Here is a 57,316-nt window from a genome sequence, read left to right on the forward strand (position 1 = left end):
GCTATATAAGATCTTCAAATCAATATCTCAATTGCAGTCATTGCACCAATTTTGCAGTCAAGAGACAGTAAAATCTATGATTACAATTCGTATAACCACTTTGTGAAAGAAGTGCAAAAATTGAATCAAGACCTAAACTCATCTTTCCCCAGAAGTTTTTAGCTTTAGGGGAAAAGAAAATCAATTTTCTATTCAATTACGCTCAAATTTGATCAAAAATACCCTGTTATGGGTACATTTTAAGAGATAAGAAAGGGGTAGTTTTGGTTATATAATCAAAATATCCGCAACTTATTGCGTATTCCATACTATATAAAACAAATAGCGCAATGGTTTCGTGAAGAAAACCGTTATCACTCAGTGTAGAAAAACCTGAATAACAAATTGACATTAGGGAAAAAGAGTAAATTTGAAGCTAAGACACAAATAATTATAGGAAGTGACAGCAGAATCGCAAAATATTGAATTCAAAGTAAATTGGAGAGACGAATATCTTAAATGGATCTGTGGTTTTGCTAATGCCTATGGCGGTATTCTTTTCATTGGAAAAGATGATGCAGGAAATGTGGTTGACTTGAAAGATGCTAAAAAACTATTGGAAGAAATTCCAAACAAGGTTAGAGATACTTTGGGGATTTTGGTCGATGTCAATCTGCACCAAAATGACCAAGGAAGTTTTATTGAAATTCATGTTGAGAAATACCCTTACCCTGTCAATTATAAGGGACAATATCATTATAGAAGTGGAAGCACCAAACAAGAATTAAAATGGCCTTCACTTGACAAGTTTCTCCTTCATAAAAAAGGAAAAAGATGGGATGGTGTACCTGTTCCGAATGTTTCAACAAATGACTTTAAGCAAGAAACAATTGATTTTTTTCGTAAACGAGCTTACAGAAGCCAAAGAATTGATGAAGAAAGTTTAGCCGATAGTAATGAACACCTTATTGAAAACCTTCAACTCAAAGAGGGGAAATTTCTTAAGCGGGCATCTATTCTACTTTTTCACCCTAATCCTGAAAAACATATAACAGGAGCTTACATAAAAATAGGTTTTTTCGAAAGTGATAGTGAATTGAGATATCAGGACGAAATCCACGGAAATCTTTTTGAACAAATTGAAAAAACAACAGAATTATTATTTACAAAATACATCAAAGCTTTGATTAGCTATGAAGGTTTGAATCGAGTGGAGACCTTTGAATATCCGAGAGAAGCAATTAGAGAAGCATTATTGAATGCTATTGCCCATAAAGACTATTCGGGTGGCGTTCCCATTCAAATAAGTGTATATAAGGATAAGTTAATGATTTGGAATGATGGGCATCTTCCTGATGATTGGACCATTCAAGCACTTTTAGATAAGCACTCATCAAAGCCATTCAACCCAGATATTGCAAATGCACTTTTTCGCAGTGGATACATTGAATCTTGGGGTCGGGGTATTTCGAAAATGACAGAGCAGTGCTTTAATTTTGGACTTCCTGCGCCATTGTTCCTTTTTAAAAGTTCGGGTTTTTGGGTAGAGTTTAGAAAGGATATATATACATACAACCAACTTAAAGAGCTTGGGCTAAATGAACGACAGATTAAAGCCATTCTTTTTGTAAAAGACAATGGGAAAATAAATAATAGTGAGTATCAAAAACTTAATGATTGTTCGAGAAATACAGCAAGTAATGATTTGTCTGAGTTGGTTGATAGAGAATTATTTTTATTCAGTGGACAAAAAGGAGCAGGTGCTTTTTATACATTGAAAGGCATTGCACATTAATTGCACATATTGCACAAAAGCAACTGCTACGAGAGACCTTACCGAACTTGTTGAAAAATTTAAAGCATTGGACAGAACTGGAGAAGTTGGAGCAGGAACAACCTATATTTTGATTGGCTCATAATTGGCTCATAGGCAAAACAAAAAAGAGAAGAAAATGAACGGAGAAATACACCGAAGCGATAACAGCGGGTATATAGCAATAGCGGGTGAAGTGGTAAATCGAAGGTCTGAACTTCTAAAAAACTTTGTGCTAAACGGACATTAAAAGTGCTCTAAAATCTGCTACTGCGCAAAGCGGCAATACGTAAATTCGACACTGTTTTCGATACATCCTTAAAATAAAAAATCCTAACTCGCTACTCAACAGTAAGTTAGGGTTTTATTTTGCAGAGAGGAAGGGATTACTCGTACACGCATGGCATGCCGCACAGCCCCTCGTGAATCTCCCTTCGGTCGATTTCGAACCAAGTTTTTCTTAAGAGGGTTCTCATCCCTTCCTCCTACTATATTCGTCGAATCTTATGGAAATAAAAAAAGCCAACTCTATTTCTAAAGTTGGCTTTTGGCAGAGAGGAAGGGAAATGAACTACCTTCATAAATCACTGACTTTCAATATTTTATATTTAATAATTTTGCAAATACTCCCCGAATTACTCACCTCAATAAATAATCACAAGTATCTGTTTTTCAAATATTTATGTAAATATAGGAAAATATTTTGATAAACTTTAAGCAGTTTTTCTTTTAATTTTAGGTACCATAATCGATAATTCAAAATCGTATAATGTCTAATGGCTTTACTTCTTTCTCCCACCAAGAATCTGCCCTTTAATGACAGTCCTTTCTTTAAATTTTACCATTCCTGATTTAATACAAACAATATAATAGCTTTCTTCTGTTTGGATGATATGATTTAGCAGGCTTCAATCACCTAGTTTAATAAACGTATTTTAACAGATAAAAACCAATCAAAGTACACTATTGCCTCTGTATAAATCCATTGTATCGGCTTATTAGAGTTGACCACTTCAGGAGGAATAAAAAATGGATTGTCTTTTATATTGACCATAAATTCCACATAATCCTTAATCAAAGTTCTGATTAGTAATTGGTTTAATTTTCAATTTCAAACATTTACAACGAGTTATATAGATCATGAAGATATTCCATATCATGATTATTTAATAGCGTACTGATCTTATCTTTAGAGTAATACAGCTTGAGACTTCCTTTATTTGGTGAATTTTCAATAGCTCTAACTTCGTCAAGAACATATAAAAACCCAAACACACTAGTATCTACACTCATCTCAATCACTCTTTCAATAAAAAATTTATCTTTTTGATTCAAGTTATTATACCATTTAGAAATTTCTAATAACTCTTTTTCGGGATTCCTTCCTGCAGGAGATTCAAGAATATCCAAAACATCACTTATCGCCCCCTTAGAAACTGTCGTTTTAATTTTCTTGATAAATTCTTCAGATTTCATACATTTTATGGTTTATGGTTTCTTAATAATTGGTATTGGGTAAGTTTTTTTATTTAATTGAATAAGCTGTTATAAATTTGAATTAGGAGCATTTGTATGCTTTCTTAAATTAAAAATATCATTTACTAATTGACTTCTTGCATTCCCAGAATAGTCACCCTATATAATTGGAACAGTATTATGTTCTCTAGAAAGGAGTGCAATACCTGATGCTTTCTTTGGATCGTAAACGTCTATAATGAGGCTATTCCAGCATAGTATATATTGATATTCCACACATAAAACTCTTTTTTTGTATATGCAAAATATCGAAAATATAATTGAGATAACATTATAATAGAATGATACCAACTATTGTCGAAAGTATATGTTACCACCAATACTCTAAAAACCGATAAAAATGCTCATATTCAAAGTAATAGTGCTTTAAAACGCACCTTTTTTAGTAATTACATATGAAAAACCAAGACATGTAAAATATAGTGCTATTTAATGCTCTTTTTATTGACATTTTAAAAATTAGTATTACATTTGCATAAAATAATGCACTATAATGCACTTTTCAGAATTAATAAAAACCATAAAAGAACGTAGGGAAGCACTACAAGTAACACAGGAGGGCTTGGCAGAACTGTCTGGTGTTGGATTGAGAACTTTAAAACAGTTTGAAAGCGGAAAAGGAAATCCTACGCTGTCTACATTGCATAAGATATCTGATGTGTTGGGCATGGAGATTTGCCTAAAAATTAAAAATGTGACGCATACTAAATGAGAAAAGCCAAAGTTTTATTCAAAAATGAAGAATCGGGTATCTTGACACAACACGATGATGGTTCGTTTTCATTTCGATATCACGATGACTGGGTAGCCAATAACGATAGGCAAAGCATCAGTCTAACTTTACCTAAAACTGAAAAAGAATTTCATTCTAAATACCTGTTTCCATTTTTTTTCAACATGCTTCCTGAAGGTTCTAATAAGGAAGTGGTATGCAAACTAAATAGAATCGACAGAGAGGACTATTTCGGATTGCTTATGACTATTGCAAAAAATGACAGCATAGGTGCTGTTAGAATTATTAAACTCAAAAATTAATGAGCTTACCCGAAACGAGCTTTTGTAATAAAATTACTTCCTAACTATGAAATGCGAGTTCCATTTGACCTTCAAAAAAAAATATGATGACAAATGAAATTAAACAATGTCCTGGCACATTATCTGGAGGTTTTAATACCTATAGCAGAACAGCTTTGAATAGAGTTTTTCAGGGCAAAAAAGTGCATCATGTTTTGCCTTACGATTCTCCAGCATCTAACCCAGAAACTAATCAGCTGTTTGAAGAGAATCGAAATCGCACGTCAATATCTGGTGTACAAGAAAAATTTTCTGTATTGCTTGACAAAAACAAGTTAAGGCTTATTAATGAAAATGAACAAGGGACTTATATTCTGAAACCAATTCCAGGTGCCGGTAAAAAGCCAGATCAAATGCCTGCCAATGAGCATCTAACCATGCAAATTGCAAGACAGGTTTATGGAATAGAGACTGCAGAAAATGCATTGATATTTTTTAAAGATGGCACACCTGCATACATAACAAAAAGATTTGATGTAAAAGAGGATGGTTCAAAATTAGCTCAAGATGACTTTGCTTCCTTAGCAAAAAGAACCCCGCAAACACATGGAGAACATTACAAATATCTCGGGAATTATTTATATATATTTGAATTAATGCGCAACTATTTAACAACTTACAAGATAGAAGCGCCAAAACTTTTAAGAATACTTGTCTTCAATTATCTTTTTTCAAATGGAGATGCACACTTTAAAAATTTCTCTATATTAGAAACACCCTTTGGAGATTATCGACTGAGCCCAGCTTATGACTTACTAAATAGCCATATCCATATAGAAGATAAAGACTTTGCATTAGATGATGGTCTATTGCCTAGAAATCTAGCCCAAGGCAAAATCGGTTTGCAATTTGCTAAACTAGCAGAGAAAGCAGAAATCAGTGAAAAAACTTTTCAGAAAATTATGGCATTAATGATTTCCAAATCAGATTTAGTTGAAAAAATGGTTGCTGCTTCATTCCTAAATGATACCACAAAAAGAAATTATTTCCAATCTTTTCAAGGCCGTTTAAAACAACTGACTAAACCATAAAATATGATGCACCTAAAGAATTTAAAATTTTTCCTTATTGGGAATAATAAAGTTATTGTAGTATTCAGAACTGGAGCTAAATTAATAGAGTTAATAAGCATCCCGAGGACCTGGACGGTCTGACTAATAAGGATTCAAGCCTCGAATTGGACTCAAATTGAGGGATTTTCTTTGGGTTAGGCAGAATGCTAAAAGACGACACCGAACAAGAAAACGTGAAAAAAAAAAGATAGAATGAATTTGAATAAAAATAGAGTAACAACTTGGACAATATCGATATTAACTTTAGTTATAACTTCTTGTGCTGGAATTAAAAATGCTCAACTTACTTCTCAACTTGATAAAAGTAACTGCAATCAACAAGTAGCAAGAACATACACAAAAGACGAATTGCCAAATCCAATTCACACGCTTGACCTCGACACGCTGCTTACCAACCGATTTTCCTCTCAATCACTCAATGCAGCAAACGCAGTAGAGCTTCTTGATCTCTTAACAGAGTATGTTAATTTAAAAAAGGATTTCAATGTTAGTCCAACACTTGAGAAGAGAATTGAAATTGTTGAACTATCACAAAGAATTAATCAAAGAATAAACATCTCATCGCTTGAAGTTTCAGCAGTTGCAAGCGAAATGGACTGCGAAGAAGAACGAGCCGACCAAATTGCAACTTACTTAAAAGGGAAAGAAGATGATGCTGAAACAAAACTGACTGTAGGCGCGATTGTGGTGGGTGCAGCAGGAGCAATTACATCAGGAATCCTTTTAGCGAATGGAGTTAATGGCAACGCACATGAATTAATTGGACTTGGTGCCGGTTTGACAGAAGCAACTTTGGGTATTCTGATTTTAATGAACAAACGAAAGGTGACATTTTACCATCCGAGAAATGCATTAAAAGATATTTGGACAGCACCAGATACTTCAACAATTTTTCCAAGTTCAGTTTGGTATTATTTAACCTATGAAAACCCGAACACCAAAGAAAAATCTTTACGACAACAACTCCTAGACAAGTGGTTAGGCTTTGGACAAATCGCAGACACCAAAGAAAAGAACAAAGAAAAAATTTACGATTTGTTTTTTGGTGAAGGCGGAAAATATAGCGCCGACCAACTGACGAACAGAGCCAATATGCACGACCAAATAGAAGCACATATTAATCTAATGAAGCAAGACTTAAAATTATTAGCCTTGGAACTTGAAAAACTGAATAACGAATGACCACGAAAAGATGTACTACTGCCAATGGTAGGCAAAGAGGAACCCTAGCCTAGAGCCTCTCACTACCTGTCCCTACACACGGGAGAAATCCCCAAAATCGGGAAAAGCTGTATCCAGATAAGTCAGATCACCTCACCACATTCCTGTGTTTTTACGAAAAAACTCAAAGAAATAGCTGAAACCTCAACCAAAATCATTGCGATAAGGATCAAAAAGCGCCGTCATATCAACCCCTCATCTGCAAATGAATAGTAGCTTTCAGCTGTTAGGATGATATGATCTAGCAGGCTTCTGACAAAGGGTTTACAGGCATCTATCAATCTAACGGGTAGTCTCCTACCCTGCTTAAAGCATTTCAATACAATTTTTTTGATACGTAGAAGTTTCAAAGACTGCTTCCAAATCCTATTTTTAAACAAAACGAACTACACTGCCTAGCTTTGGGTGATAGGAAGGGCTGTAGATGATGATGTTTTTCCTCACCAAATCTTTCATGCACCTGTGGTAAGTACTCAGAGATTTGACCTGTGAGTTTTTCATGATCATTTTTCGGGTGATCCGAAAACGGTTCCTTCCCTGATTTTTGATGAATTCTCCAATAAGCGCCATGCAGATTGCCATATGGGATAGTTGAATTGACTCATCCTTTTGAAGCTTGCTGTAGATTCCTAGGATCTTGCCTTGGATTGATTGGATATTATCATTGTTCATAATCAATTATTTGAATAGGTTCTCGATCTCCTTTTTTTGATAGTAATAAGAGCCGCCAATTTTCTTGGGATTCAGAAGTCCTCTAATCCTTAGGTTCTGTAATGATCCTGGTGAAATTTTGAGTATCCTCCGAACTTCATCGCTCTTTACCCAATCCTTTTGCTCTTTTTCCTTGGGCTTGAGTAGTCTTTCTAGATCTTCCAATAGTTGTAATCTCAATTCCTCGAGATCCTTTTTGGTGATCAGTTCTATCTTGGTCATATTTGGAGGTTTTGATGAATGGGTAAATTGGAGAGATTGAGGTTATGGAATTCACACTTTGACCACATACGGTGATTACTTTTTGCAAAAACTGCTTTTTATTTTTCTGGATTAAAGAAACTTAGAGGACTTATTCGTCTTTGGCTTTTTAAAAATAGTATGTGGATAAGAGGTCTAAACATGGAACTTGGTAGCTTAAATTATTTCTTAAATATTGATTTAGCCGTCAATATTTCCTTTAAATAGTTTTATATTCAAATACATATAATAAAAGACTTTCAACCTTTGTTAAGGAACGAAGAAAAGAAACAGGAATGACCCAAGAGAATTCGCAGATCGCTGCCGTGTTACCTTGACTGTGATCAGAAAGATAGAACAGGGTAAGACCAACCTGAATCTCGACAAAGTAAATTTGGTACTCCAAATGTTCTGACATGAACTGGCTCCAGTAAACAGTAAAATAATGAATGATGCGACAGGCGGAGATTTACTATAAAGATATCCTGGCTGTAAAAGGAATTGAACAGATAAGTCATTATTAAACTCCCCTATTTCCCTGTATAACCCAATTTTTTCAAGAATCGATTTTTCACAATTTAAAACCCCAAATTTAACCGTTAAAAATAGCTATCTTTGAAATAGTGAAAACAGAGGCCGAAAGGCTAGAGACTGCTGCTTTTTGCAGTCAGCAAGATGTAGGATTGTCTACGACATTCCGCTCTTGAACTGGATTCCGAAGTCACCGTTTTGTCTTTTACTCGGAACTCGTAAGCCTTTTTTTATTTGCTTATTAAGTGAAAAACAGCACCGTTTTTAACGGTTAAAAATGGGTATTGAAAGATGTTGTTTTTATTTGCTAGAAATAGATGATTGCTTGAAGCTGTCAGTTTTATTTTCTATTCAATTCCTCAGCAATTTAGGATGCCATTTTTCTCTTAATGAAAGCTATTAAAAACTAGACAGATATAGAAAATTTCTATTTCCCTATTTAAACCAAATTTTATATTCCAATAAATAAAATTAATTTTAGCCATGGATATTTCAGTTGTAAATAAAATTAAGCGAATAACCATAATTGCATTGGCATCAGATGACACATTAGTTGAACAGCTGGTTTTGAAAGGTGGGAATGCGATTTATTTAGCTTATTTAGATGAATCAGGGAATGTTTCCAGAACTTCATATGATCTTGATTACTCAATATCAGAAGGTGATTTTAAGGAGGATATTGAAAGCATCAGCACTAGAATAGAAAGTACCTTAAAGCAAACATTTTTAGAACATGATTATATTGTATTGGATTACAAATTTTTAATAAAACCCAAGAAGGCAAATGTTGAATTAAGTGACTTCTGGGTGGCTATAAAGTTGAGTTTAAACTGATAGGGAAAGGTGAATTTGATAAGTTTAATAGGAACATAGAATCCGCAAGGAGAAATGCAATTCAGATCCATACCAACAATTCTCCGATCTTTGAATTAGAATTTAGCAAACATGAATATGTTAAAGGAAATAAAGACTTTGAATATGAAGGGTTTAAAATCCGCATTTACACACCAGAAATGATAGTGTTTGAAAAGTTAAGGGCATTGTGCCAACAGCTGCCAGAATATAATAAGATAGTGCCAGGCTTTTCACCTAGGGCGAGGGCAAGAGATTTTTACGATATTCATTTTTTAATGGAAGAATTTGAAATTGCTCCAGAAAAGCCTGAAAATTTAAAGATGCTTTCAGAAATTTTTTCAGCTAAAAAAGTGCCTTTAGAGTTTATCACAATCCTACAGACAAGTCTAGAGTTACATAAAGAAAACTGGACGGATGTGAAAACTACCGTCTCTTCTTTAGAAACAATAAAGGACTTTGACTATTATTTTGAATACGTTTTATCAAAATTTGAAAAGCTCACATTCCTTTAGGATAAAAGATATTCCATTTTTCGTTGTAGTCAATTTCCTTCATATCATATGTCAGGTAAAATTTATTGGGTCTATCATATTCTAAAAATACAGACAGTCGCTTTTGATCCAGCCCTGCCTTTTCTAAATAAAAACCAATTGCTTGGTGATATGGGTAAACGAAACCTAACTTATCAAGTATTGCCTTTAATTTATTTACAGATAGTTTACCAATCGAATTCTCGAAAATTTCCAAAACTCTAAATACCCCCCCTCCATAAACAGGTCTTACAGCTAAATCAATCAAGGTTCTTTCTACATTGGTGAATGTTAACCCATCTTTTGAAAAAACCCCTGCTTTATTTGTGTACATTCCATTATGATAGATGATGGTGTATTCCCCAAAAACCCCATGGACATTTGAAGTTCTCTGGGACTTATTGAAAGCTTTGTCAATGTCTTGTTGATGAAGAATTACACTTCGATCTTTATTTTTGGGAGATTGCTCAGAAGTTAAGTAAACACTCTTTGGCACTTGATTAGTCAGACCTAAAAGAAAAGCTGCTGTATAATGGGAAAGGTACGCTTTAGATGTTAAAGATATTGCCAAATCAAATACAGAAGCTGTATTTGTCAAGTACCTTGTTTTATTTGGTAAATAGCCAGAAAAGACAACTTCATGCATTCTAAGAATATCACTTTCTATCAGCTTGTTGATAAACTTCTTCCCATTCATTGAAATAGGGAGATTCCATTTCACTCGGTTTTCTTCCAAAACACTATTTAGCTCGGTTTCTGAAAACACTTTCTTTCCGCTAAGAAAAAATTTCTTAATGCTAGACTCAGAAATGATAAATCTGGATTTTCGTGCCATAGAAAAATGTTCAAGTAGATATCACTTAATTGATCGTAATTAATTATTTTATCATTAAATCATAAAGTATAAATACTTTATGTACAAATATAAAATTTATTTTAATAAAAGTCAAGTTTTTTTTGTGAAAAAGAGTTTAATACTGTTTTTGGTGTGAGTAAAATTGCAGGCTTAGTGTTTCAAAAAACAACATGATAGGTTGAATCAGCGCAATTTTCTTGATACTTCTAATTATTATTAAAACATAAAGTATAAATACTTTATGTAAAGTTAAAATATAATTTTCATAAAGTCAAGAAATTGGATTGAATTATCCTTTTAATCCTTAAAAAGAGTGATTGTTAAGCAATTATTTACTATGTAATAAAGTATAAATACTTTATTACAAATTTAATTAAATAATTTAACAAAGTCAAGAAAAATAGGTTTATATTATATGCTAGTTTAAACAAGTATTGGAATCTACTGCTGTTTAAGGCTGTCAGTTCTATTTTTTTTATTCAATTCCTCAGCTATTTAGAATAATACCCCCATAAATGACAAGAGACTACCGCATAAAGTCGCTGCGCCCAGCACACTTTTTATTCCGTTTCCTATTGCATTCAGTGGCTGCTGAACCCTAATATTGCTTCATAATTAAAAGGACAGGCTAACGTCAGAAAAGGCCCCTACTGGAAACAGCTTCAAAAACCCAAAAGGTGTTGAAGTATATTTTGACTAGCTGTCCTTTTTCTGGAATAAGCCATATGATCTTATCCTAGACTAGCAGTCTATCAATAGGAATGAAATTAACTTTTAAATAGTAATCTTTTTACTGCTTTAGTCCGTTTTGCCAAACGCTAAAAACATTTTAGAAAGGATTTTTCATCCCACCTTCGGTGTCGCTACTGATTTAATTCCTTTTCTTTTTCCAAAATTTATATCCAACCAAACCAATACAACACCATGGAAACGCTAAGAATAAGTCCCTATACTGAAAGTTTCATCCATGTTCATCCTGCGATTGGACAAATCCGCTCCTTCTTTGATGAAAGAAATGTCCCCCTAGAGGAAGCCGATCTGTTTTATTATTTCCATGAATCAACAGGCTGGAAGACAGACAGCGGAACACCAATTTTTGATTGGAAAACTTTAGCCAAACAATGGATAGGAAACCTGGGGTACTGAAGGTTTAAAGTTGCTTTTGGTTCATGCAGAACCTATTATCCTTTGAATTCAAAGCCTCAAGCCAGTTTAGAGAATTAGCAAAAGCCCTTCAACGCTAAACACTACATCATCATGCAAGAAAACAAGAGTACCAATCTCCCCAGAAGGGTGGAAAGTAGAATCTCAGAAACCAAGTTCCAAGAATTGTTGACGCTACTTTCCAAGTCCCAAAACCAGACAATGAGCAGTCTTGTCAGGGATATATTATGCAAACAAAAACTGGTGGTCACCACATACGACAAAAGCCTCGATGTAATCCTTGAAAAGCTTTCCCTGATCCACCAGGAGATCAATGCCATTGGAGTCAATGCCAACCAAGTGGTAAGGGTGTTTCACAAAACTGGAGACCTTTCCAAAAAATTGGCTTTGGCTAAGAAGCTTGCAAACAACCTCAACGAGATCCTAAAGAAACAGGAATCGCTCAAGAACATGGTTAGCCCACTGCTGGATAAATGGTTGCAAAAATAACCACAGGTAAAGAAATCAGGGGCTTGATTCTCTACAATGAATCAAAGGTGAAAAACAGGAGTGCTGTCCTGATCCATGGACAGGGATTTCTGGGGAGTATCCAGGAATTGTCTGTCAATGAAAAACTGGCTAGGTTCCAAAAGCGCTTTGCACTCAACAAAAGGGTGAAAACAAATACGCTGCACATCTCCCTTAATTTTTCTAACAAAGATCAGCTTGATGATGGATTGTTGCAATTCATTGCAAAAGACTATATGGATAGAATTGGCTTTGGAAAACAACCTTATCTTGTTTACAGGCATGATGATACAGGCCATCCCCATATCCATATTGTTTCCACCAACATAGATCAAAATGGAAAAAGACTGGAAACCCATAACCTAGGGAAAAGGGCCTCAGAAAAAGCTCGAAAGGAAATTGAGAAAAGCCTTGGACTGGTAAAGGCAGAAAGCCAGCAGAAGGACTATTTGATTTATAAGCCGCTGGAGAAAGCCCAATATGGAAAGGCTGAGACAAAAGCTTTGATTGGAAATATTGTGACGGAAGTTATGCGCAGTTACCATTTTGAATCCTTTTCAGCATTCAAGGCAGCATTGGCTCAATTCAATGTATCTGCTTCCAAAGTAAATGCTTTGGGGAAGGAATTTCATGGAAACGGACTGGTGTATTCCATAACTGACCAACAAGGCAAATCCTTAAGTGTACCCATCAAATCCAGTAGCCTATTTAACAAACCAACCTATGCCAAGATATTGAAGAAAGCATCCTTCAATAAGGTTAAAGTTGACCCAAAGAGAGTAAAAGCAAAGGAAGATTTGGTCCATAGGATCATGGAAGTCCAAAAATCTATGGGCTCAAAAGGTAGTGAAAAAGAAAAGCTTGATTTGTTTTTGAAAAACCTGAAAAGGAAGGGGATTTACCTTCATTTGGTTTTCAACAAGAACGGAAGGCTTTATGGTTGCACTTATGTGGATAATATGCAGAGAAGGGTCTTCAAAGGTTCTGACTTGGGGAAAGCTTTTGGTGCAAATGGAATAACAAAAACTTTTACGCTGACTGATAAGGTCGATTCCAAAAATGAATGGCTAATCCCAAAATCAGCACAAGAAGAAGTCGTAAGCAAAGTCGAAAAGACTAATGCTGCAGAAGATCTGGAAGTTAGGGAAGACGCTAATTTAAACCCCTCTGGCCTATCGGAAATACTTTCATTTTTTAAGGAGCTTTTGACGCCCGATTACGGCACCACAAGTGCCTATGATCTTGGGAATTTGAAAAAGAAAAGGAAGAAGAAAAGAAAAGACAGACCCTAACAGCTATGGCCACAGGTGAAAATCAAGAAGCATTAAGAAAAATACTTGACCTTACCAGAAAGATAGGTTTTGGGATTTTGTTGTTCCATTTTTATTGGGAGTGTAAAACAGCAGTTAAAAACTGGAAACTGGACATTAATCTGGTGGATCAGTTTGTCAATGAATTGGCTAAGACGGGTTTGTTTTCTGAGTTTTGGCTTCCAAAGGCCTTGGCAATGCTTTTATTGCTGATTTCAATATTGGGCGTAAAAGGAAAGAAATCTTTAGCAATAGGTTTGTTGCCCGTTTTGGTAATGGGCAGTTTTGGTTTAGCATGCTATTGGTTATCGGGCTTGCTATTTTATAGTATCGGAGAGCTATTGCGCTTGGAGTACCTTTATATAAGCCTAACTTTCTTCGGGTATTTATTACTTTTAAGCTCTGGGATACGCTTTTCGAGGATTGTATGGAATAAAGACCAAACGGATATTTTCAACAAACTAAATGAAACATTTCCCCAAGAGGAAAGAAAGCTTGAAAATGAATATGCAGTCAACCTACCAGCAATTTATCGGATTGGCAATAAGGTCAGGAAGAGTTGGATCAACTTTATAAATCCCTTTAGGGCTATCCTCGTGGTGGGCACCCCAGGATCTGGGAAAAGTTATTTTGTGATCAGACACATCATCACCCAGCATATCGCTAAAGGGTTTTCGATGTTTATCTATGATTTCAAGTATGATGACCTTTCTAAAATAGCTTATAATGCTTTGCTCAATAATGCGTCGGCCTACCAGACTGTCCCGAAGTTTTATACCATCAACTTTGACAACCTTGAACATAGCCACAGGTGCAATCCCCTGGAGCCAAGTACCATGCTCGATATTACGGATGCTTCGGAATCTTCTAGAACGATCATGATGGGACTCAACAGGGAATGGATCAAAAAACAGGGTGATTTTTTTGTTGAATCCCCTATCAACTTTTTGACGGCTGTGATCTGGTTTTTGAAAAAATATAGAAAAGGAAAATACTGCACCCTCCCCCATGTCATTGAGCTGATGCAAGTAGAATATGACAAGCTCTTTTCGGTGCTCAGGACTGAGCCTGAAATAGAAGTTTTAATCAACCCTTTTGTATCAGCATACCTGCAAGGGGCAGCCGAGCAATTGGAAGGGCAAATAGCAAGTGCCAAGATAACCATGGCAAGGTTGGCCTCCCCACAACTCTACTATGTGCTTTCAAGTTCTGAATTCACCCTTGACATCAACAATCCCGATGAACCTAAGATCGTCTGTATGGGAAACAATCCGCAAAAGCAACAGGTCTATGGGGCGGTATTGTCTCTTTACATTTCTAGGATTACAAAAATTGTAAACAGAAAGAACCAATTGAAATCAAGCTTGGTATTTGATGAATTCCCTACCATCTATTTCAATGGCATTGACAGCCTGATCGCTACTGCAAGGGGGAATAAGGTGGCGACCACCTTAGGAGTCCAGGATTACAGCCAACTGAAAAAGGATTATGGCAGGGAACAAGCCGAGGTGATCATGAATACAGTTGGAAATATCATCTCAGGGCAGGTGTTGGGAGAAACTGCCAAACAGCTTTCCGACAGGTTTGGAAAGATCATGCAAGCTAGGCAAAGCCATTCTATCAATAGCAATGATACTTCAGTCAGCCATTCTCGACAAATGGACTTGGCTGTGCCACCTTCTACTATCTCTACCCTATCATCTGGGGAGTTTGTTGGCATCGTGGCTGACAACCCCGATCAGGAAATTACCCTAAAACGATTTCACGCAAAGATCATCAATGACCATGAAGGCATTGCTAACGAAGAAAAACAGTATCAGGACATCAAAAAAGTACGGGATTTGGCAGTGTCGGAAGTCATGGAAAACTACCAAAGCGTAAAGTCTGAAATATCTCAGCTAATAGACATGGAACTAGAAAGAATGATGGATAGTCCTGGGTTGGCTGGTTTGATCATTCGGGCGAGGTCATAATTATAATAGGGTGATTTTTTAATCGAGTTAAATGTATTTGTTTTCACTTTTTAGTAATCAGATAGTCCAAAGACCACTTGAAATGGATTAGTTTTTACTTTCTATTCAATTCCTCAGCAATGTAGGATATCATCCCCCACACATGGCAAGAGACTACGGCATAAAGCCGTGGCACTCTGCTTACTTTTTATTCCGTTTCCTCTTGCATTTAGTGGCTGCTGAATCCTGGTGATGCTTCATCATTAAATCTTTAACCTAAAAGAAGAAATCATGAAGACTATGGCGAAAAAACAAAGGAAGGATGTTTATCAGCTGGTAACTGATCTAATCATTGAAAAGCTTGAAAATGGGATTGTGCCATGGAGACAAGTATGGCAGGAAGGTGAGATTCCTGCAAACTATGTGACTAAGAAATGTTATAAGGGGATCAATATGTGGATCCTGTTAGCGGGACAATTTAGTAAACCGTATTTTTTGACTTTTAAGCAGGCGCAAAGCTTGGGAGGTTCGATACGGAAAGGATCTAAGGGATTGCCTGTGTGTTATTGGGGTTTCAGCTACTTTGACAAAAAGAGTAGCAGGAAGCTTATGGAGGACGAAGCCAAGAAGATGCATCCTTCAAAAGTTAGGAAAGTGGGGTTTTTGAAGTATTATACGGTTTTTAATATCAGTGATGTGGAAGGGGTTGATTTTGAGATTCCAGAGACTATGGTTTTGGAAAACACGGAACCGCTTGAAAGGTGTGAGCAAGTTATCAAGGAAATGGTTAATCCTCCAAGGATTGTACACGGGATTCCTGAAGCTTACTATTCGCCAGTATCGGATTTGATCAATATGCCTGAGAAAGGATTGTTTGAATCCCAAGAGTGTTATTTTTCAGTTTTATTCCATGAGCTGACCCATGCGACTGGACATCAAGACAGGCTCAATAGAAAAGAGGTTGTTGAATACCATGATTTCAATTCTGAGTATTATTCAAGGGAAGAGCTGACAGCCGAGATGGGTGCAAGTTTTCTCTGCAACCACACAAGAATCATGAATGAAGATTTACTGGATAATTCAGCGGCTTATATCAAGGTATGGCTAGACAGGTTAAGGTCGGATAAAAGGCTCTTGCTGGAAGCCGCTTCAAAAGCCCAAAAGGCAGTGGAGTATATTTTGACTACTAGTCCGTTTTAAGAGGTTGAAGGGGATACCCCTCCCCTTTTTTGGTCATTTTGTTAGGTGGTGGTGTTGAGAGATGTTTTTATAGCATATAATGAGGTTTTAAATACAGGCATGGTATTTTGATAGCTTTACACTATTATCCAAAACAACACAAATTCACTCAATCAATAAAAACATTTGACACTATTTATCAAGTATCAAGGGATCTACAAAAACTTAAAGAGTCGTTTCATTTTTTGATTCTGATCCAATTGCTTCAGAAAAGTAAAATACTTTCTCCTACCTCGCATCCTTATCAACCCACCGATGTCAATCAATATGCCATAGGCATAAACAGCAGCCACTATATAAAAAAACCTAAAATATCTGTGCATCAATTAAGGCTTTGGAGTGGTATTTAGCTATTAGGCTAAATATATCTTAGCAACAGGGAATTATCTCACTCTTACAATTGTATCCTTTTCACTAAGTTTAATTGTTTTAAAGACTTTGTAAGGAGTCTTAAGATATTCATTAAGCTTTACTGGATTAGAAAGTAATTGTTCGTCTAAAATGTATGGGCCATGACATTTTTTATATTTACCATCTGAATCAACAATGATATGAAATGGTATTCCTGAAAAATTAAAATTAGAATATGTTCTTGCAACATTTTGACTGACAATTTGATAACCGTTTGAATTATGTCCTGATAAATATGATTTCCATTTTTCAATATTAGAATCAACTGAAATGTCCACAAAAACTATATCTTGATGGTCTTGAAACTTCATTTTTAATTTTTCCAACTCAGGTTTTTCTGCAATGCATGGTCCACACCATGTTGCCCAGAATGTTATATACAAGGTTTTCCCTTCTAATTCTTTTAAGCTAAAGGTTTTTCCTTCTGTGTCCTGAAAAATCTCATTTGGCAAGCTAGCAGGTTTTTTAGCTTTAAAATCCCAAAGCACGGTGGCATTGTATAAATCATTTCTGGGATCAATTCCAAAGCCTTTATTTTCTATAATTAGTGGTTGGGAAAATAAAAAAAATCCAAATATGCCAATTAAAATCACCAACAATGGAATCTTAATTCTGTAAACTATTTCCCTCCGAGAAAGTAAAATCCCTAGAGATGAAAAAAGGATAACAGTCAGGAAATAAGGAAAATAGAAGAGTTCTAAAGGAATATAAATTACAAGAGAAATTAAAAGTAATGGGGTTAGGAATATTTCAGTTTTTCTATTTATAATTCCCGCCATGTAAAATCCTATAAAGCACATGAATAATGGAAACCACTTTAAAACTTTAAGATTCATTACTTTAAGAACTTTATCAAATAGTAAAATATTCAAAATGGTTAAAGCAATAATCACTAGTATTCCAATAAGAAGTCTGAAAAAAGGTTTCTTCATATGGGTTGTTTTCTATGTTTGCATATAATATGATTCGGGAATGGCACTATCTCCTAGTTACTGAACAACAAATGAAAAAATCCCCTTAAGCAGCTCTCCCTATATTTAAATCGTTTAGGTGTTAGTATAACTAAGGTTGAACTAATTTTCTATGTTAATTTCAAAAACTAATAATTTATCGTATTCAATAAAGAATCTTTTTGATCCATTTAAAGGATCTAAGAAATCAACCTTTGATTATAAGATATTATAGAACATCAAATCCCCAATTATTGATAAAGGGAAGCCATACCTAAAACAGAAACTGCTGAATGCAAGCAAAAACTAAAACAACCTCTTCCTGAAATCCACCAATCAGCTTATTATCCAACCTTCTATGCTCTTCAATACCCCATAAATGCACGATAAAGTACTATTCATATAGCTATCTTTCTAATTTCTAAATACTTTAATTAATTGGCTCGTTTATTTTTAAGATAATCCTGCCAAAAAATTATCTATTTTCTCTCGACTTACAGGTTTGATTAAATATTTACTAATTATACCGTATTGATTTGCTTTTTCAAAATCAACTTCATGAATCGAACTCGTAAGAAGACAGATTGGTATTTTTTCATTTATGGGTACTTTTAAAATTTCTTCTAAAAACTGCCAACCATCCCATATCGGCATATTTATATCCAAAAATATAATGTTTGGCAATTCTTTGTTTTCAAGGATCCGTATTAATAAAGCATCATACGCTTCTTTTCCGTTTTTATAAGTGCGAATTTCCCTAACTATGCATGACTGCTCAATACAATGCTTTGCTAAGTAAATGTGCATCGGATCATCATCAATTACCCAAATTTCATCTATTTTTTTCATGAGTCATTTCTTGAATGTTATTTTGAATGTTGTCCCGATATTTACCTCACTTTCTACTGATATTTTTCCACCTATACTCTCTACTTGATTTTTAGTCATAAATAAACCTAATCCCCTTGAGTCATGATGATTATGAAAAGTTTTATATAGGCCAAAAAGTTTGTCCCCGTGTTTTTTCAAGTCTATACCTAACCCATTGTCTTGAAAATAGAGATGAACAAAAGAGTATTCTTCTTCACAAAATATCCGTAAAGTTGCATCTCTGCTTTCACTCTTATACTTTATGGCATTTGTTATCATATTCAAAACAATGCTATCAATGTATGCTGCGACCCCTTTCACTTTAACTTTTTCTGAAACCTCATTTATTATTTTAATTTTTTCAATACTAATCTGACTTGACATGCTATTTATATTCTTACAAATGATATCCACCAGCTGAATTTCCTGCAATTCTTCCATGTTAAGATTTACTTTTACTATTTCCGTTAAATCTTCAACAGTTTTTTTTAGACTTTCTGTACCACTTTTTAATAATTTTATAATTTCAAAATCTGCAAATTCTGGTTTTTCAAAATGCAACAGTTCTAGCAAACCATAAATACCAGAACTATGTGATCTTAAATTATGAGATACAATGTGAGCAAAATTCTTGAGACGATTGTTTTGTTCGCGTGTAATAATTAGGAGAGATTTAATTTCTTCTTCATCTTTCTTTCTATCTGTAATATCCAGAACAAATCCGTCTAAATAAATGATTTCACCCTGCTTATTTTTAACACCTGTTCCTTTTTCATAAGCCCATCTATAAAAGCCGTCCTTATGCTGAATTCTATATTCCATTTCCCACGAATTATTATTAGCCAATCCAGTACTAACAACCTCGGCCACCTTTTCCTGATCATCAGGATGAATTAGCATTCCATAGGAAATTTTGGCATTTCCTATCAATTCTTCAGCATGATAACCAGTTATACTATCTACCTGATTACTTATATAGAGATTTGTCCAGTCTTTATCATTTTTACATCGGTAGGTAATACCTGGGATATTTTGAACCAAAGATTGGTACTGCTCCTTACTCTGTATAATGGCCATCTCTGCCTCCTTAAAATATGAAATATCCTTTATATTAGCAAAATAGCTTATTGGCTTTCCATTTTCATCTTTTAAAATTCCTAATGAAACCAAAGCTGGAAAGCGTTGTCCGTTTTTCTTCTGCAAAATGAGTTCAAAGGAGTTCTTTACTCCTGCTAAAGCCTGCCGAAAAGCTACACCAATTTTGTCCATTTCCTCAGCAGGCCAGTAAGGATAGGGTGCTGTTTGACCAATGAGCTCTTCTTCCGAAAAACCTGTCATTTCTAGGAGGGCTTTATTCACGCCAATTTGTTTTCCATAAGTATCTACCACAGAAAACCCGTCAGCCATATTCTCTAGCAATTGCTTAGAGAATGCTTGCTCACGGATAATGGCCTCTTTAGCATCCTCTTCTTCGGTGATGTCTCTAAACATCCCAATCAGCTTCACAACTTTTCCTTCTTTAAGGATTGGATAACCTGATGAGCGAACCCATCTTAAATCATTTTTGGCAGTAATAAACTTGCATTTTACATCAAAAGGAATTTGATTTAAAATGCTATTAGAAATAGCTTCGGTAAGAATTGGTCTGTAATCTGGATGAAAAAAATCTATCGCATTTGTCATGTTGTGGTCAAAATCGCTATCCACTTCATGAATTTTATAAACTTCCTCAGTCCAAAAGGTAGCGTTTGTGACAGTATCGATTTCCCATGCACCCATTTTAGCAATTTGCTGTGCTGCTTCTAAAAGTAGATTGGTGCGTTTGATTTCTTCTTCTGCTCTTTTTCGCCCAGAGATATCTTGATGTGTGCCGTACATCCACAAGGGTTTTCCATCTTCTGTCCACTCCAGCACTTTTCCTCTGTCATAGACCCATACCCAATAGCCATCTTTGTGTTTCATCCTGGCCTCCAACTCATAGAATTCGGATTTTCCTTCAATACAAGCATTTAATCTTTTCTCCGATTCTTCTAAGTCATCGGGATGAACCAGTTCTATCCATCTTTCAATACTTATTGGTGCGAGTTCTTCAAGGGTGTATCCCACGATTTCAGCCCATCTATCATTATATATTGTTTCCCCTGTTTGTACATTCCACTCCCAAGTTCCCACATTGGTACCTTCAAGGATTAATTTTTGCTTGTAATTACTGGATTTAATCTCTGTGATATCCTGAAAACTCCCTACTAACTTTTGGTTGACTTTTCTGCCTGTAGCCCTTACCCATTTTTGATTTCTTTTAGCTGTAATAAGCAAACATTCCATATCAAAAGGCTGTCCATTTAAAATACAATTTTCGATAGCGCGTGAAATTTTATCCCGGTAATCTGGATGGTAGAAATTAATCCCAGTCAATTTGTTAATATCGAGAGCAATATCCACTTCATGGATTTCGTATACTTGATCACTCCATTTCACTTGGTTGCTGTGGATATCTAATTCCCAATTGCCAATTTGATGGATATCCTGAGTTTCCTTCAAAAGCTCGTTTTTATCATTCAATTCTGCAAGAAGGGCATTGTTTTTAAATTCATTTTTCCTTTTTTCAAACAACTCAACACAAAGCTTAGCTAATTTTTTAAGTTCAGCGATTTGATTATCGGAAAGCTTTTTGGGTCGATCATCAATAGCACATAACGTTCCCAATGGATAACCCGAAGAAGAAACCAGTGGAATACCAGCATAAAAGATTACATCGGGGGGGCCTGCGGTCAGTGGGTTATCATGAAAGCGTCGATCTTTTCTTGCATCTTCAATAATAAATGGCTCATTGGGCGTATTGATGGCATGGGCACAAAAAGCATATTCTTTGGGAGTTTCTCTTGCTTCTAAACCATGATGCGATAAAAACCATTGCTTATCCTCTGTAATCAGTGAAATCAAGGAAATTTTTGTTTCACAAACCCTTGAAGCCATTGATGTCAAAAAATCATACTCCTCTTGCTCTTGTATACCAATAAGTTGATAACTGTTGAGATCTTCAAGCCTCTGATTTTCGTTTTTGGGCAGATACGGTATTTCCATATGGCTTATGATAATATTTGCTATGGATCATTAAAACCTTTAATTCACTAGAATTTTGGTTGTCACTACCTCTCTATTGGAGGAAATTCTTACAATATATACTCCTTTTTTTACATTAGTATCTAAACTGAGCACTTTTGAGTTTGATCCTGACCTTGCCTCCAATATCAGTGACTGAACTAGATTGCCAGATTCTATGCTAAATACATTCAAATCCATCGGTCCACCAAAAGCTGACTCAAATACAAGGGTGGTCTGACCTTGGAAAGGATTCGGATAGGCTTGAATTTTTTGATTGTTAGTATTTACCAGTTCCTTTTGTCTGTCAAATCTGATGGCATTGAGTTGAACTTGGATTCCCCCTTGATTTTCTGCCGTAAATGAAAGAATGACTAAGTCATTCAGAAGGACAGGTTGAGGATTGTCTGTTGATCTGAACGAAGAAACTGGAATGCTGTATTGTTTCATACTAGCACCAAGAGGTACTGTGAAGGAATAATGCTCTTCAAAGTTTTTCACAGACTTTTTGATAAGTCTAATGGTTAGACTTCCTTTTCCAGCTGCTTCAAAATTCAAGTATTCATAAGAACTGAGATCTACAGCTGTTCCACCTCCACGAATCGTTTTATAAACAGTGGCATAATTTGAACCTGAAGATGCGAACGACACATCTCTCCAAATGGGATAAGCTCCCTCTTTGGTCTTTAAATCATTTCTATTATTGATCGTAAACAATCCAACTTGCGCATCTTTAGGAAGATAATAAGACCATAAACCATCACTTTCATAAATATAATCCTGCTTGGTCTCGGTAAGTAGCTCCAAAGAGGTCTCAGCATAATCCTGTGCATTCCATTCAACTTTATGAACCCCCATAGGAGGCAAAGATATTTCCATCACTTCCATAGAAATCTCAGTGGTGCTTTCGTTCTTTTTGGAATTTGAAATCAACTTTGCTGAAGTGTGATGGGTTCTGTTCCAAATGGTTAATTCCACTTTGCTTGGATCGTTAAGCTTTCTAACTGTCTTACTGATAAAAATTCCAGGCTGGGTTTTGGCCACTGTTTGGGATAAGGTACCTAAAGATTCAAAACTAGCTACCACTGCCTCGATCATCCGCTGCAGAACCTTGGCCTCTGCACTCCAAAACTGGAAGTTAAAAAACTTTTCCTCTGCTTGGTAATCTTCCAGCAACCAAGCGGATTGCAGGTGAAACTCTGATGTATTAGGATTGAAACCAACTGAGAAAGAAACAGCATATTCTTTCAGGCCCGAAGGTGGGCTAAGTAAGCTTCTTATTAAGCTGTAATTTCCTATCTGTATACTATCGATCGCCAATACCTCAGCACCTTTGAGGCGGTCACATACATATTTCGAATGCTCGTATACCATTCCTGATGTTTCTGTGGCAAATAAAGTAGCGTAATTATTGGCGTTTTTCAGGTAATCAACAGATACTACTTGCTCCGCATTGGTGAATTCCAAAAGCTCAACCGGGCTAGTGATATATCCAGTGAATTCCGCACCTAATTGATTTTCATTGGGAATGAAAGCATCCAAATTTAAACCTTGAACTCTGGCCATTCGGTAATTTTTCAAGCTAGGCTGTCTTTGGTAGCTTAAAGGGGTATTCCCACTTTGATATTTGCTGAAAATCTGATCTACCACAGCCGTACCCAAACTTCTACTTTCAAGTCCCCCATCACTTCCAGAGCTTACCCGTAAATTTTCTTCGCCAATGAGTTGTACATCTGTAGAAGAGCCATTAGTTAAAGGATAAGAACAAATACAAATAGGCAAACCATCATTAGGGTCGGTCAACTCCAATAAAATAACTCCTGCAGTAGGGAGATTATTGATATGGAAATTATAGGAAACCTGATTTCCATTTGGAACCCCAGGAGGATTGAATGGACTTCCAGTAAGATTATTGCCAAACTCCCAATCTAACCTCGTATTTCCATCACTATCTCTAATCCAACTCTTAGTCACCACCGGTGGAAATTTGATAGGGTCTGCCCAAGAAAAAGTAAACACTCCTTGGAAATTGCTGCTAAGAGCATTCAAGAAGTAGGGGCTAACTGGGCTTATGTTGGGAGCAAACTGGGTAATTCTCTGACCATTGCCATTATTTCGCTTGTATACTTGCGGACACCGCTTGGAATCAACCGCTTGGGCAAAGGAAATCTGACTGATGCTGAAAAGAATAATCCCTTTCAACACATACAATACCGGTTTTAGTAAATGATTTTTCATGATTGACCTATTTAGCACTTCCCAAAAAAAATCAAATTACTGACCAAGATTATAAAGTGTTGATTTTCAGTTTTATACGTTTTATGACGTGTCTGAAAATTGGAAATAATAACGCCTTATTCCATAATTTGGAAATTCACTTCTTAAATGTGAAGTATTTTTGCAGCAGAAAATTGACAGTGAGCACAATAACCGTAGAAGCAATTTTTGCTAAAGTAGGTTGGATAGTAGAGAACACGATCAAACCTTTGAGAATCAAATAATCACTTCCTAATCCTTGAGAAACGACCAGAATGTATTTAAAAAATTGTTTTCCTGTCTTTTTCTTACCCACATCGACTGATTTGAAAGCAAAGTTTTTACTGAGCCAAAAGCCGGTAGGAATGGTCGCAAAGAAAGCAACAATCAAAGCGATTGTATAAGACGCAACATTGATTGAGCCGATATCTAAGCCAGTTTTGGGAAGGACAAATTCATAAAGTATTGCAAAAAGCAAGATATTAAGCGCAGTATTGACGGCACCAACGGCTAAATAGGCATACACATCATAGGCAAGCCACTTTCTGAAAATAGGATAAAAGAACTGAAGAAATGCTTCAATTCCTTTACTCAGGGATAGGGTCATGGCTTTTGAGGTAAAAGTTTCTGAATATGACTTAAGTACCATTGTGCCAGTTCATTCATTGGCAGACCTTTGGCAGCTTTGAAGTTTTGATCCTCAATATTTCTACGCTCTTGTGGATTATCTATCAGGCTCGCCACTGCAACAGCGAGGCTCTCTGCATTTTCTGTTTCGAAGTATGCCCCTCCATAGCCTTCCTCCTCCACTACCCGTTCGAGATCATCTATTTTGGGGAGAATACAGGCCCGCCCATAACTTCCAGCTTGATGCAAAATACCCGAACTCCCCGTTGTTGTGGTGTAAGGAAAAATCACAAAGGTACTGTCCCAGAAGATTTGGGATACCATCTCCTCTGGAATGTAGCCTGTATACTCCACGTTAGGAAGATGGGAATATTTCTTCTTTAACCCATCAATATATCCTTTCACATTGGGGTTATCCGTACCAGCCACTGTAGATTTGAATTTCAAGTCAGGGTACATTTTTTGAAGAACTTCCATGGCATCGATCATCACTTCTGCCTTTTTGTAAGTTCCAAATTTCCCAAAAGCCATCAAATTGATCTCCTTAATATCATCAGGGAGATAATTTCTTTCAGGAAGCTCAAAGTTACCATGGGGTAGCAAGACCACATTTTGTGTCTTGTATTTTTCCTTTAGAATGGTCACATATTGGGAAATTGTAACCCCAACCAAGTCGGCTTTCAAAATGAATTTGGTCAATTGCTCACCAATCCAAAGAAACAAATTTCTCTTAAATTTACTATCAGCCATACCGATTGTATCCAGCTTGACCGTTTCGGTGATGTTGTGTAAAATGACCACCGAAGGGATGCCCAAAAGCTTACACATCCAAGGGGTCAAAAGTCCCAATGCAGCAGGAATCTTGCCAGCTCCAAAAGTCATAAACTGTAAATTGAGAATCACAGCATCAGGCTTAAGCTCTTTGAGTTTTTTCCTAAGCTTAAGCACCGTAAACCAACTGTCAAAATTCCAGCAAGGAATAATATCAAGACCTGCCTCTGCATAGCGTGAGTATTGGGAGTCATCTTCGAGATGGTTGGTCAGTATATAAATTTTTTCTATTCCTTTTTTCCCCAGAAAGCTTCGGGTCAAATGGTATCCATATTCATTTAAGGTGACCTGACTTGGAGGATAGGGACTGATAAATGCTAGTTTCATTTCTTACGGATTGAATGGTTGTTCATTTTGAATGCTAAGAGCGTCAAGCCTCCAATTATCTCCCTGATAATATAAGGCCATGGCAATTGTGGCTTGGGTGAATAAACTGTCTCCCGATGGAAGTTGGTACTGTAATACTGCAACCGAATCGATCAACTGACAGGCCAAGCCATCCCGGGACCAATTTTTCAAGATAAGGTGATGGCTCAAATCCTTTCTTTGAACAGCACCTGGAAGTAAACCAGGGTATTCGGTAGAAAGATTTTTATAAAACCGTTCGGTAAAGCGGTCTTTTCCTGGTTTTAGATCATTGGTGAAATGTATGTAATTTAAATGAGCCCAAATAGCTTTATAATCTTTTTCTAGCACTTCTAGCTGTTCTGTTGTAGGAACTACACTGGAAACTACATCTATGGTCACTTGTGTCTGATGATGGAAAGCAATCGTATCAAACTGAAGGAAATAAGGCGGCTCCATACTTACTTTTTGAATACTTGCCATAGAAAACAACAAAATACCCACCAAAACAAAAAAAGAAAGAAAGATGTATCGTGTCATGGTTTGAGTAGATCTAAATTTTTAGAAAAAACATGGGCTACGTTTGCTTGAATCCCAGCTGCTGTAAAACGATCCTCAGAGAGATGGATATAGGCAAAGCCATCCTTGACAACCTCTTCTATGATCCATATTTTGCTATCAGTACGGACACTAAATGTAACTAAAGTTCCATTGGGTACATAATTTTGAAAAGCATCTTTTAATGGCCCTACTTGAACAATAAAAAGATTTTGAACAGCTTCAAACTGTGCAGAAATAGGAAGTGTCTCAGGTGTCCCAGCTGTGATATAGAAACTGGAGAGATTTGTGTCTGAAGCTCCTGAAAAGATTCCTACTTTTTCTCCTTGGTGAATGTATTGTTCTTTAAAAAAAACTTCATTATCCAATGGAACTAAATTCCCACCTTTACCGACCGCATAAAGCATTTGTTGTTGAACTAAGCTACTGTCGGTATTTAATGTTTTGGGGCTACGAATGTCCTCTAACTTACCCTCTTTTAGATCCAGACTTAAAAAAAATGGAAAAGAAAAAGAGTTCCTTTCCAAATAAAGAACTAAAAAAGCCTGCCCTGAAACAAAGAGCCTTTCTTTGGGGAAGGCTACCCAAAGCTCGTCATTTTCAAGAGAGAAATCAGCAGGAATTGGATGAGAGCTGGTCTGAATGATAGCTGACCAATCACCTGGCACAACCTTAAACTTCATCAGGCCGTCAGACTCTTTCCATTCTTTGACAGGATTAACCCAAATGGGTTTTTCTATCTCGGATCTATGGCAGGAAAAAAGCCAAATGAATAGCATTAAGAAATGGATCTTTTTCATTGCAGGTAGATTTCAGTGGAAATGAAGCAGTGAGGTAGGAGTTGAATTCTTTGATCAGCATTCCAGTTTTTGGAGACCAAGTTTCGCTTTTGTCCATTAATCTGTAGAAAAATCGGAACATCCTCCACCACCAAGGCAAGATGTGCTTTCTTATCCATTTTGAGGGTAAAAATAGCCCCCAAACCACTCCTGATAGACCTGGAGTGGGTACCCAACTCTACATGTATAATTCTCCCGAGGCTATCCCGCTCAGCGATAAGCACACCAGGAATAGTGATCTCGGCAGTCAGTGGATTTTCCATTTCCACCTCCAGTAGGTAAGACTGAAAATCTTCTTCTTTGATTTCAAACCCAGTCCTAACGCCTCTGATATAGCCCCTCTCCGTCACGTCTGTTTCAGCTTTGAGTGTAATACTTTTAATGGGATATTTTACGAGGACGTCATCTCCCAAAGGAATTTCAAAAAATGTAAAAGCCTTAGGCGTCAAATTGTAATGCATTTTGCGATCGGGATAAAAGTTCACTAAACTGTCATTTTCAAAAACAACCTCCGCCCGTAGAGCAATTGTGATTGGGTTATTATCAGCATTGATAAGCTCACCTGTCACTGATATCAGGCCATCTTTTATAACTAAGTTCGCCTGATAAAATGCTGCAAATGGCTTCTTGATTCGGTCATCATTGACAGTTGGAAAGGCAGAAATTACCCGCTTGCCAATTTTCTTAAATAGTGTATAACTATAAGAGATCACCTGTTCCTCAGGAATATCCAATTCGAATTGGGGAGGCAGGATATACCAACTATTTCCAACTTTTTCCAAGATGTATTCATCTTTTTGCTGAATAGGACCCAAAGATGTCCTCCAAATACTATTGATCTGATATTTGATCCGATTATGAGCCATCTCAAGGGTATCAATATCTAGCTCTTTAAGTTTAGCATAAGAGGGTAGTAGACCGCCGTCTTTGACAGATTTTTCTAATAAATACTGATCCAAGCTATAATCTGGACTGGGTTTGAAATAAGAAAATGCCTCTTCAAATCTCTGAAAGTCTAAGTGATCATAAAAGGCATAAATAGCAGATTTAGGGTCTTTTCGCTGATCTACGAGAATCATTTCAAAAAGCAAATACGCCAAAAAGCTGGAAAAAATTAAAAAAGGCATCCAAGCTGAGAAGAAAATTATCGGCTTGGGATATTGGTCTACTGTTTCAGGAGATACAAGTTCATCTTGGGTTTTCTTGAATTGTGACAGATACAATAAGGTCAGCAAAACAGCTATAGCTACTGTCGTCAATGGAAGAATCCCCCAAGCCTTTTTCAAAAAAGGATGAATATCTTTGGGTTGAATAGGCTCGATAGTGGATATATTGCCTTTTTCCCAGACCATGATCCCATTTTCTAAGCGAATGGTCCGGTTCCAACCTGTATAAAAGAGAAGGGGGTCATAAAATTGGTCATTACTAAACACATACTTTAGCTGATATTTTTCAGCATCTGTGAGGAAGTCAGTCAAACTTGCCATCCCTTCGTCGAAGAGATACTTGGCATTTTCCAATCTTTCCACAGCACGAGTGGTCATTTCGGGAAGTCTTCTTGCTGAGTGATAGTTGCCATCGATAGTTGCTGCAAGACTATTGGCACTTAACCAAGCCATCTGATCCCCAAATCCCAAGGTTAAATACCTCCATCGCATGTGGTCATCCCGATTGAGAAAGTTGAGAATGGGTTCGATTTTTACTTCTTTTGGCTGCAATGGTCTAAAACTGGCCAAATGAAAAATGTAAATAATAAATAGCAGGTAGGAAAAGCCACTTAAGCCAGAAAGTAAAAAATGAGAAGTTTCTCCAGATTTTTTTACCCAATAAGCTCTGACTGGGCCAGCTACAAATGATAATAAAAAATGGCTAATATAAGGAATAGCTATAATGGAAGCCCAAAAACCAAATCGGTCTAAGGTCAAAATATTAAAGGCATTTTCCCCAAGCATGAGTTTCGGTAATGGTGTGGTACCACCACTGCCAAAAAGCAAGCAAATGAAAAAGGAAATAGCCCAGCCTAAATGTCTTTTTTGTCGTGTAATTAAAAAAGCAATGGCTGGTAGCAATGCCAATACAAGAAGCAAAGGTATAATAAAGAATATCAAGCCTGAGCTAGTAACCTCTAGAAAATTGTCTCTAGAACCATGAGGAATCGATACTTGGCTAATGGGGTCTGTTCGACTCCAATACCAATATGGAAAGATTAAGCCAATTGCCAATAAAATGGCGATAACTGCAAAAAGCAGAATTTCAAGTTTCTTCTGCCAAACAGCCAAGAGCAACTGTGGAAAGAATCTTCTTAATAAGTCTTGTTTTCCCAAGCCTTCTTTCCAATCAACTAATGCCATTAAAACTGCAGGAGCGATGAAAAACACCATTCCAAAAATTGCAGTTACATGATGTGCGCTTACCACCACTGCTATAAAAGAAAGTGATAGTACCAAGTATCTAGCATCTGAAGTTTTGATATACTGGTATAGAAACGGAATGGCATTTAGCAAAAACGCCAACCCTGTCAAAGTGGGTACTTGCCCATATACATGGAGTGTTTCTACTAAAGAGCTAAGTACGACAGCAAGAATAGCGGCTACTCCAGCTGTCTTTTTATCATAAAACATCTTGCTGAACCTGTAAACTCCAATGATCAACGCCTCAAAAACGATGATAGCATAGATGGCAAACGCTATTTTTAATGGAAATATCTTTCCCAAAAGTGCTACAGCCTGATGCACCAAGGGAGGATAGCTAACAGTAAAAAAGCCTGTATACCAGCGGTATTCCCATGGTTCAAACCAAAACCTAGAATAATGATCCGCAAAGAATATATGCACAAAGGCATCATAGGTCTGCGGTAAAGTGAAATAAATGATGATGCCATGGGTCAATAACCCAAGAGACAGCGCTACAAGGAGTAACCTCTTCCCAATGAAATCTTCCCACAGCTTTAATTCATTACTTTTCATCTTCTATCATATAATTCTTCTAAATATAAAGTTCTCCCGTGATTTCTTTGACTCTTGCTACATATTCCTTGATCTGTTGTTCATTTTCTTTTTTGCAAATCAGCAATGCTTCAGGAGTATTCACAACAATCATATCTTCTAACCCTCCAATAACAACAACTTTCTTTTCATTACTGTGTACCATACAGCCTTTACTGTCTACTAAGATAGTGTTTTGGTTATTGGAAGCATTTTGTGCACCATCTTTTTGGAAATTTTCCCAGGCACTGTTCCAAGTCCCTAGGTCATTCCAAGAAAAGTCAACAGGGATTATGAAAACATTTTTGGCTTTTTCCATGACAGCATAATCAATTGAAATTGGAGATATGTTTTCATATGCATATGCTATTGCTTGAGATTCGTGTGGCGTATTAAGAAAAGAAATAATATCCAGAAATATTTGAAATATTTGGGAAGCATATGTTTCGAAGCTATCAAGAATGTCACTTACTTTCCAAATAAATATACCTGAGTTCCATAGATAATTTCCCTCCGATAAGAACTTTGAAGCGAGCTCTCGGTGTGGTTTTTCTGTAAATCGAATCACTGGGTGGACCTCACCTTGGCTGTTTTCATATTGGATATAACCATATCCTGTATTTGCATGAGTTGGCTTGATTCCAAGCGTGACCAATGCTTGATGCTGACTTGTAAATTCTAATGCTTTCAAACAGCTTTCGGTAAATAAATCAAGATCACCTATCAAATGGTCACTCGGTGCCACTATCAAGTTGGCATCTGGATTTATTTTATTCAATTTGAAAGAAATATAGGCAATACATGCAGCTGTATTTTTTCTCTCAGGTTCTGCGATGATGTTCTGTGCTGGAAGAAGTGGTAACTGGTCTTGAACGATTGAAACATACTCTTGGGATGTGACTACGAATATGTTTTCTTCAGGAATAAAAGAAACAAATCGCTCGAAAGTAGCTTGAATAAGGGTACTACCTGTATTGAGAATGTCTAGAAACTGCTTTGGAAAGCTCGACTTACTCATAGGCCAGAATCGACTCCCTACTCCTCCAGCCATGATGGCAACATAGTGATTTTTATTTTTCATATTGAAGTTTTTTGGGCGATTAAACAGGCTGGATTAGAATTTTTTTAGATTGAATGGAATAGAAAGATTTGGGCTTTGACTTGATATGGTAATGATGGTAAAGTCCCAGAAGTTGTAAAGGAATTCGAATAGTGTCTTTGAGTTTTAGTCTTGAGTCACCTACTTCAGTCCATTGCAATAGGGGATATTCTAAAACACCGCGTTGCAAAGAAGTCTTCCCAAACTTTTCTTGAAGCCTTAGAAAAATCTCCACGTCAAACAACCAAGGAGTCTGGAAAGGAGCTTTGAAAAGAAAAGGAACAAGATTTCGTTGAAAAATTTTAGCTCCACATTGGGTATCCTGAAAGTTGGTCTTCAAAATAGTCTTGATAATCTTTTTAATCATCTTACTCGCAAATGACCTGCTATCGTCCCTATTAATCGCTGCTCCAAGTCGCTGAATTCTGCTACCTACAATAGCTCCATATTGTGGATACGATTCCTTGAATTTAGCCATTTGAAGCCATTCCTCAGGAACTGTTGCTAAGTCAGCATCCAGAAAACCAATTAATTTGGATTCAAAGTTTCTGTAAACAGATAACATCCCCTGCCTTACAGCCTCTGCTTTTCCTCCATTTTTTTCCATATTGAGTACGGATACATTAGCTGGACATTCTGTCTGCAATCCTCTTAGCACTGCGAGTGTTCTGTCCTTGCTGCCGTCATTTACCAGGCAAAGCAATACCTCGGGATGTGCCAAAGCGAAATTTTTAAATTCATTGTAGGCGAATCTTTTTTCTTCATTGTAGCAAGGTACAATGATGGCGTATTGATGCTGCACTTCTGGCTTATGTTGCCATGCAACTTCTAAAAGCTGGTTAAGCTGGGATGAAAATTGAGTGTCGACTGTAAGCATGATAGAATGGATTTTGTTATGCCAAAGTATGATTCAAAGGCCAATCCAATATTTTAAATTATTGATTATCATATATTTAAAAATATAATTAAAAATTTATTTTCCACATGATGGAATAAATTCCAAATTATGTACACAAATTCCAAAGATTTCTTAAATTCACTCAACTAGAAATATTCTCCAATGGCACCATTTAAAATTTTCATTGTAGAAGATGATCCTTGGTATGGACAGATTCTTCATTATCACTTGAGCTTAAATCCAGATTATGAGGTCTGCTTATTTGAAACAGCTAAAGCCTGCCTATTAAAGCTTCACGAGCAGCCCGACTTGGTTACCGTGGATTTTTCTTTACCGGATATGGCTGGAGATAAATTATTTGAAAAAGTAAAGGCCTTCGATCCAAGAATACCAGTTGTAGTAATCAGTTCACAAGAGGACATATCTGTGGCAGTCAGTTTATTAAAAGCCGGAGTAAGTGACTATTTGGTGAAAGATGAAGCGACCAAGGATTTGCTTTGGAATTCGGTCATTAAGATCAGAGAAAACCAATCCTTGAAAAAAGAGGTGGAAATACTCAAAGAGGAACTGGGGCAGAAGTTTTTTTTTGAGAAAAGTATTATTGGAAAAAGTGCCTCACTTACCAAAGTATTTGGATTGATTGAAAAAGCAATCAAGACAAATATCAATGTATCTATCACAGGGGAGACTGGAACCGGAAAGGAAGTCGTAGCCAAAGCTATTCATTACAATAGTGAACGTAAAAAGAAAAACTTCGTAGCAGTCAATATGGCTGCAATTCCAAAGGATTTGGTAGAAAGTGAGCTTTTTGGCTATGAAAAAGGAGCTTTTACAGGAGCCCTTGCCAGAAAAATCGGAAAATTTGAAGAAGCGTCTGGTGGAACTTTATTTCTAGATGAAATTGCTGAAATGGATCTGAATATGCAATCGAAGCTCCTCCGGGTATTACAGGAAAGAGAATTAACAAGAGTTGGCGGAAATGAATCTGTCAAACTGGATGTAAGGATCATTACCGCAACCCATAAAAATCTGGCTGAAGAGGTAAAGAATGGTCATTTCAGAGAGGACTTGTTTTTCCGTATCATGGGCTTACCTATAGAACTTCCTCCACTGAGGGATAGAGGGACAGATATTTTGATTTTAGCAAAGCATTTTGTGGACGAATTTGCCAAGAGCAATAAAATCCCTTCTATTGAATTCACTCAAGATGCAAAAAGCAAACTCATGAATTATGCTTTTCCTGGGAATATCAGAGAACTAAAAGCTGTTGTAGAATTGGCTGCGGTGATGGCAGACGAAAGCGTAATTGAAGAAAAAGACTTAAGCTTTTTCAGCACCCAAAAAGAGAAAAATCTTTTTCTGGAAGAGAAAACTTTGAGGCAACATACTTGTGATATAGTTCAGCATTACCTTGAAAAAAAACAGGGGGATGTGTTGGAAACCGCAAAAGTCTTGGATATTGGTAAAAGCACTATTTATAAAATGATTCAAGAAGGAGAAATTAAAATCTAACTTTCCATATTTCGGAGGAATTTTCCAATATATGGAAAAAAAGAAAAAAAATTAGTTGTTAATGTGCCAATTGAGCCTCATATTAAGGTTTATTGAAATGGCATAGTATTGCATTTGTATATAGGTTAAACTTAAGAAAACTATGTACGGATTAGTCAACAAAGCAATACAGGACCTAATTACTACCAATTATGGAGAAGATAAATGGATGAAGATCAAAGAAAAAAGCAAAATTGATATTGATTACTTTATCAGTACAGAGCCTTACGATGATTCAGTTACTTATCAGCTCGCTATAGCAGCTGCCCAAGAGTTGAACATCAGTGTTGATGAAGTCTTATACTCCTTTGGAGAATGGTGGGTTTTGAAAACAAGCCTCCAAAAATACGGAGGCCTTATGAAAGCAGGAGGAAGCACCGTCAAGGAGTTTTTGACCAACCTTCCCTCTTTTCACGACCGAATCATGTTGATCTATCCCAAGCTTACTCCCCCTGAATTTAAAATAGATGAAAAAGGTGAAAATTGTTTAATTGTTCACTATTTTTCTAAGAGAGAAGGGCTGGTTGCTTTTATGAAAGGGCTGTTGTCTGGAATCGGTAAAATGTACGAGACGCCTGTAGAAATAGAACATGTATTTGGAAAAAGCTCTGGTGAGGAACATGAGGCATTTAAAGTAAGTTGGTGAGACACAATTTAGAACATATTACTTTCAGTATAAACCAGTTAAATCGGGTTTTCCCTTTTCACTTTGGGTTCGATGAAAAGGGAAAAATTCTCTTTATAGGTCCTAGTTTGGAAAAAATGCTGGGAGACATCAAAAACCAATTTTTTAATGAGCTTTTTAGCTTTGAACGTCCCAAGCTTCAACATGTTGATTTTATTGATTTAAGTAAATCCTTGGACAAAACCTTCCTCTTGAGGAGTAAAGAGCAAAAAAAGGCTCTTTTTAGGGGACAATTTGATTATTTTGAAGAGTTTAATTTTTTAATTTTCTTAGGGACTCCTTGGTTTGCTAACATAGAAGAGGTGGCTGCAAATGATCTTACCATCTCTGATTTTGCACCATTGGATCCTCTGATAGACCTTTTGCATTTGATCAAAAATCAAGAGCTGGTTACAGAAGATCTAAAAGAACTACTAGATACGATCAATTTCCAAAAACAAGAATTAGAGAAATTATCTTATGTCGCTAGTGCCAATGCCGAGGGTGTGCTTTTTACAGACAAGAATGGAAGAATAACCTATGTGAATGAGGGATTTCTGAAAGAGACAGGATTTACAAAACCCGAAGTCTTGGGAAAAACTCTCATTGAAATAGGTATGGGGTCTTTGACCGAAAAACTCAAATTAGAACAAATGATTTCGGCCTTTTTTAAGCAAGAGCCATTCAAAATTGAGCTGAAAATGTATCGAAATGACGGCAGTTCTTTTGACGCAAGGGTAAATGGCCAACCGATTTTTAGCAATAAAGGTGAACTTTTGTATTTTTTCTCCCAAATAGAAAATGTTACGGTAGAAAAAGAAACCAAAAAAAGAATCAAAGACTTTGAGGATACCTTTCGTATGGTACTAGAGTTCTCTGGTGACAATGTCTGGGAATATAATTTTATAACCAATAAAACTGTCTATTCTAATAAAAAAAATAGCTTTTTTGGTTTTGAGATTAATGAAAAAATAGACTTAGTTAAACTTTGGTATGAGTCTATTTATGAAGAAGACCTCGCACTATTGGTTGAGAATGATTATCAGTATAGAAATTCGCTCCTTTCGTCACATGATATTGAATACAGAATCAGATTGAAGGATGGTAGCATCAAGTGGGTAAGAGATCGGGGTATAGTAATCCAAAAAGACCCGAATGGAAAGCCCCTTAAAATTATTGGTACACATTCAGATATCACCGAACAGAAAAATGCCCAACAGGAGCTTTTGATTGTAAACAAGAGACTGAGTAGCGTACTCAATGAACTCAAGGATGTGATTTGGTCAGTCACCTACCCTGAATTTAACGGGATTTTCTTTACCCCCTCAGCAGAAATGCTCTTTGGTTTGGATATGAATACCATGATGAAAGATAATTCATGGTGGGAAAAAGTGATACATCCTCAAGATCTCCACATATTCAAAGAAGTCATTTCAGAAGTTGAAGAGAAATCAGAATATGACAAAAATTATAGAATAATAACACCTGATGGACAGATCAAGTGGGTTCAAAATAAAGGCAAATTAATCTTTGAAAATAATGTCCCAGTCCGAATGAATGGAATCTTAGTGGATATTACCGAACAGAAAAAAACGGAGGAACTACTTAAGACGGAAGAGAATCTAAAAAACATTCTAATAGAAATATCCTCCACCTACATCAATATGGATCTGGAAGAGGTAGACCACAAAATCCAAAACTCTTTACATAGAATTGGCAAATTTGTCAATGCAGATCGAGCGTATATTTTTAAATATGATTTGATAGAACAAACATGCTCCTGTACTTATGAATGGGTTCAAGAGGGTATTTCTGAGGAGCTTGAAAATTTACAAAAAATTTCCATGCTGGATCTCCCATATTGGGTGAATGCCCATCAAAAAGGAATCCCGTTTTCAGTGGAAGACACATCAACTTTGGAAGAGAAGGGCTTAAAAGAACTGAAGGATATTCTTGAGCCTCAAGGAATTCAAAGTCTTATTGCTATTCCTATGATTTACAAAAATGAGTTGTTAGGTTTTGTGGGTTTTGATGCTGTGCGTTCTAAACACACTTATTCTCAAAAAGAAATTGAATTACTCTTTGTCTTTGCGCAGATGCTTGTCAATGTACAAATGCGTAAGCAGGCTGAAAAGAGACTATTTCACCAAGAGGAAAAGTTTAGAAATATCATCTCAAACATGAATTTAGGGCTTTTAGAAGTGGATTTGGATGAAAATGTTCTCCATGCCAACACTACATTTTGTGAGATGTCTGGTTATACATTGACTCAGTTGGTGGGGTCAAAGGCCACAGATTTATTATTGGATGAAGATTCAAAAGTAAAAGTATTAGAAAGATCAAAAAGTAGGATCGATGGAATTTCTGATTCTTATGAATTGCAATATAAGAGGCCTGATGGTACCACTAGATGGTGGTATATCAGTGGAGCGCCTAATTATAACGACAAAAATGAATTGATAGGATCAATAGGAATTCACCTAGATATCACCGATCAAAAAACACTTGAAGTAGAACTAATTCGTCAGCGAGAAGAAGCAGAGAAATCAAAGCGGGCAAAAGAAATATTTTTTGCGAACATGAGCCACGAGATCCGAACACCCATGAACGCTATTGTAGGAATGAGTGAACAAATGGCTAAAACAACATTGGACAATAAACAAAAGTTGTTCTTGTCTACAATCCAAAGCTCTGCTAGCCACCTAACTGTTATAATTAAGGATATTTTGGATTTGTCAAAATTAGAAGCAGGCAAAATGACTTTGGAATCCATAGGGTTTAAGATGGAAGAGGTCCTTCATAAAGCAATACAAATGATGTATTCCAAAGCCGAAGAAAAAGGATTAGATCTAGATGGGTTTTCGTGTGATTCAACCCTAGAGCCTATTCTAATCGGTGATCCTTATCGTATCAATCAAATTTTATTGAACTTGATATCCAATGCAGTCAAATTTACTGAGAAAGGTCAAGTTCAAGTTTCATGTAAGGTGCTCAAAGACTACGGAGATGCTCAGAAAATAGCAATTCAAATTGTAGATACTGGCATTGGCATGGATACCGCTTTTGTAGATGGAAATATTGAAAAATTCTCTCAGGAAGACTCTACCATTACAAGAAAGTTCGGAGGAACAGGTCTTGGTTTAAGCATTACCAAAGATTTGGTCAGTTTAATGGGGGGAGCGTTAGAAATAAAATCAAAAAAAGGAATAGGAACTCAAGTCAAAGTAACATTTACCTTAAAGAAAGGTACAGAGATAGATCTGCCAAAGGAAAGTGTTCTGAAAGTGGATTTGAAAAAACTGGAAGGTAAACGAGTTCTTGTCGTAGATGACAACCAATTCAATAGGCTTGTCGCTACCACAATCTTAGAACAATACAACCTGCAATTGACTACTGCCAGCAATGGGCAGGAGGCTGTAAATATTTGCCGCGATAAGGAATTTGATTTGGTTTTGATGGATATACAAATGCCCGTGATGGATGGTGTCAAAGCAACCCGCATCATCCGAGATGAATTGCAAAAGTCAGTTCCAATTATCGCTCTGACAGCTTTTGCTATGAAAGGGGATGAAGAAAAATATCTCAGCTTGGGAATGAATGGCTATCTGGCCAAACCCTTTCAAGAAAAGGATGTTTTGAAAATATTGGGCAGTATATGGGAGATCAATAATAGGGAGATCAATCAACCTAGGTTAAATCCTATAAAAATTAAACAACTTTATAGCTTAGCTGAACTGGAAGCATTGGCTAAAGGAAACACAGAATTTGTGACTAAAATGATCAGTATTTTTGCGTCCAATGCGAAGGAAGCCATTCAGAACTTTAATTCAGGTTTAGAAAAAGGAGATTTTAATTTGATTAAAAAAACAGCTCATAAGGTCAAACCATCTATAAAAATGATGCAAATCACAGAGATATCAGATGAAATATCTGAGCTTGAAAAAGAGATCGAAGGGCAAAAAGATTCTCCACGCATGAAATATATCATCTCTACCATAGAACAAGTATTGCTAGAAGTTTTAAAAGATTTTAAACACAAAGGATTATAAAACAAAATCAAATTGCAACAGGGCGAATGTCAAAGGTTGATCAAGAAAGCGCAATGCTAAATCGTCACCTTAACCTGGCAACGTACTGTCGCCTCCCATACTTAGGACGAAAATGATATAATGCGTCTTTAGGATGATGATGGAAGGTAAATTAATTTTCCAAAAAATGGAATCCTAGTCCATAAAACGGAAAGTATTAATCCATAAAGTGCCTCAGATTGTATCTGAGGCACTTTTTATTTGTGGCATTCTAATGGAAACACAACTGAATAAATAAAATGATGATATGAAAGATTTAAAAAACATGAGAGCCTTTATCGTAGATGATGATCCATTTTGGACAGCAATTCTTCAGCAATTATTAGAAGGCTTGGGCTTTACTAAAATTTCCACATTTGAAAGTGGCGAAGCTTGTATTGAGAATATACACCTAAATCCAGCACTGATTTTTTTAGACTATCAAATGGGAAAATCTAATGGCTTAGATGTACTTCAGCAAGTGAAAGCTTATTACCCAGAAATTGAGGTGGTGTTTTGTACTGCACTCGAAGATTTACAAGTGGCCATAAGTGCTATAGAATTTGGGTCGGCAGAATACCTACTGAAGGCCAATGCAACTGAAGAGCAGATTTCTGAAATCATTGAAAACTTCCAAAAGTCTCCTATACTTTAATCAATACCATGCCTTTTACCTTTTCTCATCCCGCTGTATTGTTTCCTTGGATCAAGCGTTCTGAAAATCTTTCAGTAACTGCTCTGGTGATTGGTAGCATTGTACCTGATTTGGAATTCTATTTCAAATTAAGGCTGGATGAAAACATAGGACATACTTTCAATGGAATATTCCTTTTTGATTATCCTGTAGCACTTCTTTGTTTTGTTATATTTCATAAGTTTATCAAAAGAGCCCTTATTCAATTTAGCCCTGTATTTATCAAAAAAAGAATTCCTTTGGACTCAATGAAAAACAAAAGCTATAGGAGTAGAAAAAGCATCTTACTTCTACTACTGTCCTTCAGTATCGGACTTGCTTCACATTTGATCTTAGACTTTATGACACACTTTCAAGAAGGAAAACCATCACTATTGACGGGTCTTAATTTTGAGGTTGGGATTGGAAATCATTATTTTCCTATTTATCATATTCTTCAATTAGGATTTAGCTCATTTGGACTCCTATGGATAGTTATTATACTAGTTAAGCTTCCAAAACATCCATTAAATGCCTTCGAAAAAAAGAGTGCATTCCCATTTTGGTCAATTGTGTCCCTAGGGATTATACTAGCATCCTTAATTAGAATCCATTATTTCCCTGAGTTTATTTCAGGATGGGATGTATTCATGATGGTAGTAGGTGCAGGGCTTTATAGTGTTTTACTTTCCTCAATCCTTTTTTGGGCTAGAGAAAAATACCTTTCAAGGAACCATCGCAAGTGCTACAAACTTGTCAATTCCAGAAGTATCAATCCAAGATTCAAAACTAGAACCCTTTCTATAAAGGAGGATCAATCGCTTACCCCTCTCAATCAAAGAATAATGGAAATGGATAACTTCATTAATAAACCCAAGATCATTTTCACCAAGAATTGTGACATCCAAATAAATGGTAGTGAATCCGCTATTCAGAACATCATCCAAATGTGTTCTCAATTTATCGGAATCACTTCCTTTGGCTTCACCACTCAAAAGGAGTTTAAGCGCAGGTTGATTGAATCCTGCGGGGTAAAAATCTCTGACTTCAATTTCCATACATTTGCTAATTTTTTGAAATATATTAATCCTATGAACAAATTCTTAGTTATTCTTCTTTTTATTTTTTCTTTAAGCTTACAGTCATTGGCTTTACAAGCAATTGATGTAATCGATCCTTCTGACAGAGAAGCGATTATACAACATGCTATTCAGCTTCGGACAGAAGAACGTTTTGCTGATGCCATTGAAGCATTGGATAAAATTCTATCCATAAACCCCAGTGATGCACAGATTCTGCTGTTTAAAGGTGATCTCTGCTTACAAAATAAGGATTTCAATCGTGCAGTGGAAACATACGACGCATTAATTCCATTGAATTTTGAAGCCACTGTTACTAGAATCAATAAGTCCTATGCACTTTTTATGTCGAAAAAGCCGAAAAAAGCACTATCTGTTGCCCATGAAGCTTGGGAGGCTGACACTCTCCATCAAGGAGCTATTGTCAATTTCTTCAATGCAATGCTTTGGAACAGTAAAACCAATGATGCTTCTGAATTCTTGAATAAAAATGTGGGTAAGTTAAATCATGACCAATACTTGGTGATGAACGCTAGATTAGCAACAAGTGCAGGGAATTACAAAAAAGGTCTAACCTACTACGATTCCTTGACTCAAACTTTTCCTGTTTCGCACTATATCCTTGAATACGGGGAAGTCTTGGTCGGTAAAAAAAGATGGAAAGAAATCCAAAATCTATTAGATGCCAAAGGCGAAGATTTAACTGACTCACAAAAAGTAAAACTAGAAGGACTTATCAATCAAGCGGGCATGCAAACTGCTGGCTTACAATTCGGATATTTCGGAGATATAGGCGGAAACACAAGACTAGAACAATCAATCTTCTGGGAAAATGAAATTACAGAACCAATTCAAATCGGTCTGAGAGCAGGAACAAGCCAGGTTTATTCTATGGAGAACCAAAAAACCAACCTTTCATTTTTTTCAGGTAATACAGCTTACAAATGGAGTCCTGAAATTGAAACAAGGGGAGAAATTACATTTCAGCAAATTTCACCTCAGAATGGCGAAGCTTTTAGAGGAGTTACAGGAAGATTAGCTACAAATTATCAACCAAATGACAGAAGAATGGTCGGCCTGTTTTATCAATCAGATATATTAAACTTTACAGCAGAACTTTTAGATAAAAATATCAGAAGTCAAGATGTAGGATATGTCACTCACATTATGTTAGATGGTAGAACAGGGATTTTCTCTCAGGGAAGTGTAGGAAAATTTAATGATAAGAATAGTAGAGTGCAGTTTTTCGGATCAATATATAGATTGCTTAGGACAGAACCTACACTGAAATCAGGTTTGAATTTCTCTGGGCTTAGTTTTAAGGATTCAGAAACCAACTTATACTTTGCACCTAACCAGTTCTTAAGTTCTGAGCTATTTATAGATTACAGTACACCAATGCCATTAGTGTCCAAAGTGGCTTTACAAATTCAGCTTGCCGGCGGACTGCAAAAAATAGAGCAATTAGCTTGGGACCCGACTTTCCGTGGTCAAGTTCAGTTCAATTACAACGTCTCTGGCTTCGATTTAGGGTTGAAAGTTCAGCTAAGTGATGTTGCTGGCTCTTCTGGTACAGGATATAGATTTCATTATACCACCTTCAGATTGAGTAAAAAGTTCTAAAAATATTAAGTAGATAAGTTGTTTTTCACCATCAATTTCCAGAATTTAAAAATCCATCAGCGCTGGAACTTTATGATGTTTCTACCATGACCATAAGGAAGTTTGTTAAAAATTTTAAAGGTAATGATTATTAGTCTTTTTAAATTCAAATTCAAACAATTTACTGGTTTACAATTTTGAAACGGGAGAATACATTGAAAGTATTCAATTCAGTTCAGAAGGCCCTGATGCGTTTCCTTACATACTAAGTTTTGACATCGTAAATCCAGATTCAATACTATTAGTGAATTTTGATCAAATTGGCTTTTTTGATATAAATCAAAAATTTGAAACAACTGTTTAAGATTTCGGATTTTGATGGTAGTTTCAATGAAAGGATTGTTTTGTTTAGTGATTTCTCTTATAATTTTGATTTACCGTATTTGCAAACCTACTTAAAGCTGTAGGAGCTCCCATTGACTTCACATTTATAGATGGAAACTTGAAAAATTATGGAAATCTTAATTTAAATATCGATTCGAATTTATCAAAAAATCAAATAATTGTAGTCAGTCTTAACTACCCTATAAACTATTTCAAAGATGGTTTTATGAACCCTTTGTATTTGAGAGTGATAAATTGGATATTCCGGAGCATGTTGACCCCTCAAATCCGGAATGATTTTGATCAGTGAAAGGGCTAAGAAACCGACTTCAAAACTATATCTGTTCCCGATGGCTAACAAGAACCCCCAATGGAAGCATAAAAATCTTATGAGATTATTCTGTCTAAGAAAGGTTCACCAAGTTCTTTTCCGGAGATCTGTTTATATATTACAACCCAATGGTTATCAGTAGTAGTAAAAAAGTAGGTGTTGTATTCTGCAATAAAGTCATTCATAAAAAATACTCTTGTAAAAAAAATAATTGATAACTATTTGAAAATAAGCCTGTAAAATAATTGCTTTCGGCAATAAGAAAAAATAAAATAAATAATTGAATTTTAATTTTACTTTTGCAAAAATTAAATAATAAAATTTAAATTTAATTAATTTATGAAAAATAAAATTGTAATTTTATCCACATTGTTTTTGGCTATTTTTGGCTGTTCAGTTGTAGATACGGAGCAAATGACAGACGCTTTTAACCAAGAACTCTTAAAATCTTCAAATAGGCTTAATTTTGAAAGCTATGAGGCATTTCAGAACGCATTAATCGAAATATCAGAGAGTAATGAAGGAGATAAAAGAGATATTATTGAAAAGTACACTAAAATACCTAAAGAGTTTCATTCTTTGAAAAAAATGATGGAATCAAGCGCTACAGGTGAAGGGTTGAATCCAAATCATAGGAACTTAAATTATGAAGTTAATCATAATTCAGAACTTCTTTCTGAAATGATTCCAGACGTAGCTTTTTCAGAATTACTCAATGAACAATTAGAAATTGAAGTTGAGAACACCGTTTTTAAAATTACTGAATTTGGGACATTTTTTTCATCAAATGAAAATGTTGAAAATCTATTCAGCTCAATCCTAAATTTTGAACAAAGTGATTTGGAAGATCTGAGGGGTTCAAGGCGTATAAACGGAAGAATAGAGCAAAATATTTACGATGATGCATATGCTTTGGATGGGGATATTTATCTTATAGATACATACTATGATATTGATTTTGATGAAGACCTAACATATAGCAGTCCTGTAAATGCATCTAGCAATCAAGTTTATCAATTAGATTATTTTTGTGGGCCTTGTGCTCCGAGTAAACCAACAGCACTACCGAAAGCAGAGTATGATAAATTCCAAGTACACAGTTTTGGAGCTCAAACAGCTGTGGGGAAACTAATTGAAGGTGCTTTTGGGACAAATACTTCTTTTGTTACTAATTTTTCATCTAACTATAGGTTGAAAGTTAAACTTTACGCATATAATTATGGTGTTTATAAAAGCGTAGGTTTAAATGGGAAAATGCAAAAGAAAGGATGGACTGGGTTGTGGGCCAAGCATGATGATTCAAAAGCAACCAAATTGGTTCTGGGTTGGGATGCTCTTTTATTATCTTTAAAAATTCCATATGCTATGCCAATTAACTACCAGCAATTGAATAGTAAAGTTATAGCCAAAGAAATTTTAAGATTTTCAAATTTCAATTTAGAATCAACAGGATTAAATGATGTTACAATTCCCTTTTTTGATCGAAAATCTAATGACTGGAACTTTTTGGAGAAAGCCCTCAATAAAAATGTTCAGACCTCTTTGGCTAACCTAACTAAACTTGTTTGGCAAGAAGCTGAGCAAGAGTTTTCCAAAGCATCTTATGATATTAAACAAGCTGAGATAAAACATTATAGAAAAATTTTTCCAGACAAAATCAAAATGATGCTTAGTAGAGTAGAGACCAGTCAATCAAATAGCAATGAAATTAGCTTTGTTATCGATAGACATTTTCAAATTGATTTAAATTTCAGCAGTAATGCAAATACTTTGGCTAAACAAATTTTAGAACCTACTTTGAAGAACAGTAAGAAGATGTATGAAATTGATGGTGCTTCGGTTTTTGGAGCAGCGATATTCAATGGCCAAACAAAAGGAATACGAATAATAAAAGAACTAGAATAACTAAATTTAATAATAATGAATAAAAACAATTTGCCTTTTCTTATGCTTCTGATGCTTTTTAGTTCAAATGCATTATTGGCACAAACAGAAAATGTCTTCAGGGTCAACTTTCTAAATCCAGGAATTAGTTACGAAAAGTCTTTGGGAAAGAAAATGACTTTGGATACAGGAATTGGTTTTGGATATAATGCTTCTTATCCTAGTCTTGCTATGAATTCTGAAAATGGATTCCAGTATATGTTGGCGGCATTCGTCGACGTTCAGAGTAGGTTTTATTACAATTTCGAAAAGAGAGAATCCAAAGGAAAAAGTACATTGAAAAATTCTGGTAATTTTTTAGCATTAAGAGCACTCTATACTGGACCAGATGCGGTATCTAATTTTGAGAGATACGATAATAACTCTTTTGCTTTTGGACCAACTTGGGGTTTACAGAGAGCATATAGCAAACTTAATGTAGCTTTTAGTATGGGACCTATTTACTATTTTGATACTTCTGGAAATAGCAATTGGTCCCCATTTTGGTTTGAATTAAATCTAGGGATTAACGTAAACTAGATTTTCCATTTAATTTGTAAGTTGAATGTCTCGTTATACTTGTTAAGCAAAAAGCTGGTCGATTTCTCGACTGGCTTTTTTTTGGGCTGTCCAAGGCTCACCTATGTGGAACAAGTCCACTATGGGGACTTTTAATTGCCAACCACTTGCCAAGCGTAAGAGGTTCATCATGAGATATTAAATCAATAGGAGATACTTCCCGCAGCTTGCTGACTGACAACTTTCAGGGAGATAGACTCCTGTTGCTTATCATTAGGAATTGATAGAGCTATCGGGGAATGTGGATGTGCTTTTGGCTAGAAAATATTTTGAACAGCTTGTCCCGATAGCGAAGCGTATCGGCAGGTTATCTGATCATTAAAGACTGATCCGACACTGAAATCATCGCAAGCATCCCAACCAGGATTCTGACCGTGCTTGCTGATTGCTCAGGAGCGACAGTTTAAAAATCGGCCTTTCAAAGAGCTACACTAAGATAAAAAAAAGATGTGATGATGGGAATTCCACGTTAGCTCTGAAAGTAAATTTGTTTCATATATAGAGGATTTTGACTAACGCAATGAAAATCGCTTAATTTGGGCTCAATTCGAGGCCTAAATCCTCATTAGTCAGACCGTCCCGATCCTCAGGATATTTTTTATTCCCTTAACTAAGTCCAACTTTCTTTTTTTGATCTAAGTAAAGGGACCCCTCTGGGTTTATGTAAGGTACACCTTTCACTAGCATTCCGACAAATCGTAACAAGTTATTCCAAATGATGACCGACAGTTTTCGAGCTGTAGCACTGATTGCAGATATTCAACCTTTCCAAAAACTTATTTGTAATAAGAAAAACAAAAGCCTCAGTGTGCAATAAAAGGAACTAGTATTCTTGGCTCATGTATCGGAATTCTTTGATTGTCATATTTTCATAAAATATCACAATAGAACTGTCCTTAACTACAAATGAAATGGGGACTTGGCCATCATCAAGAAAAGGGACTTTAATAGAGTAATTATACTCCCCAAAACTTTCAAGATCATATACGTCAATGTAATGAATTTTTTCCTTAGATACAGGATTAAGTATAAACAAGTTTTTGCCACTTATTTGGGAATAACTATTAAATATAAAAGGAGGATCAGTTTTAAAAACCGTCTGTTCAAAATTGCTTTCTGCTAATATTTTAGGAAGTGGAAGTTTATAAACAGTTTTGGAATTATACAGATGTTCCATTGAGCTATCAAAGACAAAAAAATCATCTGATTTGAAACAAACATAAACTATATATTCCTTCGATGCATACAGCCATCCCTCATAAATTAAATCAAAGTTTTCTATTTCATTTGACCCAGAATCCGCAATTATATCTTTTAAATTATATAGAAACATGAAATTTCCTTGATTATCTAATGAAGAAAATTCTATATTTTTACCTTCATAATCATCATGGGCGAAAATAAAGGTATTGTTTTCCGTCTCAATTGCAGAATTTGAAAACACAGCTAGTTTTTCTAGATGGATGATATTGTCGTGGTGGTCAAATATTTTAAATAAATATCTATTAGGTTCCAACACCCAATACAAAGAATCACTAACGCTATAGTTGAAAAAATTAAAATTTTCATCATAGGCATCTTCACCCATTTTACCATAGGTTCGGGAAATATTAAAGTCTTCATCAAACAAGACTATGCTCCAAGATCTTCTATCTATACCATAAATTTGGTTGTTATAAATTTTAGGCTCTTCTATTTTACCGAAATATTCACCTTCTTTTACCAATTCCCCTAATTCATTTACAACTCTTTTGAAAGACAATTTCATATCATAGTCTTTTAAGCTGACAGTAAAATCGACTAATTCATTACTATTAGGTGCCTTACAAGAAAAAGTACCAAATAATAATCCAATTAAAATAAAGCAAAAATAATTTTTCATTTTTTTTTTATTTAAAGAGAGCCATTTGACTTTCAAATAGCTCTAAAACAATTACTCAAACATGACAATCCCAACATCAGACTTACCTGTACCTTTACATTTATTCCCTTGTGAATCCTCGCCACTACATTTATATTTTGTAGAAGCATCACAAACACAACCTGCCATTACAGGATTTGAGAGAGAAAAAATGGTTGTAGTTAGAATGGCAACCATAATAAATAATGACTTTTTCATATATTATAAGTTTAGTGAGCCTAATATTAAAAAAAAAAAAAAATTATTACTCCAAACACTCAACTACCTATTTAAGCCTACTGTTGTAAAATTTATCAATGCTGCCCTAAATAATTTTTTCTTCTTTAAGAATATTAGGTTAGAGACAATTGTGAAGTGATTTATTTATAATCTGGAAAAAGAATCCCCTGTGGGTTATATTTTGGGGGTTTGTCATGATCTTCAAAAGGTCTGTCCAGCCAATTTTGTAATTCAATTTTGACGAAAATATTCAGTCTGATAAATGCTAGCAGGTTTGATAGATGCCATCCGTATTTTGCAGTTGCTTTCATTGCTTTTAACAATAAAATTGTAATCAAGGCAGTCCATATCTGTATCATTACCGCGTTTTTTGAAGTACCAATGAACGTCTTAATGTGGAGTAGCTGCTTAATATCCCTAAAAGCATTATGTAAAGCTTTACATAATGCTTTTCGCACCCTCAAAAACGATCTAGACCTGAGACCGATTTACCATAAAAATGATAATGCCACCATTGCGCATCTACATCTGGGAATACTTGCATATTGGATAGTCAATACAGTGAGGTATCAGCTCAAACAGAATGGTATAAAAAGTTGCTGGGCAGAAATAGTAAGAATAGGCAACACACAAAAGGTCATCACTACTTCAGGAAAAAAACACCTACGATAAAATCATTGCCACACGCAAGTGTACAGTTCCAAATAAAAACCTAAAAGAAATCTACGACATCCTTCAGATCAAACTCAAACCGTTTACAAAAAGAAAATCCGTAGTACACAAACTTGAACTCAAAAAAACAGAAATAACCAAATTACAGCTACTTACAGGTGGATAGCTGCAATCTGGGCTAAGAAATCCTATTAGCCATGTAAATGTCTGGCCAAATCATTACAAGGAATGAGGATTATTATTTGCCTACATAGAATGTAATCCTACCTCCTGTCCATCCAGGTCCACTTATCCAAGCATCATTAAAATTATTGCTTATAAAATGCCCCTCATTGCTATACCAGAATTCATAAACAGGAAGTTTGTTATCACTATGGCTATTATATACATATCCAATTACTCCTGTATTTTGAAAATCAGGGAAATTTAAATGTACGTTTGGATCAATACTCAAGTAATAATATTCTAAACTATTTTGAAATCTATATAAAGGAACTGTTCCAGATTTTTGATAATTATAAAAATATCCAGTAGCACCTCGGTAGATAAAGCCATTAGAATAAAAACCATAATCATTCCAATTTCCAGTCCAAGCATGCAATTTTACATTTCCTGAAAGATTTTTGTAATATGTATAAAGTGGTCTTTCTCCATTATCTAATGGATAAATAGTTCTAATAGCTAAAAGGTCTAATCCAGAAAGTCCATTAAATGGCTGTCCATTATATATGTGATTAATTATTGATTGTGAATCAACATTCCAGGTTCCATTAATTAATACACCCAGAACATTATTAGGGTTAGCAGTAGGGGTTTGCCAATCTGTGTGGTGAAGTCCTATTATGTGACCAATTTCATGGACCATTACGGCTATCTTTTGGTTTACTCTCCTAAATAAAACATACCATCCAAGATGGGAGCAGTCGGACGGATACATTCGAATAGAAGGGCTTTCACTCACCAAAAACCTGAACTGCGATTAAATTAAAAGTACCTAATAGTTACATTTTAAGGAGATATGATAATTCAGTGAATATTTTTCCACAAAATCAAAGACAATAAGATCTAATTGACTAAAAAACTTACAAATGTTTGTTAGTACAACAATAAAATTATCACGTATATACTCCAAATTTTGCATTAGAATTAAAACCAAGAGGAGTCATCCACTTTATCTATTTCCTTTTTATTTTACTATCAAGATCTGCGGCTTTTACAATTTCATTTTCATCAATGGATATCAAATCAGCATCGGAATCTAATTTAATCCGTCCACTATCATTAACCAAAAAAAAGTGTTCCCCAAACTTAAAAATTGATCCATTGTTACTCTTCTTAAACTCTTTGATTTTTTCGTTAAAATTGAACTCTGGTTTAACTTCATTTTCAAATATTTTATCTATTTCTGTGTAATTTGAGGTGTTATTTATACTTATTACACTAAAAGGTTCAGCTTTAGATATTTCATTAGAAAGTTCAAAAAAGATCGTATTATTAAGATTTCTATTAATATCGCCCCATCTTTCTTTCTGAAATACTCTTTCATATCCATCTTTAATTATCTCGTAGTCAAAAATTATAGCTCCCTTAGAATGGTAATCAAATGTAATATTGAAATAACCATTTTCATTAGAATAACCAATTACTGATCCATCTGAAGAAACAATCTTTGCAGACTTGATTGGCTTCATCCTTTTTGCATCTACAATTAATCCTGACAATCTTATGCTTCTCAAGTCTAAATCATTTTTTTCAAAAGAATATGAATTAATAAGTGTTAAACACATTAGAGATACAAATATCAAATTTTTAGTCCATATAATAAAAACTAATTTCCAAGCTCCAGCTGACTTTTTATCAGTGATAAATATCTTGTGTCTAGTTTAATCAATTCCATGTGGTTACCGCTCTCAATTATCTGACCGTTTTCTAATGCTAAGACTTGATCTGCATTTTTCAATATACTTAATCTATGTGCATTTATGATTACTGTTCTTCCTTTAAAAAATTCCGCCTTGACAATTATTTGCGGCTAGTTCTAGCAAATTAGTTATGTGTAAAATCATGAAGAGAGGTATAAGTATTAATAATACAGAAAAATTATGATAAGTTTTGCTACAAACAAAACATACATTAGTCAAAAACTGCCAATAAAGCTCACACTACTCCAATTGACAACACCTTTGATCAAGATATAATTTTATTTTAAATTAATTATTATTTTTTTTATTTATTTTTTTTTATTTATTTGTAAATAAAATTTTAAATTAATTTATACCTAAAAATCAATGTTATGAAAAGAAAACAGTTTTTAAAACCTACTGGTGTATTCTTGGCGATTTTAATTCTTTCAATTACATCGTTAACAAATACTCCTGCAATAGCTAGCTATAGCTATTCAAATGTTCAGTCAAGTTATAGTTCTGAAATGAGTAGCAGTGATCTTTGCAGCGTTGCTGGAATAGCTTTAATAGTAGGAGCAGTTGGCGTCGGCTTACAGATGGTAGAATCAGCTTACAATTTAGGTACCTACATCGGAGATAAATTAAGCGGAAATCAAATACAGTTGGTCAATATTCATGATGAAGATTATCAGCCAACTGATTTTACAATTTTTGATATTTAATTATTATAAACGAAAAAAAATAAGTTAATGAAAAAAAACAGAAAAAATCTACGACCAATATCATTATTACTCCTAGTGATGTGCTTATTCACCTTCTCCTTTAACAATGCTAGTGCATTTGGTTCTTATGAATCTTCAAAATTTCAAGGTTCAGCTAGTACATCAGACATGACTATTGCTGGAGAGCCGGTTGCCGTTGGAGCAGCATTGGGAGTAATGTCACTCGCTGTAGTTGCCTCAGGCGTTGCGTTTGTACTTGGAGTTTTAGATGGAATTAATGGAAGTCAGATAGAATTATTAACAGATCATGAATTGATGTTTTATAATTCGAATGACTTTTCAGAATTTGATATTTAATTTTTGATTGCAAAGAGAAATTAAAGTAATTTCTCTTTGCTTAATTTAAAAATTGGCTTATGAAAATTATAAAAATAATACTTATCACAATTTTGACTGTGCACTTTACGATAATTGGGGTTCACCATCTGCCCAATAATCCAATAAAGCACCAATTCAAATATGAGATTACATCTTACATAATTCCTTTTTATTCTCAAGAATGGAAGCTTTTCGCTCCGAATCCTGTAAACAAAAACATGTCCATTTTATACAGGTTCAGTGGATATAGCAAAGCAGATACTTTGTTTTTATCTGACTGGTTATCAACTACGGATAAGTTAATTGAGGATAGACAAAGAAATTTTTGGTCACCATCACAAAGAATCCTTAAGTATTTAAGTTCTTGTCACATTGATATAATGGAAACTTATTCTAAAGGTATCGAATTTATTGACAAAAGTGATAGTTTAAAATCTGATATAAACAAAAGTGAAACATTCTTAAAAGAATTAATGAAGAGTTCCTCAGGGCATAATTCCGTGCTTACTTATTCAAAATTTGTATACAATAATTATGCACTTGACAATAGTTTTGAAAATGTAGATTCTGTCCTAGTAGAATACAAAATATTAGAATCATCTTTTCCAAGATTTTCTAATAGAAACCTTGATTATTATGATTTAAACAACTATGAATTTAAGGAGTTATTAAGTTCACCATATAAAATATTCCCAGAATGAAAAGTCAATCATCCAGGTTTAGTATTGGTCTTTCGATTTACCGAATAATACTGTCATTCATTTTATTAAAAAATGCGATTTTCTATTTTCCAATGGCAGAGCCCCTTTTCGGAGCAAATGCCATTGTACCATATAATATTTATAAGAATTTAATGAATTTATACAATTTGGATTTCATGATTTATCCATTTGAAATTCCTTTTGCATCACATTTCCTACTTTTACTTATAATTATCTTTAGTTCACTTTTTTTACTTGGAGTCGGTGGAAGAGTTTCAGGCTTAATCCTCTACTTCTTAGTGTTTACTCTAAACCAAAGAAATAATTTTCTACTGGATGGTTCTGATAATGTTATTGCAGTAACACTTACTTTTTTACTTTTGTCCGATTGTTTAAGCCACTTTACATACAATTACAGAGAAAAGAAAAAAAATAAATTTCAAAATAAATTTTTACAATCATTATGGGTTAGTTTAAACTCATTTGCAATTGCCGGGCTTTTGATTCAAATTTCATTCGTATATTTTTTTACGGCACTGCATAAACTGCAAGGAAGTATGTGGCTAAATGGTACTGCAGTATACTATACGATGCGGGTAGTTGATTTTAAAGCAACCTCTTGGAATATTTTTTTAACTGAAAATCATTACTTCGTTGTTTTAAGCACTTATTTTACTGTTTTTTGGGAACTTTCCTTTCCATTCTTAGTATGGTTTAGAAAAACAAAATTCTTTATTCTTTCATTTGGAGTTTTATTGCATATTGGCATTTTTATTTTTATGAGAATCGACAATTTTTCTTGGATTATGATTGGTAGCTACTTCTTTTTTATCGAAAATTCAGAATATAAATCAATCTTAAAACACTTCAAATCAAAAAAACTAATAATTTTTTATGATAACTATTGTCCTAACTGTATTAGGTTTAAATCAATAATCAACAGATTTGATTTTTTTAATAATCTTCAGACAATTAAAGTTAGAGCTATTGAAAAAAGTGAAAATCAAATTTATTTTAGTCTTAATAGCCAAGAATCGTTGGAGAAAATGGCATCTTATGATATCCAGAAAAACAAATACTATTATGGATTTAATAGTATCTATAATATAGTCAAATATGTACCTAGTTTATATATCTTTTTCCCAATAATGTACATTCTAAAACTGACACACTTAGGTGCATATTTATACAGAGAACTTGCTATTAGAAGAAAAATAATACCGATTGTATGTAATGATAACTGTGATTTAATCAATAATAAGAATTAAAACAATGAAAAATATCAGTAAAATTAGATCAGTAATAGAAATATCTGTATTAATTACGGTTATTAGCCTAACATTATGTTATATCGTTGCATATAATGTTGATTTTTCACCCGAAAATTTAATGGTTGTTGCATTCTATTCTTTTCTATCTCCTGTTGTATATTTTTTAATAATTTTATTTACAATAAATTATATGCTTCCAAAAGAAATGATAGAATTATTTGAAGCTGATGAAAAACCTATAAAATGGTATATTCATTTTATAGGATTCTTCTTCGGAATTTACATTTCTTCTTTAATTTTGGATAACATATATTTTTATTTAATTGATAATTCAATATCAAAAGAGTATGCAAAAGTTCTTCAATATTTTGTTAAGGATGACTCTGAAAAAATAAATTCTTTTGTCATTTTTTCAAAACTCTCACCTTTTACCCAAGGATATATTGTTAATTTTATATCAATACTGATAGCTTGTCTTATATCAATCCCAATAGCACATAATACCTTTTCAAAAAGAAATATTGATGAAATTTAATTGACATATGAGTAAAGTTTATTTTGACACTAAGAATAATTGTTTTGAGCAATTCTTGCTTAAGGTAAAAAGGAGAAATAAGGGCATGATAGTTCTACCTATTCTTATAGTTTTATTTGGATTTGGTTTTATTTTTATTGATTCAATTTATTCAAAATTGGGTCTAACAATTCTTGCAATGACAGTTTTATTCATATCAATTCAACTTCTACAGCTTAGAATAAATTTACGGACTTTTGAAAACACTTCCATAGTTGACCCGAAAAATATATTTTCAATTCAAAAAGTGTACTTAATGAAGGAAAAACAATTTAATAGTAATGTTTTATATTATCTATTTTTTTTATTAGGCCTTACATTAACAATAAGTGGTTATAGAGGAAGATTTTATTTTGGTGATATAATTATTTTTTCTTTAATATTCATTATTGCTTATTTTCAAAATATAAAAATTGTTAAAAAATTAATAAATCCAATTTTAAACGAATTGAACAAAGAATTATCCTAACTTCAGATAAAGCGATTTCAATTCACCTGGATATTCCGGAACATGTTGACCCCTCTAATCCGGAATGATTTTGAACAGTGAAAGTGGTCTGAATGGCCAGAATCGACTGACATTCCGGCGGATGTTGACCCCCTAAAACAGGATACTCACGATTATTCCGGAGCATATTGACCCCTTTTGGTCTAATTCCGGAGCATGCTGACCCCTCTAACGAATGGTTTTGGTTTCTTAGCGGACCATTTATTTAATCCGCTAACTATAATCCCATGGCTGGAACACCAAAACCAATGAGTCAGATAAAACAATTATTGATACTTAACAGGCAGGGCAAAGGAATCAAAACCATTGCCCGAACTCTTGGCATGAGCAAGAACACTGTCAAGACCTACCTTTTCAAGCTTGATAAGCTGTTATCAGGCAATGGGACTGATAAGCATACGTTAGATGCGCTCCTCAGCCTTGATGAGCCTGAATTATACCCTTTGTTTCATCCCGGTAACCCCTCCTATAAAGACCCGAGATACGAGTATTTTAAGGACAATCTTGAAACGTATCAAAAAGAGCTGAAAAAAACAGGCGTTACCAGAACAGTTCTATGGGAAGAATACAGACAGTCAAATCCCGATGGGTATAGCTACTCCCAGTTCTGTTTTCATCTTGACCAGCAAGAGACTGCAAAGGGAAAAGTAAAGCCCAGTATGGTTCTAGACCATAAGCCTGGCGAAAAGCTCTACATAGATTTTGCAGGAAAGACCATTCCCTATATCGACAGGGAAATAGGGGAAGTTATACAATGCCAGTTTTTTGTGGCCTGCTTACCGTATTCGGATTATGCTTTTGCCATGGCCATACCATCACAGACTACCTCTGATTTTCTGTATGCACTCAGGATGTGCCTGCAGGATCTTGGAGGAGTACCACAGCTTTTGGTTCCCGACAATCTCAAGGCTGCTGTAACAAAATCAGACAGGTACGAGCCTGATATTAACAAGGCTATGGAAGATTTTGCCAATCACTATGGAACGGCTGTCCTCCCTGCAAGGGTAAGAAAGCCCCAGGATAAAGCACTGGTTGAAAACCAGGTCAAAATCTTATATTCTAGGGTATATGCCAAACTCAGGAACATGCAGTTCTTTGATATAACCTCACTTAACGAAGCGATAAAACAGCGGGTGAAGGGTCATAATCAGACAAGAATGCAAAAGAAACCGTTCTGCAGGGAAGAGAAGTTTATTGCAGATGAAAAACCATTGCTCCAACAGCTCCCTGTTGAGCCCTTTGAGCTTCGCTTTTATTCCACCCATAAAGTTGCCAAAAATAACCATATTTATCTTTCTCAGGACAAGCATTATTACAGTGTTCCCTATACCCATATCGGGTGTGATGTAAAGGTAGGCTGTACGAGGTCTATGGTATACATCTATCATGAAGGTATCAAAGTGGCCGTTCATCCCAGATGCGATAAACAGGGGCTTTACTCTACTGTAAAAGAACATCTTTCTTCTCACCACCAACACTACAGGGACAGAAGTCCAGACTATTATAAAAACAAAGCCTTAAAGATATCAAAGGTGTTCCATGAGTTTGTCTGTCTGCTCTTTGAACAGTAAAAATACCCAGAGCAAGTCTACAGATCCTGTGATGGCTTACTCAGTTTGGCAAGACAGTATGAACTTGATGCCATCGAAAAAGCATGCAGAACGGCAATAGAGTATAAAAAATTCTCTTACAAGTTCATTCAGAATATCATAGAGAACAGGATGGAAGATGAACGTATCCCTGAAAAAAAAAGAGAACTTCCAAAACACAATAACCTTAGGGGGAGAGACTATTACAACAATCAACAACAAACACTTAATTAAATCTAAACAGTTATGACCAATCAGATCGAATCGCAGTTTGCAAAACTTAAACTGCACGGGATGTCCAAAACATGGACTGCACTCAAAGAAACAAGGAAAAACCAAGGGCTTTCTTTTAGCGAAGGTCTTGAGCTGCTCTTACAGGCAGAAGAACTTGAAAGGGACAACAGAAGGTTCAAAAGGCTCGAAACCAATGCCGCCTTCAGATACAAAGCATCACTTGAAGAACTGAAACTTGATAAGAACAGAGGGCTTGATGACCTGATGCTCACCACACTGACCACCTGCGAGTTTATTGACAAGGGAGATGCCGTACTGATTACAGGAGCAACAGGCTGCGGTAAAAGTTATCTTGCATCTGCATTCGGGCACCAAGCATGTCTCAAAGGGTATAAGGTAGCATACTTTAATACACAGAAACTCCTGCTCAAAACTAAAATCGCAAGATTAGAAGGGACTATCGTGAGGTTCTTCGATAAGCTTGCAAAAACAGACTTGCTCATCTTTGATGACTTTGGACTTACACATCTCGATAAACAACAACAAATGGATTTTATGGAAATGATAGAGGACAGACACAGCAAAAAATCAACAATCATCGTCAGCCAGTTACCAGTACCAAGTTGGTATGATGTAATAGGAGAAGAAACAATTGCAGATGCGATCCTTGATAGATTGGTTCACTCTTCTTACAGAATTGAGTTAAAAGGAGAAAGTCTCAGAAAAAAAATGTAAAATTGTCAGTCTAACAGATTATAGAACCAAACCCATTTTTAGAGGGGTCAATATGCCCAGAACGGGGGTCAGTATTGTCCGGAATATCCAAATTCACCCATATTTCGACCAAAAAAAGGGCTATAAAAGCCCTTCATCTGCAAAGTAAGCGTCCGAGGAACTACATGTTTGATTTAAAGTTTTGCGGATAAAGTTTTTTGATATTTTTATGATTTATGGTCATGATGTTTTGTAGGACATGCTTTAGCCATTCATGCGAGTTGACTTGGTGCTTTTTGCATATGGCAAAGAAGGAATAGAGCATAGCTGCCCGCTGTGCTGCTTTGTGTGAGCCTGCAAAGAGATAGTTTTTTCTCCCAAGCGCTACTGGTCTGATTGCATTTTCAATTAGATTGTTATCTATTTCAAGCCTTCCATCATAAAGGTAGTTTGAAAGTTCAGCCCATCTTTCAGCACTATACCTCAGTGCCTTGCCTATTGGACTATTTGGTAATATTTTTTGGTCTTCCAATTGTTTTTTGATCCATTTTGACATTTCATTGATCACAGGAAGTGATTTGTCAAGCCTTAGGTTTTTTCTCTCTTCTGGATCTAAGTTACTTTCTCTAGCCTCTCGCTCTACTTCATACAGTTTCTGGATGAAGGTTAGTGCTTCTTTAGCTATTTTTTCATTA

At 35.3% G+C, this 57,316-nt stretch carries 50 protein-coding genes and 3 pseudogenes; 30 read left to right on the forward strand and 23 right to left on the reverse strand.

Annotation, left to right across the window (positions count from 1 at the left end; genetic code table 11):
* Positions 1 to 439 precede the first annotated feature (439 nt).
* The gene (locus MM214_RS19095; protein WP_241295046.1) at positions 440 to 1,774 is read left to right on the forward strand and encodes an ATP-binding protein; all 1,335 of its coding nucleotides are present in this window, start codon (positions 440 to 442) and stop codon (positions 1,772 to 1,774) included.
* A gap of 1,137 nt (positions 1,775 to 2,911) precedes the next feature.
* On the opposite strand, the gene MM214_RS10285 is transcribed toward MM214_RS19095, so the two are convergent.
* Positions 2,912 to 3,268 carry a hypothetical protein gene (locus tag MM214_RS10285; protein ID WP_241295049.1) on the reverse strand — a complete coding sequence of 119 codons (357 nt, stop codon included), beginning with the start codon at positions 3,266 to 3,268 and terminating at the stop codon, positions 2,912 to 2,914.
* Between the two features lie 553 nt (positions 3,269 to 3,821).
* On the opposite strand from MM214_RS10285, the gene MM214_RS10290 reads away from it, so the two are divergent.
* From MM214_RS10290 to MM214_RS10305, 4 genes are all read left to right on the forward strand, one after another.
* Complete coding sequence (locus MM214_RS10290) at positions 3,822 to 4,040, forward strand: helix-turn-helix domain-containing protein (protein WP_241295052.1); 219 nt, start codon at positions 3,822 to 3,824, stop codon at positions 4,038 to 4,040.
* On the forward strand, positions 4,037 to 4,363 hold the full coding sequence (locus MM214_RS10295; RefSeq protein WP_241295054.1) for a HipA N-terminal domain-containing protein: 327 nt from the start codon (positions 4,037 to 4,039) through the stop codon (positions 4,361 to 4,363). Before MM214_RS10290 ends, MM214_RS10295 begins: the two co-directional genes overlap by 4 nt.
* An 83-nt stretch (positions 4,364 to 4,446) precedes the next feature.
* Positions 4,447 to 5,433: a type II toxin-antitoxin system HipA family toxin gene (locus tag MM214_RS10300; protein WP_241295055.1), complete on the forward strand. Its 987-nt coding sequence runs from the start codon at positions 4,447 to 4,449 to the stop codon at positions 5,431 to 5,433.
* 234 nt (positions 5,434 to 5,667) lie between these two features.
* Positions 5,668 to 6,657, forward strand: a complete 990-nt coding sequence (locus MM214_RS10305) for a hypothetical protein (RefSeq protein ID WP_241295056.1) — start codon at positions 5,668 to 5,670, stop codon at positions 6,655 to 6,657.
* 221 nt (positions 6,658 to 6,878) lie between these two features.
* On the opposite strand, the gene MM214_RS19135 is transcribed toward MM214_RS10305, so the two are convergent.
* Genes MM214_RS19135 through MM214_RS10315 form a run of 3 tightly spaced genes read right to left on the reverse strand, consistent with a single transcriptional unit; the run spans position 6,879 to position 7,629 of the window.
* On the reverse strand, positions 6,879 to 7,076 hold the full coding sequence (locus MM214_RS19135; protein WP_353959767.1) for a JAB domain-containing protein: 198 nt from the start codon (positions 7,074 to 7,076) through the stop codon (positions 6,879 to 6,881).
* Positions 7,069 to 7,368: a hypothetical protein gene (locus tag MM214_RS10310; protein ID WP_241295058.1), complete on the reverse strand. Its 300-nt coding sequence runs from the start codon at positions 7,366 to 7,368 to the stop codon at positions 7,069 to 7,071. Before MM214_RS10310 ends, MM214_RS19135 begins: the two co-directional genes overlap by 8 nt.
* 6 nt (positions 7,369 to 7,374) lie before the next feature.
* Positions 7,375 to 7,629, reverse strand: a complete 255-nt coding sequence (locus MM214_RS10315) for a helix-turn-helix domain-containing protein (protein WP_241295059.1) — start codon at positions 7,627 to 7,629, stop codon at positions 7,375 to 7,377.
* Positions 7,630 to 8,661: 1,032 nt separating this feature from the next.
* Here MM214_RS10315 and MM214_RS19045 point away from each other — a divergent pair.
* The gene (locus MM214_RS19045) at positions 8,662 to 9,012 is read left to right on the forward strand and encodes a nucleotidyl transferase AbiEii/AbiGii toxin family protein (RefSeq protein WP_262916616.1); all 351 of its coding nucleotides are present in this window, start codon (positions 8,662 to 8,664) and stop codon (positions 9,010 to 9,012) included.
* 35 nt (positions 9,013 to 9,047) lie between these two features.
* Positions 9,048 to 9,545, forward strand: coding sequence for a nucleotidyl transferase AbiEii/AbiGii toxin family protein (locus MM214_RS19050; RefSeq protein WP_353959787.1), 498 nt, complete (start codon positions 9,048 to 9,050; stop codon positions 9,543 to 9,545).
* Here MM214_RS19050 and MM214_RS10325 read toward each other — a convergent pair.
* Positions 9,532 to 10,398, reverse strand: a complete 867-nt coding sequence (locus MM214_RS10325; RefSeq protein ID WP_241295061.1) for a type IV toxin-antitoxin system AbiEi family antitoxin domain-containing protein — start codon at positions 10,396 to 10,398, stop codon at positions 9,532 to 9,534. The genes MM214_RS19050 and MM214_RS10325 overlap by 14 nt on opposite strands.
* A gap of 945 nt (positions 10,399 to 11,343) precedes the next feature.
* On the opposite strand from MM214_RS10325, the gene MM214_RS10330 reads away from it, so the two are divergent.
* The 5 genes from MM214_RS10330 (at position 11,344) to MM214_RS10350 (ending at position 16,552) form a co-directional block, all read left to right on the forward strand.
* Positions 11,344 to 11,565: a hypothetical protein gene (locus tag MM214_RS10330; protein WP_241295062.1), complete on the forward strand. Its 222-nt coding sequence runs from the start codon at positions 11,344 to 11,346 to the stop codon at positions 11,563 to 11,565.
* A 111-nt stretch (positions 11,566 to 11,676) separates the two neighbouring features.
* Positions 11,677 to 12,072 carry a plasmid mobilization protein gene (locus MM214_RS10335; protein WP_241295063.1) on the forward strand — a complete coding sequence of 132 codons (396 nt, stop codon included), beginning with the start codon at positions 11,677 to 11,679 and terminating at the stop codon, positions 12,070 to 12,072.
* Complete coding sequence (locus tag MM214_RS10340) at positions 12,057 to 13,382, forward strand: relaxase/mobilization nuclease domain-containing protein (RefSeq protein WP_241295065.1); 1,326 nt, start codon at positions 12,057 to 12,059, stop codon at positions 13,380 to 13,382. Before MM214_RS10335 ends, MM214_RS10340 begins: the two co-directional genes overlap by 16 nt.
* Before the next feature lie 5 nt (positions 13,383 to 13,387).
* On the forward strand, positions 13,388 to 15,373 hold the full coding sequence (gene mobC / locus MM214_RS10345; protein ID WP_241295067.1) for a conjugal transfer protein MobC: 1,986 nt from the start codon (positions 13,388 to 13,390) through the stop codon (positions 15,371 to 15,373).
* Positions 15,374 to 15,652: 279 nt separating this feature from the next.
* Positions 15,653 to 16,552, forward strand: a complete 900-nt coding sequence (locus MM214_RS10350) for an ArdC family protein (RefSeq protein WP_241295070.1) — start codon at positions 15,653 to 15,655, stop codon at positions 16,550 to 16,552.
* Positions 16,553 to 16,974: 422 nt separating this feature from the next.
* Here MM214_RS10350 and MM214_RS10355 read toward each other — a convergent pair whose 3' ends face one another.
* The 11 genes from MM214_RS10355 to MM214_RS10405 all read right to left on the reverse strand — a co-directional run bounded on the left by MM214_RS10355 (position 16,975) and on the right by MM214_RS10405 (position 32,340).
* Positions 16,975 to 17,934 carry a TlpA family protein disulfide reductase gene (locus MM214_RS10355; protein WP_241295073.1) on the reverse strand — a complete coding sequence of 320 codons (960 nt, stop codon included), beginning with the start codon at positions 17,932 to 17,934 and terminating at the stop codon, positions 16,975 to 16,977.
* A 471-nt stretch (positions 17,935 to 18,405) separates the two neighbouring features.
* Complete coding sequence (locus MM214_RS10360) at positions 18,406 to 18,801, reverse strand: response regulator (RefSeq protein ID WP_241295076.1); 396 nt, start codon at positions 18,799 to 18,801, stop codon at positions 18,406 to 18,408.
* Between the two features lie 3 nt (positions 18,802 to 18,804).
* Positions 18,805 to 21,798, reverse strand: a complete 2,994-nt coding sequence (locus MM214_RS10365) for a PAS domain-containing protein (RefSeq protein ID WP_241295078.1) — start codon at positions 21,796 to 21,798, stop codon at positions 18,805 to 18,807.
* A 147-nt stretch (positions 21,799 to 21,945) separates the two neighbouring features.
* Positions 21,946 to 24,162, reverse strand: coding sequence for a T9SS type A sorting domain-containing protein (locus MM214_RS10370; protein WP_241295080.1), 2,217 nt, complete (start codon positions 24,160 to 24,162; stop codon positions 21,946 to 21,948).
* A 136-nt stretch (positions 24,163 to 24,298) separates the two neighbouring features.
* A complete protein-coding gene (locus MM214_RS10375; RefSeq protein ID WP_241295082.1) occupies positions 24,299 to 24,787 on the reverse strand; it encodes a GtrA family protein in 489 nt (162 codons plus the stop codon).
* Entirely contained in the window at positions 24,784 to 25,965 is a 1,182-nt protein-coding gene (locus MM214_RS10380) for a glycosyltransferase (RefSeq protein WP_241295085.1), read from the reverse strand. The genes MM214_RS10375 and MM214_RS10380 overlap by 4 nt, the downstream gene beginning before the upstream one ends.
* 3 nt (positions 25,966 to 25,968) lie before the next feature.
* Complete coding sequence (locus MM214_RS10385; RefSeq protein ID WP_241295088.1) at positions 25,969 to 26,523, reverse strand: hypothetical protein; 555 nt, start codon at positions 26,521 to 26,523, stop codon at positions 25,969 to 25,971.
* Positions 26,520 to 27,341, reverse strand: a complete 822-nt coding sequence (locus tag MM214_RS10390; RefSeq protein ID WP_241295091.1) for a hypothetical protein — start codon at positions 27,339 to 27,341, stop codon at positions 26,520 to 26,522. Before MM214_RS10390 ends, MM214_RS10385 begins: the two co-directional genes overlap by 4 nt.
* The gene (locus MM214_RS10395; protein ID WP_241295093.1) at positions 27,338 to 30,346 is read right to left on the reverse strand and encodes a hypothetical protein; all 3,009 of its coding nucleotides are present in this window, start codon (positions 30,344 to 30,346) and stop codon (positions 27,338 to 27,340) included. Before MM214_RS10395 ends, MM214_RS10390 begins: the two co-directional genes overlap by 4 nt.
* Before the next feature lie 19 nt (positions 30,347 to 30,365).
* Positions 30,366 to 31,445 carry a mannose-1-phosphate guanylyltransferase gene (locus MM214_RS10400; RefSeq protein WP_241295095.1) on the reverse strand — a complete coding sequence of 360 codons (1,080 nt, stop codon included), beginning with the start codon at positions 31,443 to 31,445 and terminating at the stop codon, positions 30,366 to 30,368.
* Positions 31,446 to 31,464: 19 nt separating this feature from the next.
* A complete protein-coding gene (locus tag MM214_RS10405; protein WP_241295098.1) occupies positions 31,465 to 32,340 on the reverse strand; it encodes a glycosyltransferase in 876 nt (291 codons plus the stop codon).
* 183 nt (positions 32,341 to 32,523) lie between these two features.
* Between MM214_RS10405 and MM214_RS10410 the strand changes: the two genes are divergently transcribed.
* From MM214_RS10410 to MM214_RS10440, 8 genes and pseudogenes are all read left to right on the forward strand, one after another.
* On the forward strand, positions 32,524 to 33,873 hold the full coding sequence (locus MM214_RS10410; protein WP_241295100.1) for a sigma-54-dependent transcriptional regulator: 1,350 nt from the start codon (positions 32,524 to 32,526) through the stop codon (positions 33,871 to 33,873).
* A 142-nt stretch (positions 33,874 to 34,015) separates the two neighbouring features.
* Positions 34,016 to 34,558: a heme NO-binding domain-containing protein gene (locus tag MM214_RS10415; RefSeq protein ID WP_241295102.1), complete on the forward strand. Its 543-nt coding sequence runs from the start codon at positions 34,016 to 34,018 to the stop codon at positions 34,556 to 34,558.
* Entirely contained in the window at positions 34,555 to 38,625 is a 4,071-nt protein-coding gene (locus tag MM214_RS10420; protein ID WP_241295104.1) for a PAS domain S-box protein, read from the forward strand. The genes MM214_RS10415 and MM214_RS10420 overlap by 4 nt, the downstream gene beginning before the upstream one ends.
* A gap of 286 nt (positions 38,626 to 38,911) precedes the next feature.
* Positions 38,912 to 39,298 carry a response regulator gene (locus tag MM214_RS10425; protein ID WP_241295105.1) on the forward strand — a complete coding sequence of 129 codons (387 nt, stop codon included), beginning with the start codon at positions 38,912 to 38,914 and terminating at the stop codon, positions 39,296 to 39,298.
* A gap of 8 nt (positions 39,299 to 39,306) precedes the next feature.
* Positions 39,307 to 42,018, forward strand: coding sequence for a DUF4184 family protein (locus MM214_RS10430; protein ID WP_241295107.1), 2,712 nt, complete (start codon positions 39,307 to 39,309; stop codon positions 42,016 to 42,018).
* Between the two features lie 139 nt (positions 42,019 to 42,157).
* Positions 42,158 to 42,361, forward strand: a pseudogene (locus tag MM214_RS19140) (DUF4221 family protein); the annotation flags it as partial.
* A 690-nt stretch (positions 42,362 to 43,051) separates the two neighbouring features.
* Entirely contained in the window at positions 43,052 to 44,617 is a 1,566-nt protein-coding gene (locus MM214_RS10435) for a hypothetical protein (protein ID WP_241295109.1), read from the forward strand.
* 15 nt (positions 44,618 to 44,632) lie between these two features.
* Entirely contained in the window at positions 44,633 to 45,175 is a 543-nt protein-coding gene (locus tag MM214_RS10440) for a hypothetical protein (RefSeq protein WP_241295110.1), read from the forward strand.
* Positions 45,176 to 45,217: 42 nt separating this feature from the next.
* Here the strand turns inward: MM214_RS10440 and MM214_RS19055 are convergent, their stop codons facing one another.
* The 4 genes and pseudogenes from MM214_RS19055 to MM214_RS10455 form a co-directional block, all read right to left on the reverse strand.
* Positions 45,218 to 45,346 (reverse strand): hypothetical protein, encoded by a 129-nt coding sequence (locus tag MM214_RS19055; protein WP_262916618.1) that lies wholly within the window; start codon positions 45,344 to 45,346, stop codon positions 45,218 to 45,220.
* Positions 45,347 to 46,037: 691 nt separating this feature from the next.
* On the reverse strand, positions 46,038 to 47,096 hold the full coding sequence (locus MM214_RS10445; protein WP_241295112.1) for a hypothetical protein: 1,059 nt from the start codon (positions 47,094 to 47,096) through the stop codon (positions 46,038 to 46,040).
* A 51-nt stretch (positions 47,097 to 47,147) separates the two neighbouring features.
* Positions 47,148 to 47,333, reverse strand: coding sequence for a hypothetical protein (locus tag MM214_RS10450; protein ID WP_241295114.1), 186 nt, complete (start codon positions 47,331 to 47,333; stop codon positions 47,148 to 47,150).
* A 161-nt stretch (positions 47,334 to 47,494) separates the two neighbouring features.
* Positions 47,495 to 47,776: pseudogene (locus tag MM214_RS10455) on the reverse strand (IS4 family transposase); the annotation flags it as partial.
* 10 nt (positions 47,777 to 47,786) lie between these two features.
* On the opposite strand from MM214_RS10455, the pseudogene MM214_RS19190 reads away from it, so the two are divergent.
* Positions 47,787 to 48,192: pseudogene (locus tag MM214_RS19190) on the forward strand (IS1634 family transposase); the annotation flags it as partial.
* A gap of 72 nt (positions 48,193 to 48,264) precedes the next feature.
* Here the strand turns inward: MM214_RS19190 and MM214_RS10460 are convergent.
* Positions 48,265 to 48,891, reverse strand: coding sequence for a hypothetical protein (locus MM214_RS10460; RefSeq protein WP_241295117.1), 627 nt, complete (start codon positions 48,889 to 48,891; stop codon positions 48,265 to 48,267).
* Between the two features lie 310 nt (positions 48,892 to 49,201).
* Positions 49,202 to 49,762 carry a hypothetical protein gene (locus MM214_RS10465; protein WP_241295119.1) on the reverse strand — a complete coding sequence of 187 codons (561 nt, stop codon included), beginning with the start codon at positions 49,760 to 49,762 and terminating at the stop codon, positions 49,202 to 49,204.
* 557 nt (positions 49,763 to 50,319) lie between these two features.
* Here MM214_RS10465 and MM214_RS10470 point away from each other — a divergent pair.
* The 9 genes from MM214_RS10470 to istB all read left to right on the forward strand — a co-directional run bounded on the left by MM214_RS10470 (position 50,320) and on the right by istB (position 56,642).
* Complete coding sequence (locus MM214_RS10470) at positions 50,320 to 50,652, forward strand: hypothetical protein (RefSeq protein ID WP_241295121.1); 333 nt, start codon at positions 50,320 to 50,322, stop codon at positions 50,650 to 50,652.
* A gap of 27 nt (positions 50,653 to 50,679) precedes the next feature.
* Positions 50,680 to 51,009, forward strand: coding sequence for a hypothetical protein (locus MM214_RS10475; RefSeq protein ID WP_241295123.1), 330 nt, complete (start codon positions 50,680 to 50,682; stop codon positions 51,007 to 51,009).
* A 59-nt stretch (positions 51,010 to 51,068) separates the two neighbouring features.
* Complete coding sequence (locus MM214_RS10480; protein WP_241295126.1) at positions 51,069 to 51,731, forward strand: DUF5819 family protein; 663 nt, start codon at positions 51,069 to 51,071, stop codon at positions 51,729 to 51,731.
* Positions 51,728 to 52,999 carry a DCC1-like thiol-disulfide oxidoreductase family protein gene (locus MM214_RS10485; protein ID WP_241295129.1) on the forward strand — a complete coding sequence of 424 codons (1,272 nt, stop codon included), beginning with the start codon at positions 51,728 to 51,730 and terminating at the stop codon, positions 52,997 to 52,999. The genes MM214_RS10480 and MM214_RS10485 overlap by 4 nt, the downstream gene beginning before the upstream one ends.
* 4 nt (positions 53,000 to 53,003) lie before the next feature.
* On the forward strand, positions 53,004 to 53,537 hold the full coding sequence (locus tag MM214_RS10490) for a hypothetical protein (protein ID WP_241295131.1): 534 nt from the start codon (positions 53,004 to 53,006) through the stop codon (positions 53,535 to 53,537).
* A gap of 7 nt (positions 53,538 to 53,544) precedes the next feature.
* The gene (locus MM214_RS10495; protein ID WP_241295134.1) at positions 53,545 to 54,045 is read left to right on the forward strand and encodes a hypothetical protein; all 501 of its coding nucleotides are present in this window, start codon (positions 53,545 to 53,547) and stop codon (positions 54,043 to 54,045) included.
* A 266-nt stretch (positions 54,046 to 54,311) separates the two neighbouring features.
* Positions 54,312 to 55,655, forward strand: a complete 1,344-nt coding sequence (gene istA / locus MM214_RS10500; protein ID WP_241295137.1) for an IS21 family transposase — start codon at positions 54,312 to 54,314, stop codon at positions 55,653 to 55,655.
* A 45-nt stretch (positions 55,656 to 55,700) separates the two neighbouring features.
* Complete coding sequence (locus MM214_RS10505; RefSeq protein ID WP_241295139.1) at positions 55,701 to 55,907, forward strand: hypothetical protein; 207 nt, start codon at positions 55,701 to 55,703, stop codon at positions 55,905 to 55,907.
* A 12-nt stretch (positions 55,908 to 55,919) separates the two neighbouring features.
* Positions 55,920 to 56,642 (forward strand): IS21-like element helper ATPase IstB, encoded by a 723-nt coding sequence (istB, locus tag MM214_RS10510; protein WP_241295142.1) that lies wholly within the window; start codon positions 55,920 to 55,922, stop codon positions 56,640 to 56,642.
* A gap of 160 nt (positions 56,643 to 56,802) precedes the next feature.
* Here the strand turns inward: istB and MM214_RS10515 are convergent.
* The coding region (locus MM214_RS10515; protein ID WP_241295145.1) for an IS66 family transposase at positions 56,803 to 57,316 on the reverse strand (514 nt) is incomplete at its 5' end.

The organism is Belliella kenyensis, assembly GCF_022549675.1.
Classification (GTDB): domain Bacteria; phylum Bacteroidota; class Bacteroidia; order Cytophagales; family Cyclobacteriaceae; genus Belliella; species Belliella kenyensis.

What these genes read in the sequence shown, in the direction of transcription:
- MM214_RS10395 (WP_241295093.1), bottom strand. Translation starts at nt 30,346, where the DNA reads ATGAAAAGTAATGAATTAAAGCTGTGGGAAGATTTCATTGGGAAGAGG.
- MM214_RS10480 (WP_241295126.1), top strand. Translation starts at nt 51,069, where the DNA reads ATGAAAATTATAAAAATAATACTTATCACAATTTTGACTGTGCACTTT.
- MM214_RS10385 (WP_241295088.1), bottom strand. Translation starts at nt 26,523, where the DNA reads ATGACACGATACATCTTTCTTTCTTTTTTTGTTTTGGTGGGTATTTTG.
- MM214_RS10360 (WP_241295076.1), bottom strand. Translation starts at nt 18,801, where the DNA reads ATGAAAAAAATAGATGAAATTTGGGTAATTGATGATGATCCGATGCAC.
- MM214_RS10415 (WP_241295102.1), top strand. Translation starts at nt 34,016, where the DNA reads ATGTACGGATTAGTCAACAAAGCAATACAGGACCTAATTACTACCAAT.
- MM214_RS10405 (WP_241295098.1), bottom strand. Translation starts at nt 32,340, where the DNA reads ATGCTTACAGTCGACACTCAATTTTCATCCCAGCTTAACCAGCTTTTA.
- MM214_RS10470 (WP_241295121.1), top strand. Translation starts at nt 50,320, where the DNA reads ATGAAAAGAAAACAGTTTTTAAAACCTACTGGTGTATTCTTGGCGATT.
- MM214_RS10495 (WP_241295134.1), top strand. Translation starts at nt 53,545, where the DNA reads ATGAGTAAAGTTTATTTTGACACTAAGAATAATTGTTTTGAGCAATTC.
- MM214_RS10290 (WP_241295052.1), top strand. Translation starts at nt 3,822, where the DNA reads ATGCACTTTTCAGAATTAATAAAAACCATAAAAGAACGTAGGGAAGCA.
- MM214_RS10460 (WP_241295117.1), bottom strand. Translation starts at nt 48,891, where the DNA reads ATGGTCCATGAAATTGGTCACATAATAGGACTTCACCACACAGATTGG.
- MM214_RS10375 (WP_241295082.1), bottom strand. Translation starts at nt 24,787, where the DNA reads ATGACCCTATCCCTGAGTAAAGGAATTGAAGCATTTCTTCAGTTCTTT.
- mobC (WP_241295067.1), top strand. Translation starts at nt 13,388, where the DNA reads ATGGCCACAGGTGAAAATCAAGAAGCATTAAGAAAAATACTTGACCTT.
- MM214_RS10315 (WP_241295059.1), bottom strand. Translation starts at nt 7,629, where the DNA reads ATGACCAAGATAGAACTGATCACCAAAAAGGATCTCGAGGAATTGAGA.
- MM214_RS10350 (WP_241295070.1), top strand. Translation starts at nt 15,653, where the DNA reads ATGGCGAAAAAACAAAGGAAGGATGTTTATCAGCTGGTAACTGATCTA.
- MM214_RS10355 (WP_241295073.1), bottom strand. Translation starts at nt 17,934, where the DNA reads ATGAAGAAACCTTTTTTCAGACTTCTTATTGGAATACTAGTGATTATT.
- MM214_RS10440 (WP_241295110.1), top strand. Translation starts at nt 44,633, where the DNA reads ATGAATAAAAACAATTTGCCTTTTCTTATGCTTCTGATGCTTTTTAGT.
- MM214_RS10340 (WP_241295065.1), top strand. Translation starts at nt 12,057, where the DNA reads ATGGTTGCAAAAATAACCACAGGTAAAGAAATCAGGGGCTTGATTCTC.
- MM214_RS10410 (WP_241295100.1), top strand. Translation starts at nt 32,524, where the DNA reads ATGGCACCATTTAAAATTTTCATTGTAGAAGATGATCCTTGGTATGGA.
- MM214_RS10450 (WP_241295114.1), bottom strand. Translation starts at nt 47,333, where the DNA reads ATGAAAAAGTCATTATTTATTATGGTTGCCATTCTAACTACAACCATT.
- MM214_RS10380 (WP_241295085.1), bottom strand. Translation starts at nt 25,965, where the DNA reads ATGAAACTAGCATTTATCAGTCCCTATCCTCCAAGTCAGGTCACCTTA.
- MM214_RS10285 (WP_241295049.1), bottom strand. Translation starts at nt 3,268, where the DNA reads ATGAAATCTGAAGAATTTATCAAGAAAATTAAAACGACAGTTTCTAAG.
- MM214_RS10330 (WP_241295062.1), top strand. Translation starts at nt 11,344, where the DNA reads ATGGAAACGCTAAGAATAAGTCCCTATACTGAAAGTTTCATCCATGTT.
- MM214_RS10435 (WP_241295109.1), top strand. Translation starts at nt 43,052, where the DNA reads ATGAAAAATAAAATTGTAATTTTATCCACATTGTTTTTGGCTATTTTT.
- MM214_RS10310 (WP_241295058.1), bottom strand. Translation starts at nt 7,368, where the DNA reads ATGAACAATGATAATATCCAATCAATCCAAGGCAAGATCCTAGGAATC.
- MM214_RS10365 (WP_241295078.1), bottom strand. Translation starts at nt 21,798, where the DNA reads ATGGCTTCAAGGGTTTGTGAAACAAAAATTTCCTTGATTTCACTGATT.
- istA (WP_241295137.1), top strand. Translation starts at nt 54,312, where the DNA reads ATGGCTGGAACACCAAAACCAATGAGTCAGATAAAACAATTATTGATA.
- MM214_RS10485 (WP_241295129.1), top strand. Translation starts at nt 51,728, where the DNA reads ATGAAAAGTCAATCATCCAGGTTTAGTATTGGTCTTTCGATTTACCGA.
- istB (WP_241295142.1), top strand. Translation starts at nt 55,920, where the DNA reads ATGACCAATCAGATCGAATCGCAGTTTGCAAAACTTAAACTGCACGGG.
- MM214_RS10490 (WP_241295131.1), top strand. Translation starts at nt 53,004, where the DNA reads ATGAAAAATATCAGTAAAATTAGATCAGTAATAGAAATATCTGTATTA.
- MM214_RS19055 (WP_262916618.1), bottom strand. Translation starts at nt 45,346, where the DNA reads ATGATGAACCTCTTACGCTTGGCAAGTGGTTGGCAATTAAAAGTCCCC.
- MM214_RS10370 (WP_241295080.1), bottom strand. Translation starts at nt 24,162, where the DNA reads ATGAAAAATCATTTACTAAAACCGGTATTGTATGTGTTGAAAGGGATT.
- MM214_RS10400 (WP_241295095.1), bottom strand. Translation starts at nt 31,445, where the DNA reads ATGAAAAATAAAAATCACTATGTTGCCATCATGGCTGGAGGAGTAGGG.
- MM214_RS10335 (WP_241295063.1), top strand. Translation starts at nt 11,677, where the DNA reads ATGCAAGAAAACAAGAGTACCAATCTCCCCAGAAGGGTGGAAAGTAGA.
- MM214_RS10305 (WP_241295056.1), top strand. Translation starts at nt 5,668, where the DNA reads ATGAATTTGAATAAAAATAGAGTAACAACTTGGACAATATCGATATTA.
- MM214_RS10295 (WP_241295054.1), top strand. Translation starts at nt 4,037, where the DNA reads ATGAGAAAAGCCAAAGTTTTATTCAAAAATGAAGAATCGGGTATCTTG.
- MM214_RS10390 (WP_241295091.1), bottom strand. Translation starts at nt 27,341, where the DNA reads ATGAAAAAGATCCATTTCTTAATGCTATTCATTTGGCTTTTTTCCTGC.
- MM214_RS10300 (WP_241295055.1), top strand. Translation starts at nt 4,447, where the DNA reads ATGATGACAAATGAAATTAAACAATGTCCTGGCACATTATCTGGAGGT.
- MM214_RS10325 (WP_241295061.1), bottom strand. Translation starts at nt 10,398, where the DNA reads ATGGCACGAAAATCCAGATTTATCATTTCTGAGTCTAGCATTAAGAAA.
- MM214_RS19045 (WP_262916616.1), top strand. Translation starts at nt 8,662, where the DNA reads ATGGATATTTCAGTTGTAAATAAAATTAAGCGAATAACCATAATTGCA.
- MM214_RS10445 (WP_241295112.1), bottom strand. Translation starts at nt 47,096, where the DNA reads ATGAAAAATTATTTTTGCTTTATTTTAATTGGATTATTATTTGGTACT.
- MM214_RS10475 (WP_241295123.1), top strand. Translation starts at nt 50,680, where the DNA reads ATGAAAAAAAACAGAAAAAATCTACGACCAATATCATTATTACTCCTA.
- MM214_RS10425 (WP_241295105.1), top strand. Translation starts at nt 38,912, where the DNA reads ATGAAAGATTTAAAAAACATGAGAGCCTTTATCGTAGATGATGATCCA.
- MM214_RS10430 (WP_241295107.1), top strand. Translation starts at nt 39,307, where the DNA reads ATGCCTTTTACCTTTTCTCATCCCGCTGTATTGTTTCCTTGGATCAAG.